The following is a 57,671-nucleotide window of genomic DNA, read 5'->3' on the forward strand; positions in this document are numbered from 1 at the left end:
TTTTTTTCTGTTTTTCACATCCTGACTATGTTCCTTCTCTCTGCCAGAATTAAAAAAACGGGCAAAGAAGAGGCGTTCGCAAGTTACCCCTGTAGTACAGCGCAAAGGCTGTACGGCAGCTTACAAACGCCTCTTTTTACAAAATCCCATCCCCGCACTTTTTTCTAAAGAGCGCTGATGGTGTCCACCACGGACATGTTCCTGATCCGCCTTGCAGGGCCCCACACTGCCAGCACTGCGGAGAGGGCCATCACCGCCAGTATCACGGCAAGGGCTGTTCCCGGTATCTGCCACTCATCTCCCCAGCGGGAGGTGATCATGGACTGGTAGAGCAGCCTGTGGAGGGGCAGACCCACAGCACAGCCAAGGAGCATGCCCGAGAGCACATAGGTGACCGCCTCCGCCGCCACCATCTTAATGAGCTGTCCGCTGCTCATGCCGATGGCCCGCATGGCCCCGTACTGCTTCATCCTGGCCTCCACGCTCATGCCAATGCTGTTGATGATGTTGAACATGGAGATGAGGGCAATGACCGTCAGAAAGCCGTACACAAAGATGACCATGGAGTACCAGACTCCTCTCACCTCGCCGTTGTCCATGCGCCGGTCCGAGAAGGTCGTCCCTTCTCCGACCAGGCTGCGGATTTCCTCCACGTCCCCCTCCGTGGCGTTTCCCGCAAGCTGCACGTCGATGATGGTGTAGCCGTCCTGACCTGTGAGCTGGCTAAAAAGGGCCTCGCTGCAGTAGACATTCTCCACCCCCTGCTGGGTTCCCACGATGGAGAAGGAGGTGAGGGCCGTGACAGGCAGCTTCTGCACGCCGTAGGAGGTCTCCAGGGTGATCACATCCCCCAGCTTAAGGCCCTCGTCCTCGCTGACGTAGACGCCCATCACGCCGTCTCCCTTTTTCACGCTCTCTATATCCCCCTTTATAACGCCCTCCCCGGCCCAGCCAAGCTGGTTCTCCTCCAGGGAGATAAGGTTGATGCTGCCCGCCCTCTCGCCGATCCGGGCCGGCAGCTCATAGGCAAAGCTCCTTCCGTAGACCCGCTTTACATAGTCCTTTTCCCCAAGCTCCCGGGCCAGATTTTTCGGGATGGAGCAGGTCTCATCTGCGCTCACCACCGACACGTCCGGGGTGTAGGGCCGCAGGGGCACCAGGGCGTGGTGCATAAAATCCACCGCCGTGCTGAAGGACAAAAAGAGCAGGATGCTGAAGGCAAAGGAGGCGGACAGCAGGATGAAGTTCCGCTCCTTTCCCTTTGCGTGGTGGATGCCAAGCACTGTGTCCACGTGGAAAAATCTTGTCCTGGCCGCTCGTCTGACCCTGGTGATCTCCCCTGTGTTCCCCGACACCGCCGCAAGAGGGGAGGCCTTGGAGGCCTTTCTCGCCGGCGCCCTGGCAGCCAGCAGCACTGTGACAAGGCCGATTACCGCACCCGCCGCTATCCCCGGCAGGCTGACACCAAAGACCGGCATATCTCCGAAAAATCTGTCGCTCACATACCGCAGCAGCGCGCACAGAGCCCAGGTGACAAGAACCCCTGCCAGCACGCCCAGAGGAATGGCAGTCACACACCAGCCGAGGGCCTCCCGGCGCACAAACCGGACGATCTGCCTCTTCTGGGCTCCCAGGCACCGGAGCATGCCGAAAAATCCGGTTCTCCTGGCAATGTTGCTGCTGAGGCTCCCCGATATCATCAGCACCCCTGCCAGGACAACGAGGAGCGCCAGCAGCGCCGCCGTCCCGTAGAGCTGGAAGATGTAGGGATCGCTGCTCTGCAGCATAAGGGCAAGGAGCTTCGCGTTCTGCCCCACCTGCTCGTCACTTAAGGAGTAGGCGTCCCTGATTTCCCCAATCTTCTCCTGGATATCGCACCAGGGCGTGAAGGACACGTAGAACTCCCCGTCCAGCTCCTGGGTGTCCTTCATAAAATACTTCTGGTAAATCTCCCGGTCCGTGAACATGCCGTAGACGCCCTGCTGCAAAATGGAGGAAGTGTCCCCCGTGATGCCCGACACAGTAAAGGTGAGCGCCTCTCCCTCCGGGGTATCCAACGTCACCTTGTCCCCAACATCGATGCCCAGCCTGTCGGCGGCGGTCTCCGTCAGCACGACCTCGTCCTTGGTACCCTCCGGGAAGCTCCCCTCTTTTATCTCTACAGAGGGGTAAAGGTCCAGAAACTCCCTGTCAAATCCACAGATGACGGTCTCTGTCCCCTGGATCTGATAGCCCATGTCCACCCGGTAGTTGGTGGCTCCATACCAGGAGCTCTCCTCCACCTCGGGCCTTGCGGCGATCAGCTCCTGCTGCTCCCGGGTCAGTCCCCTGAAGACCGCATGCCAGGCCCCGTCGCTCTTCACTGTGGAAATCCGCTGGGCCCGGATCTCCATATCCGCCATGCTGAAGATGGCGGCCACGAGAAACACGGCCAGGAAAATGCAGATCCTTGTCATGAGGCTCTGCTTTTTGTGCACCCTTCCGGAAATTTTCACCAGGTCCAGATAGCTCTTCATCGCCTCACACCTCCCATCTCTGTGAGGACTCCGTCCGACACCTGCATGACCCGGTCCACAGAGGCGGTCAGGTTCATATTGTGGGTGATCATGAGGACGGTCTGCTGGTAATGCCGGGACGCCTTGCAGAGAAGATCCATCACGTCCCGGCTGCTCCTAGAGTCCAGATTGCCTGTTGGCTCATCTGCCAGCACAAGCATGGGGCGCATGATCAGGGCCCGGCCGATGGCCACCCTCTGCTGCTGCCCGCCGGAGAGCTGCCCCGGCAGATGGTGACGCCTCTCTGTGAGCCCCAGCAGCTCCAGGAGCTCCTCCAACTGCCCCTTCTTTGGCTTCCGGTAGTCCAAAAGCAGGGGAAAAATAATGTTCTGCTCCACATCCAGCTCCTCGATGAGATGGAAGGACTGGAAGATGAACCCGATGTTCTGCCTGCGGAAGATGGTCCGTTTGTTTTCCGACATGGAGAAAAGGTCCTCCCCGTCCAGGTACACCTTTCCCCCTGTGGGAGCGTCCAGCCCGCCGATGCAGTTCAGAAGGGTGCTCTTGCCAGAGCCGGACTCTCCCACCACGGCGGCGAACTCCCCCCGTTCTATGGAAAAGGAGACGTCCCGCAGGGCCCGGACCGCCGCTTCCCCCTTCCCGTATGTCTTGCTGAGATTTTCTACACGTAAAAGTTCCATTGTCTTTGTCCTCCTTATCCGGCGCCGGCCAGGCCGGCTCCTTCCTTTTACAGTAGATATCCTACTCCCTTAGCCTTACAGCCAGATGAATATGAGCTTACAGTTTCGTCACCTGCCCGCCGGACGCGGCCTCTGTCCCAAAGCCCGGAAAGGAGATGATAAACCGGCTCCCCCGGCCGGGCCGGCTCTCCACCTGTATCACGCCTCCCTGCCCCTCTATGACAGACTTTGCCAGGGGAAGCCCAAGCCCGCACCCCTCCCTGTCAGAGGAGCGGCTGCTCCTGTAGAAGCGCCGGAAGATAAAATGGATGTCCTCCGGCGGTATGCCGTGGCCGTTGTCCTCCACGAAGATCCGCAGCATGGCCGGGGACTCCTCCCACCGCACCCGGATGATGCCGCCCGGGTCCGTGTGGTCCAGGGCATTTTTTATGAGGTTGGAGAGGGCCTCCCGCATCCAGGACCTGTCACAGACCAGATGGGAGCGTTCCTCCCCCTGGAGGAGGAGCTGCTTTTCTTCCTTGCGGGCCCTGTCAAGGAGCTGCTCCGCCGCCTCCCCGGCAAGCCGGCCCACAGGCCAGTCCTCCTTCTCAAAGGCCACCGCCCCTGCGTCCAGCCGGGCCACCTTTAAGAGCGTCTGGATGAGCTCCTGTATCCGCTCCAGTGCCTTCAGGGCCTTCCCGGAAAACTCCCGCACCACGGAGGGCTCCTCCGGCTCTCCCTCCATGATCTCCATGTACATGAAAAGAGCGGACAGCGGGGTTTTCAGCTGGTGGGAGATGTCGGACAGGGTCTCCTTCATCATCTCCTTTTCCGCCTGCCTGGCCTGGCTCCTGGCCTGCAGCGCCGTGGCAAGCTGCTCCGCGGAGGCGAACATCCGGAACAGAGTCCCCCGCTCATTTCTCGGCAGATGACGGGAGAAATTTCCCCCTGCGTACTCTCCCATCACCTCCGCCGCCCTCTCATAGAGCCGCTGTCTCCGTCCCAGGAAGAGAAGGGTCCCTGCCAGCAGCAGGATAGCCAGCCCGCCAAATATAGCGGTCTGTCCTCCCACCTGTCTCAGCCCCGCCTCATAGAGGTCCGGCAAAAGCCAGAGGGGCGTAGACTCCTCCGTGTAGCCCGCCTGCAAAAGGAACCTCTCTCCTTCTGCTGTCACCTCTGTCCCGGCAAAGGCTCTGGCAATGACCCCAGGCTCCACCCCCTCCCCGAGGAGACCGGAGCTGACCCTGCCCTCCCACTGGAAATAGAGGGCCCTCATCTGATCTGTCTGCCTCCATCCAAGGAGGCAGGCCGCCGCCACCATGGCCGCCGCCAGAAGGAGGATAAATGCCAGGTATCTCCTCGTCTGTCTCTCCTCCAAAATCTCTCTCATCTTTTATCCCCTCCTCTGTCCCTTCCACTCATAGCCTCTGCCCCGCACTGTCAGAAGGTGGGCCGGAGCCGACGGATCCTCCTCTAGCTTTTCCCGCAGCCGGCGCACATAGACGGACAGGGTGTTGTCGTCCACAAAGCTCCCGTTTCCATCCCACAGGGCGTCCAAAATCCGGTTCCTTGTCAGCACCCGGCCCTCATTTTCCACGAGAAGACAGAGGAGCCGGTACTCTGCCGCCGTCAGCTCCAGCATCCTGTCCTCCATGTAGGCCCGGCCTGCCAGAAGGTCTATGAAAAGGCCGTCGGAGCGCAGCTCCTTTCTCTCCCTCTCCTGGGGCCGGCCGCTGCGCCGAAGCTGTGCCCGGATGCGGGAGCACAGCTCCCCTAAGCGGAAGGGCTTTGTGATGTAGTCGTCCCCGCCCCCGTCCAGCCCCCGGATCACGTTGGTCTCCTCGTCAGCCGCCGTGAGGAAGATGATGGGGATGCCTGCGTCTTGCGCCCTCACCTGCCGGCACACGTCAAACCCGGTCCCGTCGGGAAGGGATACATCCAGGAGCAGAAGGTCATAGTCCTCCGTCCGCTCCAGCCTTTCCATGGCCTCCCCCACCGTGCGGGCCACGGTGAGCCGAAATCCGTTTTTCTCAAGGGAATACTTAAGTCCGTCTATCAGACTTCTGTCGTCCTCCAAAAGAAATAGTCTGTCCATGCTCTTCTCCGCCTCCTGTTTTGCCGTAGTCAATATATTATACCATGGTCATCACAGCGCCCGCCTCCTCCTTACAAAAATGTAAGGATTTTCCTCCCGTCCCTGCGCTTTTTACTCATGCCTCCTTAGGCCCCCTCTGCTAGGATAGGAGCATGCCATAACGACTCCCGTCCTAAATGGCGCTGATCACAATGACAACTATCTACATCATAAAGGAGGAAACTGTATCATGGAAAATCTGCTCACTGCAAAGGATGTGACAAAGCTCTACAAAAATCAGACAAAGCCGGGGCTTGACCGGGTCTCCCTCACTGTGGAAAAGGGGGAATTCCTGGGTATCATGGGAGCCTCCGGGTCGGGGAAGACGACTCTGTTGAATGTCCTCTCCACCATCGACCGGCCCACCTCCGGGGACATCCGGTTCCGGGGAATTTCCATCCCCGGCCTGTCTCCCAAAAAAGCGGCCGACTTCCGGAAAAAGTATCTGGGCTTTATCTTTCAGGAGTATTTTCTCCTGGACAGCCTGACCATTGAGGAGAACATCGCGGTTCCCCTGACGCTCCTTCACGAGCCCGCCGGGCATATCAAGGCAAAGGTCCTGCACTTTGCGGAACTCTTCGGCATTGCCTCCCAGCTCTCCAAGTATCCCGGAGAGCTCTCAGGCGGCCAGAGACAGAGGGCGGCTGCGGCCCGGGCGCTGGTGCGCCGTCCGCCTCTTATCTTCGCCGACGAGCCCACCGGGGCCCTGGACTCCGCCTCCTCCACAGAGCTCCTTAAAGCCCTGTCCTCGGTCAGGCGCTCCACCGGCTCCACCATCCTGATGGTGACCCACGACCCCTACGCCGCCAGCTACACGGACCGCATCCTCTACTTTAAGGACGGACAGATCACCGCCCAGCTGCAAAAGGAGGGGGACAGCCGGCAGGCCTTCTACCGCCGTATCACAAAACAGGCAGAAAAAATGGATGAAGGGAGATAGACCTATGTACCTGAAAATAGCATGGAAAAATGTAAGACACAGCTTTTCCTCTTACGCACTGTATTTTGGCTCCGTATTTTTTATACTCACCATCTTTTTTACCTTCCTGTCCTTTTCCAGGAACAGGATCATCCTGGAGAAAATCTCCTCCGACGGGCGGGTGGAGACCATGTGCCAGGTGGTGGGCGTGTTCATCACAGCCTTTGTGGTGTTCTACCTCTTTTTCGCCAACCGGTTCTTCCTGTCCGGCCGCATGCGGGAGCTGGGCATCTACAGCCTGCTGGGATGGAGGCGGGCTTCTGTCCTCCTCCTTCTCTCCCTGGAAAACGCCTTTGTCTGCCTGGGCAGCTTTGCCGCCGCCCTCCCGGCAGGGGGACTCCTCCACAAAGGACTGACAGCGGCCATCACCCGGTTTCTGGGACTTAATATAGACTGGAGGGCCGTGCCCCTCATAGACGGCCGGGCCGCCCTTTTGTCCCTCCTCTTTCTGGCTGCTGCCTTTGTCTCCCTCCTTCTCTCCAACGCGGTTCTTCTGGCCCGGAGCAGCCTCCTCCTTCTGGTGCAGATGGAAGCCAGGGCCGAAAAGCCTCTGCGTCTCCATCCGGCGGCGGGAGCGGCCGGCCTTCTCCTTCTGATCGCAGGATGGCTCCTGGCGCTGGACAACACCCGGGGCAGATCCTCCCTCTGGTACACAGTGGGCTTCTCCCCCATGGCTCTTCTCACCGTCCTCCTGGCAGTGTCGGGCACCTTTCTCCTTGTCTTCTGCCTCCTGCCCTGGGCCTTCCACTCTCTTCGCAGAAGGCCGGAGAGACTGTACCGCCCGGTGCCGGTCATCGTCATCCCGGAATTTCTCCACCGGATACGGAGCAGCGCCGGCTCCTTGTGCTTCCTCACTCTCCTCGTGGCAGGCACACTGGCTGTCTTCGGCTCCACCACCCTCTCCGTCTGGTATCCGGTGGCTGCCCTTAAGCGCATCATCCCCTCTGCCATCGAGTACCGCTCCACCGACGCTGCGCTGGACGGGGAGGTGGAAAAAGCGCTGGACCAGACACTTGGAAAGGGAAATTACACCCTCAGCCGGACGGAGATCCTGCAGGTGACCGCCGCCTCCTCCCACCTTCCGGAGGAGTACACCCTGAGCCAGGACCAGGGCCGCTCCCCCGGCTTTGAGCTGATCCGGGAGTCAGACTGGCGCTCCCTCCTGGCCCTGCAGGGGCGGGAGAACCTGACAGAGGACCTGCCCTCTCTCACGGACCAGACCTGCATCCTCCTGAAATACAGGCCCTCCTCCCGGGACACGGACACAGGCTCCGTCTACGAGCTGACAGCCGGCGCAGGCGCAGGCGAAAATGGGGCGGACCAGACAAGCCAGGCGAACCAGACGAGCCAGGTGAAGGTCCTTGCCGCCAGCATCGCCAACCCCATCGGCTTCTCCAACACCGTCGGCAACCTTGTCATCTCCGACTCCCTGTTTGACCGACTGTCCGCCGCCTGCCAGGACCGCTTTACCGTGGTCAGCATCAACGGCTCCGGCCTGCGGGACAGCCAGGCGGCCTGGGATGCGGTAAGAGGAGCGCTCCCGGGCAACAAGTGGCTGACCTCCGCCTGGAGCCGCGCAAATCAAATCACCTCGGCCAACAGCTCCACCTTTCTCCTCATCACCTTTGTCTCTCTCCTGCTGATCATTGCGGTAGGAAGCATGCTCTACTTCCAGAGCCTCTCCCTCATCCGCTCCCACAGAAGAGACTATGTGATCCTCGGCAGGATGGGCTACAGCGCCGGGCAGATGAAAAAGGTCATCTCCCGGCAGCTGGGGATTTTTTACCTGCTCCCCTATGCTCTGGGCCTCCTGCACGCCTGCTTTGCCCTGGCGGCCTACCGGTATGCCCTGCTGGATGACATACTGGGAGAGGGCCTTCTCTCCCTCCTGCCCATCCTCCTGGCCTTCGCCGCCTTTACCTGCCTCTACGTCCTCTACTTTCTCATCACAAGGCGGGCCTGCTGCCGGATCTGTGGATTTTAGAGAGCCGGCGTGCTATAGTAGAAGAAATACGTAAAAACAAAGGAGACATCCTGTATGATACACGCAAAACACATCCTGGTCCCAAGGGCCAGGCTCTACCCGGCACTGCTAGGCCTGTCCGCCCTCCACCTGGCTACCTTTCTTGGCTGCCTCCTCTGCCTGTCTCTCCGGGGCTTTGCCTTTGAGAGGGGCAGCCTCCTTGCCTGCCTGGTGACAGCCCTGTTCCTGGCAGACGGGGTCTATATCACCTGCCGGAACACACGGGGAAACCGGATCCTCATCCTGTTTTCCCTCCTTCTTGCCGCCCACGCCTGGCAGCTCCTCTCCATTTATATCCCTCTGCCCTCTTTCCTCCAGCGGGCAGCTCTTATCCTGCTGCCCCTTTGCACCTGCCTGTCCGTCTGCTTCCTTGCCATCTTCCTCCTCCAGAACTCCCTGGCGGCGGGGGACAGGCGTCTGCTGGCCTTGCCGGCGCTCCTTTGCCTCCTCGCCTGCCTTGCCCTGCCCTTTTCCAGGAGAGCCTTCTTTTTGCTCTATCTGATGCAGTTTCTCCTGTCTGGGGGAGTCCTCTGCCTGCTCCTTTTCCGGTATCGGAAGCGGGTGGCCTTTGTGCTCAAAAGCCAGAAAAAGCAGTTTCTCCTGTCCCTCCTGCTTGTGGTGCTCCCGGCCCTTGCCTACGTTCTCTTCTTTTTCCGGCAGAGCGCCTATCTGGGAAACAGCGGGGCGCTGCTCTTTTCCCTGGCAGCCTTTTTCAGCGTCCACAGCATCATTGATGAGGCTATGGCCGCAGACCCTTCCTCCCTACGGCCCGCTCTGGGTCTGCCTGCCAGATTCCTCCTTGCCGCCCTTGCCTGCCTCCTCCTTGGCCTGCTCCTCAGCTCTGGCATCCCGGCTTTGACCCTGCTCATCCTCCTGTGCTGCTTTCTGCTCCTGTGGCAGGTGCTGAGCCTTTTACAGTTTCTGGAAAGGGAGAGGCATCCCCGGGATCCCGCCTTTGCCCTCCTGGTGCAGGAGGAAAAGCTGAGACTGTCTTTTTCCTCCTACCTTCACGACCAGATCCTGCAGGACATCCTGGCGGCAGGGCACCTGCTGCCAAGATCCGGCGACCGGGAGGTGCACGCCCTCCTGTCCCGCACCCTGTCCGACCTGACCGTCTCCATCCGAAGGGAGATGGAGCGCCTCTCCCCCTCCGTCCTCCCCTCCCTCTCGGCCGGGGAGAACCTGCGTCTTGCGGTGGAGGACATTCAGAGAGCCTTCCCGGCGTCCGGCTGTCAGTTCCAGGTGGACTGCCAGGAGACTGCCTTCCTGCCGGAGCCCTACAGCCACGCTGTCCTTCGCTTTGCGAGGGAGCTGTGCACCAATGTGCAGAAATACGCCCAGGCCGACAGCTGCCGCCTCTTTCTGTCCGGGAACGGTGAAGAGATCACTCTGACCGTCTCCGACAACGGCAGAGGTATGCCCGCCTCCGCCCTTACCCCCAGGACGGGGCACGGGGGCCTGGGGGCCATCAAAGCCCAGGTGGAGGCGCTGGGCGGGAAGTTTACCCTTGAGTCCCCCTGTTCATTTCCGGCACCGGGCGGCACCCGGATCACCATCACCCTGCCTGTGAAAGGAGAGATTTCCTATGAAAGTTTTATTCATTGACGACCATATCCTCTTTGCCAGGAGCCTGGAGCTGGCCCTGCAGGAGAGTCCTCTTATCGAAGAGTTCCGCTGGGCGGCAGACCCAGGCGCCCTGGAGCGGGAGCTTGAGGACCACCTGCCGGACATCCTCCTTGTGGATATCAACCTGGGCAGAGGCGCCGCTCTGGACGGCCTGACCCTGACAGGGCAGATCCTCTCCCGCTTCCCCAGCCTTCCCATCGTCATCCTGTCCGGCTACGACCTTCCCGTCTACCGGCAGGAGGCCCGCCGCATGGGGGCAATGGGCTTTGTCAGCAAGGACGCGCAGCCGGAGACGCTGCTCACCCTCCTTAAGGATGTCTACCGGGCCGGCCGGGAGGGGCGCTCTGTCTTTCTCTGCCCCTCCGGGGACAGGGAGCCGGAGCTTCTCTTCTACGAGCCCCTCACAAAGGCGGAAAAGGACGTGCTCCTTCTCACCGCCCAGGGGGTAAAGAGAAAAGAAATCGCCCGCCGCTTACAAGTAAGCGAGCGGACGGTATCCAACCATCTGCAGCATATATTTGAGAAGCTCTCCGTCTCCTCCTCTGTGGAGGCGGTCACAAAGGCCATCCGCCTGGGGTATCTGCCGCCTTTGTAATATGGCTTTTATTCTCTTTTCTCCTCCACGGTATATGTATCACTTAGCTGCTGCAAAATATTTTCTTTCGTCCTTACAAGCCCCAGCTGCTTCTCATCTACGGTTTCTCCGTCCATTGCAGCGATAAAGGACTGTATATCAGATAAGACCTGCGGACTGACACTGATCCTCGTTGCCGGTCCTAACAAGGCAGACAAGCGGAAAATATCATTCTTATGCTTCCGCAGATGCCTGCTGTCCACAGTTTCGCCCGCCTCTCTTCGGGCAGACAGGTCCAGCCATGCCTTGGCCTTAAAAAGGATCAGATGACCTGCATCTAAAACTGTCACACCCTCTGCCTCTGTTCTTCCTCCGCGCAGCAGCTCATAATAATTGTCGTCTAACAGAATTGCGGAGAGACTGGACACATCTCCCTCTAAGGGCAGCGGAGTCAAAACTGCTTCGTCCGGAAGCCGGATTTTTTCAGTACGTCTTGTAAACAATTCGATCATAAACGGATATTCCCTGCTTTTTGGATGGGCAAAACGATAGAATTGTGGCTCTCCGGTGCTTTTATTCCTATGCTCATATCCCGCCTGCACAATATACTGCCAGAACCTCTCTCCAAATTCCGGTGTAAGAGCTTCAAGGATCAAAACCAGATCAATATCCTTTGTCGCTCTAAAAGCCAGACCTTCTGCTGACATCAGGAGATCGCACGCCGTTCCTCCGATGATCGCATATTCCTTTTCATACCCCTGAAACCACCTGGCAAAACTCTGAAATCCCTTAACCATCCTGTTCCCCCCACATTTCTTCCATCATATCCTCCAGCGCCTCTTCCACCCGTTCATCTGTCCGGCCCACAAGGCTCATTGCCAGCGATAATGTATCCACCGTTCCGTTGTTCCCGAGAATTTGCGGATCATATTTCCATAATTCAACCTCTGCCTGAACCGATGCATCCATCAGTCTCTCCGTACCCTTGAGCCGGGCTCCTCTTCCATATACTGCATAGCTCTCCACATCAGGCGGGCTTATCATACTCTTTTCCGCCAAAGCGGACAGCCCCGCAACACTTGCATTTCTGAGACATGCCTCCCCCCTGTGCACATACACAACCTTTCTCACTGGTGAGATCAGATAAGGCCGCATTTTTTCAAACAGTATTCTCCCTGTAAATTTCCCCCTTAATACGATCCGGGTTCCGTCCTTTTCTGTATCGAACAGACCGGTCTGTTCTAACTGACGGACTGCCCTTGTCAATGTCATCCCTGAGCACTCCGCTGTTTTCATGAACGCATTTGCATAGATCCGTTCCGTATTCTGATATAAATAGTAAAAAAACAATACCTGGGCAGAGGGCTGCAGTTTCTCAATCGGAAGTGGAGCTGCATCAAATTTTTCCTGCAGCACAATCCCCATAAAGGGAAGGTATAGCTGTTTATCCGGAACAACAAACGGAATTCCTGAAGCTATCAGGTACTCTCTCTGGTTTCGGCTCATCTTATCCATAACAATAACAACTGGCAGATTTTCCGCTTTCTGTATCCTTGCAATCTGTTTCCTGACAGAGGCCATCTGATCGAGTTCTCCCTTCGGATACAAAAAAACAGCCGCCACACGGTCAAGAAGGACCTTTCGGAATTCATACCGCTCTAACAGATAGTAGGGCAGTTCTCCCTTATACTGCCATGGACGATATCTCACTTTTATCCTGAGAAGCCTTTCTATATATTCCATAACCTCATACACTCCCAGCTGTTTTTATCATAATAACATTATATTAACTTTTAAAATGTTAGATGTCAACTTTTTAGTTATATAATGATCATCTCATACACCAGCCGCCTCCTTCACATGTAGATCTCCATCCTGGAGATGAGATTGGTCACGTTCATCTTGCTGGCAAAGAGCTGCCGGTAGGTGGCGCTCTTTGTCCGCCCGGCCTGGGAGAGGCGCTCCATATCCGCAGTGATCCTGTCCTGCTCCGCATAGAGGGCCTCATAGAGGTCTTCCAGGCGCCCCAGCCGGTCTATGGCCTCCTGGATGTCCGGAGCCGAATAGCCCTTTTCCTTCTTTGTCGTCAGTCTCTGTATCTTCATTGGTGTTCTCCTCTCTCTTCTTTTATTCTGCCTCCACAGGCTTTCTCCCCAGGTCCAGAAAGACCTTCGTCCCCTCTCCCGGCGCAGACTGGATCCGCATCCCGTGTCCCAGCCGGTCCATCACTCTCCTGCAAAGATAGAGGCCAATGCCCGTGGACTTCTTGTACTCCCTCCCGTTGTATCCGGTAAATCCCCGCTCAAAGACCCGGGGCAGGTCCTCCTGGGCAATGCCGATGCCTGTGTCCGCTATGACAAGGGCGATCTGGCTGGGGCCTTCTTTCTGGGCATAGATGGAGACAGTCCCTTTCTTCGTGTACTTCAGGGCGTTGGACAATATCTGCTCGATGACAAACACAAGCCACTTCTCATCCGTCAGCACCAGGCTGTCCGTCTCCTTAAAGTCCAGCTTCAGCTTCTGAATGATAAAGAGCCTGGAATATTTTCTCACCGCCTGGCGGATCATGTCGTCCAGGGGATACCAGGAGAGCACCATATCCCGGGAAATGTCCCCGATCCGCAGATAGGTCATGACCATCTCCACATACTGCTCTGTCCGGAACAGCTCCTTGTCCATCTCCCTTAAAAAGCTGTCCTTCCCCTGCCGCTCCCTCTCCTCCTCCTGGAGAAGGAGGCGCATGGCCGCTATGGGCGTCTTGATCTGGTGGCCCCACAGGCTGTAGTAGTCCACACTCTCCTGCCGCCTCTCCGCAGCGTCGTTTCTCTCCTCGCTCCTCCGCCTTAAAAGCTCTGTCAGCATTTCCTGGTACTCCCGCTCCGCCAGAGTATCCGCCCCCGGCAGCATGGGATCCGCATAGGGTAGATTTCTCCGTATCTCCTCTATCTGCCTTTCTCTCTTCAGATAGCGGACAAAATCCACGGCCGTGCACACCAGAAGGATGACCGCCGACAGGAGCAGGGCATAGCCCACGGCGTCCCGCGTCACCTCATAGAGGTAGCCTACGAGGGCAAAAATGAGCACAGTCCCGGCATAGACGGCCAGGGGCTTTCTTATTTCCTTCAAATAGTATCCAAATGTCTTCATGCCTCCACCATGTACCCGATGCCTTTCTTTGTCACGACAGCCTCCTCCAGGCCGATCTGGGCCAGCTTCTTCCTGAGCCTTGCCACGTTGACTGTCAGCGTGTTCTCATCGATAAACGCGTCGCTCTCCCACAGCCTTGCGATGATCTCGTCTCTCGTCACGATCTTTCCCGCATTTTCCAGAAGGCACTGGAAAATCTTAAACTCATTTTTCGTCAGGTCTGTCTTCCTGTCCTGGTAGGTGACTGTGGCGTCCGCCAGATTGAGGATACAGCCTTTGTACTCCATAAGGCTTGCGCTGCCCCGGTAGGAGTAGGTCCGCCGAAGGAGCGCCTGCACCTTGGCAGTGACCACATGCAGGTCAAAGGGCTTCTCGATAAACTCATCCCCTCCCATGTTCATGGCCATGACAATATTCATATTGTCGCTGGCAGAGGAGATAAAAATGATCGGCACATCCGACACCTGCCGGATCTGGGTGCACCAGTAAAACCCGTTGTAAAAGGGAAGGCCGATGTCCAGGAGCACAAGATCCGGCTCCACTCTGGTAAATTCTGCCATGATATTCTTAAAGTCCTCCGCGATCACTGTCTCATAATCCCAGCCCTCCAGATGTCTCTTCAGCGCCTCCGCGATGGTGCTGTCGTCCTCCACGATCATAATACGGTACATGCTGTCATCCTCCTTTTCGCTTTTCCATTGTACCACAAAAAAACAGACAGGAAAGGGCTTCCTGTCCGTTTTTATTTCTTCCTTTCTTATCTCTTTCGCCTTAGATCTTTGCGATGTCGATAAGGGTCAGCTTCTTGATATCTGTATTCTCCAGACTGGTGATGAGAGCCTCTGCCGTGTCGATGGCTGTCAGCACGTTGACGCCGGTCTCGATGGCGTTCCTGCGGATCACAAAGCCATCCCTGGCCCTGTCCGCTCCCTGGGGCGGTGTGTCGATGATCAGGTCGATCTTGTGTCCCAGGATCAGGTCCATAAGGTTGGGTGACTCCTGCTCGATCTTGTTCACAGGAACCGCCTTCACGCCGCCGGCCTGCAGGGCCTCGGCTGTGCTCCTTGTGGCGAAAATCTTGTAGCCGATCTTCTCAAAGCGGCGGCCGATCTCCACAGCCTCCGGCTTGTCCTCATCCCGGACGGTGATGATCATGTTCTTGTGCTTCGGCAGCTTGATGCCAGCTCCCAGGAAGGCCTTGTAGAGGGCCTCGTCAAAGGTCTTGGCAATGCCAAGGCACTCGCCTGTGGACTTCATCTCAGGTCCAAGACTGATGTCCGCGCCCCGGATCTTCTCAAAGGAGAACACCGGCATCTTGATGGCAAAGTAGTCCGCCTCTTTTTGCAGTCCCGGCGTGTAGCCCAGATCCTTCAGCTTGTGTCCGATGATCACCTTTGTGGCCAGCGGCACGATGGGGATGCCTGTCACCTTGCTGATGTAGGGAACGGTACGGCTGGATCTGGGGTTGACCTCGATCACGTACACGTCCTCCCCGCACACGATGAACTGGATGTTGATCAGTCCGATCACGTGGAGAGACTGAGCCAGCTTCTTTGTATACTCCTCAATGGTCTTCTTTGTCTTCTCGGAAATGCTCTGGGCCGGGTAGACGGAGATACTGTCTCCGGAGTGGATACCCGCTCTCTCAATGTGCTCCATGATACCCGGGATCAGGATGTCCTCGCCGTCGCAGACAGCATCCACCTCGATCTCCTTGCCCTGCAGGTACTTGTCTACCAGGATGGGGTGATCCTGGGCGATCCGGTTGATAATACCGATAAATTCATCTATATCATGGTCGTTAATGGCAATCTGCATGCCCTGTCCTCCCAGCACGTAGGAGGGGCGCACAAGCACAGGATAGCCCAGACGGTTCGCCACCTCTTTTGCCTCCTCGGCTGTAAAGACCGTTCCTCCTGTAGGACGGGGAATACCGCATTTCTCCAGGATCTCGTCAAAGAGCTCCCTGTCCTCTGCCGCGTCCACGTCCTCCGCGGATGTACCAAGGATGGGCACGCCCATCTTCATGAGAGACTCGGTCAGCTTGATAGCTGTCTGGCCTCCGAACTGCACGACAGCGCCGTCCGGCTTCTCCAGATCCACGATGCTCTCCACATCCTCCGGTGTGAGGGGCTCAAAATACAGCTTGTCCGCAATGTCAAAATCTGTACTTACCGTCTCCGGGTTGTTGTTCACGATGATGGTCTCATATCCCTCCTTGGAGAAGGCCCATGTACAGTGCACAGAGCAGAAGTCAAACTCAATACCCTGTCCGATGCGGATGGGGCCGGAGCCAAGGACAAGAACCTTCTTGCGGCCGCTTGTCTCCTCCACCTCATTTTCACTTCCGTATACAGAGTAATAGTAAGGTGTGGCTGCCGCAAACTCAGCCGCGCAGGTATCAACCATCTTGTAGGAGGCAGTGATGCCGTACTCGTGGCGCATGTCATGGATCTGCCTCTCCGTGTTACCGGTCAGATCCGCGATCACGTTGTCCGGGAACTCCATCCTCTTTGCCTCTTTTAAGATCTCGGCGGACAGGGGCTTTGTCTTCAGCGTCTGCTCCATCTCCACCAGACGGGCGATCTTGTCGATGAACCATTTATCGATCTTTGTGATGCTGTAGATCTCGTCGTAAGAGATGCCCTTTCTCAGTGCCTCCGCGATCATCCAGATGCGGCGGTCATCCACGATCTCCAGCTTCTCCAGGATCTCCTCTCTTGTGAGGGCTGTGAAGTCGTAGGACATAAGGCTGTCCACATGCTGCTCCAGAGAGCGGATGGCCTTCATGAGGGCTCCCTCAAAGTTGTCACAGATGCTCATGACCTCTCCTGTGGCCTTCATCTGTGTAGTCAGCGTTCTCTTGGCGCTGATAAATTTGTCAAATGGCAATCTGGGCATCTTTACAACGCAGTAGTCAAGCATTGGCTCGAAGCTTGCGTATGTCTTCTGTGTGACCGCGTTCTTGATCTCGTCCAGTGTGTAGCCAAGAGCAATCTTGGCCGCCACCTTGGCGATGGGGTAGCCTGTGGCCTTGGAGGCCAGGGCGGAAGAACGGCTCACACGGGGATTTACCTCGATAACGCAGTACTCAAAGCTGTCCGGTTTCAGAGCGTACTGCACGTTGCAGCCTCCGGTAATGTTCAGCTCGCTGATGATGTTCAGGGCGGAGGTACGGAGCATCTGGTACTCCTTGTCCCCCAGCGTCTGGGAGGGCGCCACGACGATACTGTCTCCTGTGTGCACGCCTACCGGGTCGATATTTTCCATATTACATACAGTAATGCAGTTGCCGTTGCTATCCCGCATTACCTCGTACTCGATCTCCTTCCATCCCGCGATGCAGCGCTCTACAAGCACCTGCCCCACGCGGGAGAGACGCAGGCCGTTTTCCAGGATCTCCACAAGCTGCTCTCTGTCGTGGGCGATACCGCCGCCGCTGCCGCCCAGCGTGTAGGCAGGGCGCAAGACAACCGGGTAGCCAATCTTCTCCGCGAACTTGATACCGTCCTCCACATTTTCCACCACGAGAGAGGCAGCCACTGGCTCGCCGATCTTCTCCATGGTAGTCTTGAACTCCAGACGGTCCTCCGCCTTCTTGATGGTCTCGGATGTGGTTCCGATGAGGCGCACGTTGTTCCTCTTCAGGAAGCCGTTCTCCTCCAGCTCCATGGCCAGGTTCAGGGCCGCCTGTCCGCCCAGGGTGGGAAGGACGCTGTCCGGCTTCTCCTTCAGGATGAGCTGCTCTACCACTTCCACTGTCAGAGGCTCAATGTAGACGCGGTCCGCGATATCCTTGTCCGTCATGATGGTGGCAGGGTTGGAATTGAGAAGGACAACCTCCAGTCCCTCCTCCTTCAGGGAACGGCATGCCTGTGTTCCCGCATAGTCAAATTCTGCCGCCTGACCGATGACGATCGGACCGGAACCGATAACCAGTACTTTTTTAATATCTTTATTTCTAGGCATTAGTTTGCTCCTTTCATCATATCCATAAACCTGTCAAACAGATACCCTGAGTCCTGTGGTCCCGGGCATGCCTCCGGATGGAACTGCACGGTAAAAATGTTCTTTCCGATATAGGAAAGTCCCTCGTTCGTGCCGTCATTGACATTGACAAAGGCCTCCTTCGCGATGGCCGGGTCAATGGTGGAGGCGTCCACTGCGTATCCGTGGTTCTGGGAAGAGATGTATACCCGGTTGTTGGTCAGATCCTTCACCGGATGGTTGCCTCCCCTGTGTCCGTATTTCAGCTTGTATGTCTTTGCTCCGTTTGCCAGGGCCATGAGCTGGTGTCCCAGGCAGATGGCAAAGATGGGGATGTCTGTCTCGTAGAGCTTTTTGATCTGAGCGATGATCTCCGTGCAGGTCTCCGGGTCTCCCGGGCCGTTGGAGAGCATGATGCCGTCCGGCCTGGAGGCGATGATCTCCTCAGCAGTCGTGTCCGCCGGGTAGATGGTCACCTGGCAGCCTCTCTTATTCAGAGATTTTGCGATGTTGTTCTTCGCGCCGAAATCCATCAGGGCCACCTTCGGTCCATTTCCCTCCAGAACATAGGGCTCCTGGCATGTCACCTTGGAGACTACGTCGCCCACTGTGTACGCGTGGAGCTTCGGAAGGATTTCATCCAGGTCATAATTCTCGTTGGTGGTGATCATTCCGTTCATAGTTCCCTTTTCCCTCAGGATCTTGGTGAGGGCGCGGGTGTCGATGCCTGCAATTCCCGGAATATCCTGCTCCTTTAAGAAGTCCTGGATGGTTCCCTCACAGCGGAAGTTGCTGGGCATCCTCGATAATTCTCTTACGATGTAACCGTCCGGCCATGCTTTCTTTGACTCCATGTCCGGTGTAATTCCGTAATTTCCAATCAATGGATAGGTCATAACTACGGCCTGTCCTGCGTAAGAAGGGTCAGTCAGCACCTCCAGGTAGCCTGTCATGGAGGTATTAAATACAATTTCACTTATCATGTCTTTCGTGGATCCGATGCTGGTTCCCGTAAAGACGGTTCCGTCTTCCAAAATAAGAAACGCTTTCATTTATTCACCTTTTCCCTTCAAAATGTTTTCATGTAAAATGCGAAGATTGTTCTGCCAGCCAGAGCGCGCTCCATATTTCCGGGCGAAATAAAAGGCAGTATGTGCAAGCACAACTGCCTTTTAACATTTCTCCCCCAGCGACAAATCATGTCTCCACAAATTGTATAGATTATACTACAAATTAGGACAATTTTCAACCGATAAAATAGATTTTATTCGTACTCCCAGTACATCGTGATCTTGTCAAGGCTTTCATCGTCCCGGTAGGAGTACCGCACCGTGCCGATACCGTACAGGTGCGCCAGGTTTCTGGCCGCCCGGTCAGCCAGGTCTGTCAGCACCTCCTCCCGGGCCTGCCGGTAGACCTCAGGCCCGGAAAATTTCAGCACGGTTCGTTCCTCCCCCGCCGCGATGGACCGGTTCATTGCCTGCAGGATGGTCTCCGGATCATAGTTTTCATAGTACATGCCGTTCACCACATAGTAATTGTAAGCCATAGTATTGCAGGCCGGGAGCTCCTGGTCGCTGTCCGGCGTGTGGGTCTGAAAAAGCTGTGTGTCGTCGCAGCACATGTAGTCGTAGGCAATCTCCGGGTTCTCCTCCTGCCGGTAGACCGGGTCGCCCCAGGTGGCGTCCACATAGCAGTACTGATCCTGGCACCTGACCAGGTTCCAGGCATGGCCGCCTTCCCCTGACTGGGAGACGGCTGTACCGCTGACATAGGTGCAGAACACGCCCAGACGCTCCAGCAGGTACTGCACAGCCTTGGCGTAGCCGGCGCACACAGACCGCTTTCCAACAAACACGCTGTAAATATTCTGATTGTCCTCCGCCGTCAGGTCGTACTCCACGCCGCGGATCACATACTCGTACACGTACAGGATTTTCTCATAATCTCCTGCCTGGCTGTCTATCCCTGCCAGGCATCTGGCCGCCTCCTCCTCGATCTGTCTCCGGCGCTCCTCCTTTTCCTCCTCCGTGCAGTTGTACTCCGGCCGCAGAGAGGCGCTGCTGCCGGAAAGGCCAAAGGAGGCGCTGCTTGTCACCACGCTGCCGGCCCCGTCGCACCAGAATAGTTCCGGATAGTCCTTCATGACCAGGCCGTACAGACGGTCGATCTCCTCTGTGGATGCGTCATCCAGCTCTATCTCCTCCTGAAAGTCCAGAAGTCCGTCCCGTATCTTCCCGTAGACCTCCTTCTCCTTCTCATTCAGCTGCTGAAAATAGTATTTTTCTGTCCCGGCAGTTTCCCCGGACGCCTCACCGCCTTCTCCCTCTCCAGTTTCTCCCTCTTCGGCCTGCGCCTGCCCGCCGTCCTCCGGGGCCGGCTCCTCCAGGGCCGCCGTCTCCATGACTTTGCCCTGCCGCGCCCTTAAAAGGGCGGCAATGCTGTCCCCGCAGCCAAAAAGAACCGCCCCGGCCACAGCCGCCAGGAGCAGGCAGAGCAGCCCCCATCCTCTTTTCTTTTTTCTTCTATTCATATGGCAGAACTCCCGCTGTATTTTTCATAAGCCGGTCAGGCCGGCATTTTTTGCGTATCCAAATATAGTATATGAAAATTTTCGTTTTTTCACAATCTGAATTTTCCCTCATATACTGACAGTGACAAAACATTGCGCCCGGGAGGTTAACTATGCCTTCTTCCATAGGAAAACTGAAAATCAACGTCACCTCAGAAATAAACGGGTATCCGGTCTCCGGAGCCGACATCCGCATCTCCTACACCGGCATCCCTGACAACATACTGGAGGAGACTTCCACCGACAGCTCCGGCCAGACCGAGACACTGGAGCTGGACGCGCCGCCCGTGGAGTACAGCCTGGATGTAGATTCCGATGAGCAGCCCTACTCCGAGTACACCATCCTTGCCAGCGCCCCGGGATTTGAGACGATCAGCATAGCAGGGGCCGAGATCCTGGGAGATGTGACTGCCATCCAGAACATAAGGATGCGCCCCTCCGACTCCACAGACAGCCGGGAGGAGCGCTTTGTGATCCCCGCCCACACTCTCTACGGGAACTATCCTCCCAAAATACCGGAGGATGAAATCAAGCCGGTAAATGAGACCGGAGAGATCGTTCTGAGCCGGGTGGTGGTGCCGGAGTACATCGTGGTCCACGACGGCAGCCCCAGGGACAGCACAGCCCGGAATTACTATGTAAAATACAAGGATTACATCAAGAACGTGGCCTCCAGCGAAATCTACGCCACCTGGCCCGCCAACACCATCCGGGCCAACGTGCTGGCCATTATGTCCTTCACCCTGAACCGGGTGTACACGGAATGGTACAGGAACCAGGGCTATGATTTCACCATCACCTCCTCCACGGCCTTTGACCACAAATGGATCCCCGAGAGAAATGTGTACGACACCATCTCCGTCATCGTGGATGAGCTATTCGCAGATTATCTCTCACGCCCCAATGTGCGCCAGCCCATCCTGACCCAGTACTGCGACGGCCGTCAGGTCCAGTGCCCGAACTGGATGACGCAGTGGGGATCCAAGTCCCTGGGGGACCAGGGCTATACGCCCATCGAGATCCTCCGCTACTACTACGGGGACGACATGTACATCAACACAGCCGAGGCCATCTCCGGCATCCCCTCCTCCTGGCCGGGCTACAATCTGGAGGAGGGCTCCTCGGGAGCCAAGGTGCGCCAGCTGCAGGAGCAGCTGAACGTCATCGCCGGGGCCTATCCGGCCCTCCCGAAGCTGGGTGCAGACGGCATCTACGGCCCTGCCACGGCAGAGGCGGTGAGGAAATTCCAGAGCGTCTTCGGCCTTCCACAGACCGGGATCACAGACTATCCCACCTGGTACAAGATTTCCGAAATCTATGTGGGCGTCTCCCGGATCGCGGAGCTGACGTGAAGAGAGACCGTTTATGGCATATAACATCGCTTATCCGGGAGGAAAAGAAACAGACCGCGGAAGTTCCGCGGTCTGTCTTATCTCTTTTATACTGTTTTACACCGGATAGCTTCCGCTCTCTGTGTCTGCCACAGTGGGGTCGATCTTCGTCTGCTGTGCCTCCCGGTACTTGAAGAAGTCCACGGCAACCTGCGGGAAGAGTGCGTATGTCAGCACGTCCTCATCCTGCTGGATCCACTGCTCACACTCTTTTCTGAGAGTGTCCAGCTCATCCGGGATCAGGTCCGCCGGACGGCATGTGATGATCTCGGGATTATCGCCCAGCACCTTCTTAACCACATCCGGATTGAAGGGCTTTACGGTAGCTCCGTACTTTCCGCTTAAGACATCCTTTGTCTCCTTTGTGGCCATCTTGTAGCGCTCGCCCATCAGCACGTTGAACACGGCCTGTGTTCCCACGATCTGAGAGGACGGTGTAACGAGGGGCGGCTCACCCAGATCCTTGCGGACTCTCGGCACTTCCTCCAGAACCTCGTAGTATTTGTCCTCAGCTCCCTGCTCTTTCAGCTGGGATGTCAGGTTGGAGAGCATGCCTCCGGGTACCTGGTAGAGGAGTGTCTTGATGTTAACGCCAAGGTTCTTCGGATTGAGAAGACCGCTGTCCAGAGCCTCGTCCCTGATCGGGCGGAAGTAATCCGCGATCTCTGCCAGAAGCTTCTGATCCAGTCCTGTGTCGTAGGGTGTGCCCTTGAAGGTCTCCACCATAACCTCTGTGGCCGGCTGGGAGGTTCCCAGCGCGAACGGGGAGATGGCTGTGTCAATGACATCCACGCCCGCCTCAACAGCCTTCAGATATGTCATGGAAGCCACACCGGATGTATAGTGGGTGTGGAGCTGGATCGGGAGGTCAACTGCCTCCTTCATAGCGGAGATCAGCTCTGTAGCCTTGTAGGGCAGAAGAAGTCCTGCCATGTCCTTGATACAGATGGAGTTTGCGCCCATATCCTCGATCCTCTTCGCAATGTCGATCCAGTAGTCCAGGGTGTAAGCGTCGCCGATGGTGTAGGAAAGAGCCACCTGGGCGTCCGCTTTCTCCTTGTTGGCAGCCTTGACTGCGGTCTGGAGATTGCGGAGGTCATTCATACAGTCAAAGATACGGATGATGTCAATTCCGTTTGCGACTGATTTCTGAACAAAATACTCAACAACGTCGTCTGCGTAGGGACGGTAGCCAAGGATATTCTGTCCTCTGAAGAGCATCTGCAGCTTTGTATTCTTAAAGCCGTCCCGGAATTTTCTGAGGCGGTCCCACGGATCTTCCTTCAGGAAACGAAGGGACGCGTCAAAGGTAGCTCCGCCCCAGCACTCTACGGAGTGGTAGCCCACCTGGTCCATCTTGTCGATGATAGGCAGCATCTGCTCTGTCGTCATACGGGTGGCGATCAGAGACTGATGTGCGTCACGCAGAATGGTTTCTGTTATTTTCACTGGTTTTTTCTGAATTTCTGCCATTATTTCTTCCTCCATTATATTCTATTCAAATGACCGGCTCCGGCCGTCTTCCCAGGCCGGAGAAGCCGGCTTTTACATCACTCCGAAGATAGCCATAAAGGTTCCGGCCACGACCGCCGTACCGATAACTCCGGCCACGTTCGGTCCCATGGCATGCATCAGAAGGAAGTTCGTGGGATCATATTCCGCGCCCACCTTCTGGGATACCCTGGCCGCCATAGGCACGGCAGACACGCCGGCTGATCCGATCAGCGGGTTGATCTTTCCTCCGGACACCACGCACATGATCTTTCCGAGCACCACGCCTCCGGCCGTACCGAATATGAAGGCCACAAGTCCGAGGGCTACGATCTTCAGCGTATCCAGGTTGAGGAACGCCTCCGCGCTTGTGGTTGCGCCGACGGATGTGCCCAGCAGGATAACTACGATGTACATCAGAGCGTTGGATGCCGTCTCTGTCAGCTGCCTTACCACGCCGCACTCACGGAACAGGTTGCCCAGCATAAGCATACCTACAAGGGGTGCTGTGGTGGGAAGGATCATACATACCACGATGGTAACGATAATGGGGAAGAGGATCCTCTCCAGCTTAGATACGGGCCGGAGCTGCTCCATCTTGATCTTCCTCTCCTTATCCGTGGTCAAAAGCTTCATAACCGGCGGCTGGATAATGGGAACCAGCGCCATGTAGGAGTAAGCCGCCACGGCGATAGGCCCCAGGATCGCTGTCTGCTGCAGCTTTCCGGCAAGGAAGATGGATGTGGGGCCGTCCGCTCCGCCGATGATGGCGATAGCCGCAGCCGCCTTGTCCGAAAATCCCATGGCCATAGCGCCAAGGTAAGCGGTGAAAATACCGAACTGCGCTGCCGCGCCCATCAGGAAGCTGGTAGGGTTGGCGATCAGCGGTCCGAAGTCCGTCATGGCTCCTACACCGAGGAAGATCAGTGACGGAAGGATGGACCACTCGTCCAGTACATAGAAATAATAGAGAAGACCTCCTGTGCCGTTGGCCGCGTCCTCCGCATGCAGCATGATATCCGGATAGATATTGACAAGCAGCATACCGAAGGCGATGGGTACAAGCAGCAGAGGTTCAAATCCATGTTTTATTGCAAGATACAGGAAAAAGCATGCAACAGCGATCATGACCAGGTTTCCCCATGTAAGGTTGAGGAAGGCCGTCTGCTGCACGAGGTTTCCCAATGTCGTTAATATATAATCCATTTTTTAACCTCCAGTCGTGTTTCAAAAGTTTCCCAGCAGATGCAGCGGGTCCGCTGCCCTGTTTAGTTCAGTGTAGCCAGTACCGCGCCTGCCTCTACGGCATCGCCCACAGCCACATCAATGCTGGCAACTGTTCCGTCCTCCGGTGCCACGATGGGGATTTCCATTTTCATAGCCTCAATGATGACAACCGCATCGCCGCGCTTTACGGCCTGGCCTACATTCGCCTCGATCTTAAATACCTTTCCGGCTGCTCCTGCCTTCACCTGGATGGATCCTGCTCCTGCTGCCGGGGCCGGTGCCGGTGCGGGCGCTGCCGCGGGTGCCTTCGGTGCGGGCGCTGCCGGTGCCTTCGGTGCCGGTGCCGCTGCGGGCGCCGCTCCTGCCGCCTTCTCCTCAACCGTTACATCATATACATTTCCATTTACTGTGATTGTGTAATTTTTCATTTTTATATCCTCCTGATCCGGTTATGCTTAAATCCATTTATTTGATTTCCGACGTCTGATGCTTCTCACGATAAAGCCGTCTGCCGGTACTTCCTCTGATGCCGCGATAGCTGCCGCGATAACTGCCACCAGCTCGCTGTCGTCTGTCACGTCCTCAGCCTCCGCCTGGGTCTCCGGGGCCGGCTGAGCCGGTGCGCTCTGGGCCGGAGCCTCAGATGCCTGTGCTGTGGAGATCTCCGGGGCCGGAGCTGCTGTGTTCTTCCTGGAAAATGCCTCCTGCAGCTTCGGTATATATTTCAGCAGGGAGATGATCACGCAGATAATAATCAGTACACAGAACACGGTTCCCATGCCGAGCAGCGTGTTCAATCCCGCCTTGCTCAGGATCTCGCCCATGGAATAGATCCCGCTGACTGTAAGGCTGTCCAGATGCAGGTTGCCCCGCACATCCGCCTTATAGATGAGCTCAAGGTTGGCCTCCCTGTCCGCGAACTGGGCTGTGGTTGTCACAGAGAGCTGTGTCTGGGAGGCGTCGTATGTGAAATCGCCGTGTCCCTCATAGGCTCCGCACTCATCCACACCTGCCTGCCAGGCGTCCATAGAGCTAAGGAAGCTGTCCCCTGTGAAGGGATAGCCTGACTGCGCCATCTGGATATCCAGCTGCTCGTCAGAGAGGCTGTTCCACTGCTCGATCGTCGTGTCGTCCGCGGTGGAGCAGTAGCTGATGAGGAACTCGGTGGCCTCCTCGATGGTGGCCTGGTCATACTCCACTCCAGAGTCTTTGCCGCTGCACCCGGCCAGGGCAAACACAACTGTAAGTGTGCATAATAATAAGCTAATTTTCTTCTTCAATTCGTCTCACCTCACTAAACTGTTCCATGTTTCTTTGCAGGACGATCCTCTCTCTTTGTAAAGAGCATCTCAAATGCTCCGATAATATATTTGCGCGTCTCTGCCGGGCTGATGACAGCGTCCACATACCCGCGTCCTGCCGCGGAAGCCGGGCTGGACTGGAGTGTGCGGTAGTCAGCCGCCTTCTCCGTCTGCGCTGCCCTGTCTGCATCCGGGTACATGATCTTTGCCGCCAGATTTGCGTCCATCATACCGATCTCGGCGTTCGGCCATGCGTAGACCATATCCGCGCCGATGGATTTGCTGTTCATGGCCACATAGGCGCTTCCGTAGGCTTTTCCAATGATCACGTTCACCTTCGGGACAGTAGCGTCGGCAAAGGCGTAGATCAGCTTGGCTGTCTCACGGGCCAGGTTTCTCTCTGCGCACTTGGAGGCGTCAAAGCCTGTCACATTGGTCAGCGTCAGGACCGGAATGTTAAAGGCGTCACAGAACTTCACGAACTGAGATGCCTTGCGGGCTCCCGCTGTGGACAGGGATCCGTCAAATTCCGCCACTACCTCTGCGTCCTCGTTGTAGACCTTGGAGCGGTTTGCCACAGCTCCCACTGTCATGCCATTGAGACGGATAAAGGCTGTAACCATATCCTTCGCGTAATCCTTCTTCACCTCGAAGACTACGCCGTTGTCTGAGATCTGGGCCAGGGCAATGGCTGTATCCTCCGCCGCGTTCTCAATATCCGCGCACAGACGGTTCAGGTCATCTGTACACTCGTCGTAGGATGCATCCTCCTCGTTATTGCAGGGCAGCATGCAGACCAGTGAGCGGATATCGGAGAGGATCTCCTCCTCTGTCCCCACTTTGTCTACAAGTCCCGCAGACTCACTCTGGAATTTCGGGGAGGCTGTGTCGCACTTCTGGGCTGTGTTGCCCGGGATTGCGTTGGGAGAATTCACGAACAGCTTCGCATTTTTCTCCTCCATAAATGTAAAGTCTGTCAGTGCGGCAAGGGCAGCCAGTCCGCCGCCGCAGCTTCCGAAGATCGCTGTGATCTGGGGAACAACGCCGGATGCCAGCGTCTGCTTCAGATAAAGCTGTCCAAACGCGTCCAGCGCGTCTGTGGCCTCCTGCAGACGGATTCCCGAACAGTCCACAAGCCCGATGACAGGTGCTCCCATCTTCATCGCCATGTCGTAGACAGACACGATCTTCTTCGCGTGCATCTCACCCATGGATCCACCCAGCACGGATGCATCCTGGCTGTAGACGTAGACAAGATTTCCGTCGATCAGCCCGTATCCGGTAATGACGCCGTCTCCCGGAGTTTTTGTTTCCTGCATGTTAAAATCAGTTGCTCTGGCAGTCACGCCGCCGCCGATTTCAACAAAGCTGCCTGCATCAAGAAGAGAAGTAATTCTCCGGCTTGCTGCATTTTCTGTTGCCATGTTGCTCATAACCTAGCCCTCCATTTTCATTATTATTTAAATCAGGTTTTCTCATGCAGATTATTGATAATTGCAAAAAGTCAACCAAATTTTCTGCCTATTATATTATATATTTTTTCTCATCTTAATTCAACTGTTTTTCGTATTTCTGTTAAAAATTTGGCAATGGCAGTCTTTGTCGGAAAAAGCAAAAAAAACAGCCCTCTGCTTTTCAAAGCAAAGAGCTGCTCTCCGTTTTTGGAAGCATATTCTAAAAGAACACCCTCTGTATGTCGTTAAACATGACTACCACCATCAACGCCATCAGAAGCACGATCCCGGCAAAATGGACATACCCTTCCTTCTCCGGCGGGATCCGCTTGCGCCGTACCGCCTCAATAATGAGAAAGACCAGCCGGCCTCCGTCCAGGGCGGGCAGGGGCAGAAGGTTCATAACCCCCAGGTTGGCGGAGATCAGGATCGCAATATTCAGCATATTGACAGCCACCGTGGCCGCTCCGTAGCTCTTGGCCTCCTGGTAGGTGTCATCCACCACGTCCACGATGCCCACTGGCCCGGAGAGCTGGTCAATACCGATCTGCCCTGTCACAAGCATCTTCAGGCTCAGGAGAGTAGTGTCAATCCAGTATTTCACCTCGTAGGCCCCATACTGGACAGCCGTCAGGGGCCCTGCCGCCGTGTAGCCGCTGCTGCTGATGCCCAGCCTGTAGTACTGCAGATCCTCGTCAAGCTTCGGGGTGATGGTGACAGTGTGCTCCTTCCCGTCCCTCTCATAGGTAAGCTCCACGTCCTCCCCCTGGTGAAACTGGTTGTACACCTGAATCTCCTTGAAGAGATGGATATGTTTCCCGTTCATCTCCATGATCCGGTCGCCGGCCTCAAGCCCTGCCTGGGCAGCCGGATAGTCTGCCTCCACCTCTCCCGCCACCGGCTCGTCGTAGCCCGACGCTCCCACAAGGACGGCGGCGCAGATGAGAGCCAGGATGAAATTGAACACAGGCCCTGCCGCTATGACGGAGATCCTGGCCCACACGGACTTGTTGTTGAAATTGGCGGGGGAGTCCGTCGCCTCCTCGTCCTCGCCCATGGCGCAGTACCCGCCGATGGGCAGGATGCGCACCGCGTACAGGGTGCCGTGGTACTCCTTCGTAAAGATAGCCGGTCCCATTCCGACGGAGAACTCCTGCACGTCGATATGGTTCAGCTTCGCCAGGGTAAAATGCCCCAGCTCGTGGAAAAAGATGATAAAGCTGAAGATTAAGATTGCAATGATGATACCCAAATGTTACCTCCTGCCAAGTCTGCTGTTTATATACTCATAGACGCCCGCCTCTGTGTCCAGTATCTCGTCCAGGGAGGGGGAGGGAATGTTCACATGCCTCTCCATGCACTCCCCGATCAGATCCGTGATCTCCAGGTAGCCGATCTGCCGGTCCAGGAATTTCGCCACAGCCATCTCGTTGGCCGCGTTAAACACAGTGGGGAGGCTGCCGCCGGCCCGGCCCGCCTGGTAGGCCAGGTCCAGGGCCCGGAAGGTCTCTGTGTCCGGCCTCTCAAAGTCCAGCTTTCCGATCCTCCAGAAATCCAGCCTCTCCCCCGGCAGATACCTCCTCTGCGGGTAGTAGAGGGCGTACTGGATGGGCAGCTTCATATCCGGCGTCCCCAGCTGGGCGATGACGGCTCCGTCGTCGTACTCCACCATAGAGTGGACCACGCTCTGGGGCTGTACCACAACCTGGATCTGGTCCACGTCCACGCCAAAGAGCCACTTTGCCTCGATCACCTCCAGCCCCTTGTTCACCATAGTGGAGGAGTCAATCGTGATCTTTCTCCCCATCTCCCAGTTGGGGTGCTTCAGGGCATCCTCCACCTGTACATTTTTAAGCTCCTCCCGTTTTTTCCCCCGGAAGGGCCCGCCGGAGGCGGTCAGAAGGATCTTCTTCAGAGCTCCTGCCTGCCCTCCCTGGAGGGACTGGAAGATCGCGCTGTGCTCGCTGTCCACCGGCAGGATGGACACGCCTCTCTCCTTTGCCAGAGGCATGATGAGATGCCCCGCTGTCACCAGAGTTTCTTTATTGGCCAGGGCGATATCCTTCCCCGCCCGGATGGCCTCCATAGTGGGCCGGATGCCGATCATGCCCACAATGGCTGTTACAAGTATATCCGTCTTCTCCTCCGTTGATACCTGGATCAGGCCGTCCATGCCGGATACAACCTGTGTGTCCAGGTCCCGGATACGGTCCTTCAGCTCCGCCGCCAGCTTCTCGTCCCAGACAGCCGCCAGCCGCGGAGAGAACTCCCGGATCTGCCGCTCCAGGAGATCAATATTTCTTCCTGCCGCCAGGGCAGTCACTTCTATATCTTTGTTTTCTCTCACAACCTCCAGTGTCTGTGTCCCGATGGAGCCTGTGGAGCCCAGTATAGCTATTTTTTTCATTTCTCTCCTCCTTCCCGCAGAGGTGCCCTGCTCTCTTATCCGATCAGCCAAGCCAGATAATAGATGACAGGAGCTGTAAAGATCACGCTGTCAAACCGGTCCAGTATGCCGCCGTGGCCCGGGATCAGCTTCCCGTAGTCCTTCACATTGTGGTTCCTCTTGATGGCTGAGGCCGCCAGGTCGCCGATCTGGGAGATAACGCCTCCCACGCCGCAGATCACCGCGTAGAACAGAGGATCCACGTCCGCTCCGCCCCACTGGTTCATGGCCAGGGAGAAGAGGGCGCCCAAAAGCGCCGCGCCCAGGACGCCTCCCACGCCGCCCTCCACGGATTTCTTCGGGCTTAAGCGGGGCGCCATCTTGTGCTTTCCGATGAGCATGCCCACGCAGTAGGCACAGGTATCACACCCCCAGGAGCTCAGGAAAATGAGCCAGACAGCCACTCCGCCGTCGGGCAGCATCCTCGTCTGATACACGTAGGACAGCATGACGGCCACATAGAAGAGGCCGAAAAAGGTCACCATCACCTGCTCTGTCCGGAAAGCCGGAAAGGTGAACACGTACACCGCCATGACCACCACAAGGAACAGGATGGTGAACGCGGTCATCCACTCCATCCGGTCTGTGTACAGGAGCGCGTAGTAGACCAGGGCCCCCAGATAGCCAGTGACACCGAGGGCCTTCCTCTGCACATCCACCACCTTGTAGAGCTCGCCCATACCGATAAGGCTGATCACCGCCAGCACGCCGAAGAGAAGATTGCCGCCGTATCCCACCGTGGCGATGAGGATGATCACCAGCACGATACCGCTCAAAAGCCTTGTCTTAAACATGTTCTCCGTCCTCCTTCTTCTCCACTCCGCCGTACCGCCGGTCCCGGCTGTTGTACTGCTCGATGGCCTTCATAAGCTCTTCCTTTGTAAAATCAGGCCAGAGCACATCTGTGAAATAGAACTCTGAATAGGCGAGCTGCCACAGAAGGAAGTTGGACAGCCTCTCCTCCCCGCTTGTGCGGATGAGAAGATCCGGATCCGGAATGTCATGGGTGTCCAGATAGGAGGAGATGACCTCCGAAGTGATACTCTCCGGCTCCAGCTTCCCATCCTTCGCGTCCCGCGCTATCTTTCGCACCGCCCGGACGATCTCGTCCCGGCTGCCGTAATTGAGGGCGATCTGGAAATTCAGGCCGCCATTGTTCTTCGTGGCCTCCTCAAGCTCGGCGATCCGGCTGCGGATGTCCGCATCCAGCCGGGTCTTGTCGCCGATGACCCGGACCTTCATATCATTTTTCGCCGCCGTCTTCAGACAGGTCTTCATGTAGTTGCGAAGAAGCTTCATGAGGGCGTCCACTTCATCCTTGGGGCGGCTCCAGTTCTCCGTGGAGAAGGCGTACACAGTCAGATACTTGATGCCCATTCTCCAGGCCTCCTCACAGATCCTCTCCACATTTTTGCTTCCCTGGGCATGGCCGTAATTGCGGGGCATGCCCTTGGACCTGGCCCAACGTCCGTTTCCGTCCAGGATGATCGCCACATGCCTTGGTACATTCATCGCATTGTCTCCCTTCACAAGAGGGACGGGCACATGATGTCCCGTCCCCCGTCTTTTCTCTCAGTTTTTTCTGACTAAACCGTCATAACCTCTTTTGACTTGCTCTCCACCGCTTTATCCACTTCTTTGATATATTTGTCTGTCAGCTTCTGCAGATCGTCTTCCAGATCCTTGATCTCATCCTCTGACACGTCGCTTCCCTTTAGCTTCTTGAAAGCGTCATTTCCATCCCGGCGGATGTTGCGGACAGCCACCTTGGCCTGCTCGCCTTTTTTCTTCACGTCCTTCACCAGCTCTTTTCTGCGCTCCTCCGTCAGCTCCGGAAATATAAGGCGCACGCAGGAGCCGTCGTTTGTGGGGTTGATGCCCAGGTCGGACATGTTGATGGCCTTCTCGATGACCTTCAGCATGCTCTTCTCCCAGGGCTGGATCTGGATCATCCGTGCCTCCGGCACAGACACATTGGCCACCTGCTGGATCGGTGTGGGAGTTCCGTAGTAGTCCACGGTGATCTTGTTGAGCACGTTGGGGTTCGCCCGTCCTGCCCTTATCGTCACCAGCTCTCCCTCCAGGTTCGCCAGCGTCTTCTTCATCTTGTCCTCGTATGGTTTCAGTCTTTCATTCATGATGGTTTCCTCCCTTATGACTTTATACTACACGGTCACCTTTGTGCCGGTAAATGTTCCAGATAATGTCTCCACAATGCTGTTCTCCTCGTTCAGCCCGAACACGAGCATGGGCATCCTGTTCTCCAGGCACATGATGGACGCGGTCAGATCCACTGCCATCAGCTTCTTGTCAATGATCTCCTGGATGGAGATCTCGTCGTATTTCACAGCCTCCGGATTCACCTTCGGGTCGCTGTCATAGATGCCGTCAATGGCCTTTGCCAGCAGCATGGCGTCAGCCTCGATCTCGATAGCCCGAAGCACTGCCCCTGTGTCTGTGGAGAAATAGGGGTGTCCTGTTCCTCCCGCGAAGAATACGACCTTGCCCTGCTCCAGCGCTTCCACAGCCTTGTCCTTGGAGAAGAGGGTGGTGAAGGCGCCGCACACAAAGGGTGTGAACACCTCTGTCTTCATGCCCACATGCCGGAAGATATCAGACACATAGATACAGTTCATGACAGTGGCCAGCATGCCGATCTGATCCGCCTTTGTCCGGTCGATGGTCTCGCTGGTCCTTCCCCGCCAGAAGTTTCCGCCTCCGGTCACGATTGCCACCTGGTATCCCTCGTCCACGATCTGCTTTACCTGCTTGGCGACGCCGATGCAGGTGTCCTCGTCAAATCCGGTCTTCTTCTCGCCTGCCAGCGCCTCTCCGCTCAGCTTTAACAACACTCTTTTCATAAAGTTTTGCTCCTTGTCTTACTGTTGTACTCCTGCTGCACAGCTGGTATTTCTCCTTCTGTGCATACCTAAATTAAAGTATAGCATAGGTTGCCCAAAAAGGGAACTTACTTTTTTCCGGGCGCTGCGCCCTCTCCCGGGGCCCGGGTTCCCATAATGCCAAAGTACATTGCCAGCAGGAGAGCCCCCGCCAGGATCCAGGCCGCGGGGCTTGCCATGCAGGTGCCAAGGTAGCTTCCCTGACGGGATGATATAAGCGCCACAGCGCCTCTGCCGATGAGCTCCGCCACGCCCGCCATCATGGGAAGGAGGGCATAGCCCATCCCCTGGATACCGTTCCGGTAGATGTTTACCACTGCCAGGGGGATGAACATGGCTCCGGCGCATTTCAGATAGATGTCCGCCAGCCCCATGATCTGCCCCACCTGCTCAGACACGAAAAGGACCACCAGATATTTCCCTCCCAGGAAAATGGCGCCTCCCGCCAGGACAGCGTAGATGCTTCCGATCACCGTGGCGGAGGAAAAGCCCTTCTTCAGCCGGTCCCATCTGCCTGCCCCCATATTCTGGGCACAGTAGGTGGCCATGGTGGTGCCAAGGGCCACGTAAGCCTGGCTCACCACCTGCTCGATCTTGCTGGCCGCCGCAAAGCTGGCCACGGACAGGGCTCCCAGCGTGTTGAGAGCCGCCTGCACCATGATGGTGCCGATGGCTGTGATAGAGTACTGGAGAGCCATGGGAAGACCGATCTTGATCTGCCACAGGGACAGGTCCCGGTGCAGCCGCCAGTCCTCCTTTTTCAGGTGCAGATCCGGCACCTTTTTGAAAATGTATATGAGACAGGCAGCCCCCGACACGCCCTGGGAGATGACGGTGGCGTAGGCGGCTCCCGCGGCTCCCATGTGGAACACGATGATGAACACCAGATCCAGCACTACATTTAGGAAGGCCGCCAGGATCAGGAAGTAGAGGGGCACCTTGCTGTTCCCCAGTGCCCGCAGGATGCTGGCCAAGAGGTTGTAGAGCACCTGCGCCACGATACCCGCGCAGATGACCATGATGTAGCCGTAGGCTTCGCTGTATATCTCCGGCGGCGTGTTCATCCATCCCAGGATCTGCTTCATCATGGACATGCTCAGCACCGTCATGATGACAGAGACAACAGCGGATAAAATGCAGGCAGATGCCACGGACTGGCGCATGGCCTTCATGTTCCCGGCCCCGAAGTGCTGGGCCGTGATCACGGTAAAGCCCGCCGTGAGCCCCTGCAGGAAGCCGATGATAAGGAACATCAGGGTGCCGCAGGAGCCCACCGCCGCCAGGGCGTTGGGGCCCACGAATTTTCCCACGATCACTGCGTCCGCCATGTTGTAGAGCTGCTGAAATATATTTCCTATAAAAATGGGGATCGTAAAGTTCAGGATCACCCTGGCCGGGCTTCCCACTGTCATATCTGTTTCCATCCAGTCTTCCTCCTCTGTCTTCTTTTATGCGCAAACGAGCTCCATTATAAAGAAGGCGCGGGAAGAATGCAAGACTCTTCCGCCAAAAATAACAGGAATTTCTCTTCCCCTTTACAGCGGTCCGGCCTCCGGCCCGGCGCCGCTGCAAAAAAGAGCGGCAGACCGCTTAAGTCCGCCGCTCTTTGCCGTGCTCTTCTCAGCCGTGCTTTAAATATATTCTTTTCTCTCAAAATATTTCATCAGTATGTCCGCACAGTTCTCCACGCCCAGATCCGAGGTGTTCAGTATCATGTGGTAGTTGTTCACATCCCCCCATGTCTTCCCGGTGTGCTCGTAATAGTACTCCGCCCTCTCCTGGTCTGTCTTCTCGATCTTCCGCTCCGCCTCCTCGCGGCTCAGGTTTTCCTTGCCCATGATCCTCCGGACCCGGTCCTCCTTGTCCGCGCACACGTAGATGTTGAAGGCATTGCGCCTGTCCTTGAGTATCTCGGAGGCGCATCTTCCCAGGATGATGCAGGGCTTTTCCGCCAGCTTCTTGATGACCTCTACTTCAGAGTCGTAGGTATGGCTGCTCATCTCCTCCTCCACATTCACCTTGTCATAGACCGGAATGCCGAGTCTCTCGGAGAGCTCCTGAGCGATCCTGCTGGCTCCCGTGCCGTAACGCCTGCTCATGGTTATCACTAGTTTCATACCAATTCCTCCTTTGTAGTCCGGTTTTTTGTGCTGCGTGGTCATTATACCATGGCCACTAAGCTCGTAAGGAACCTCGCTAAGTGTCCAGGTATATATTCACACCAGGCTCGAAAGTACCTCGCCAAGTGTTCACATTATACCACATCTTCGCCCGGATGTACAATCCGAAGGACCCATTCCCTGCGGATTTCCCATATATTCCCGCACACGTTGAAGACAGTCCACCTGTCGATGTCGAAAATCCGGTCCCAGCTCTCCCTGATCCGCCTCTCCTCCTCCGGGTACATGCCCTTGTACCGGCCCTGGAAAAACTCAAATCCGTTGGCCACTCCCAGCTCCCTCAGGTGCTGCCTGTACTGCTCTCTGTCCTTCCCGTCCTTTGGAAGGTAGATGCGGTTCAGCACATAGTCCCACTTCTCATCATCAAAGTAGATGACCTGGTCCCTGGGCACCTCCAGCACATACACCACCGTGCCCGGGACAGGCCGCAGGCAGTTCTCCCGGCTGATGGAGCACCAGATGGGCGCCTGTACATCCGGGGGCTTTTCCACCATGGCGGACGCCTTCCTCGTGAACCAGTCGTAGCTCTCCAGGAAGAGGGGCGCAATGTCGCCGAAATGAAGCTGCACATAAATCCTCTGGTTGATGATCCGCCCGTCCCGCTCAAGCTGGTACAGCGTCTTGTCGTTCTGCCTGGTGTAGAGACGCACTGTCTCTTTCCGATCCCTTCCCTGGTCTCTCTCCGTACTCCGCTCCATGTCCTGTTCCTCCTATCTTCCCACATACCAGAGGGCCAGCTCTTCCCCCCAGAACCATGCCGCCACCATGCCAAGGCACAGAAAAGGCCCAAAAGGGATCCCATCCCTCCTGGACAGCTTCCCTCTCAGCAGGAGGGCCGCCGTCACTGCCCCGGCTGACAGAATGGCCAGGGCGCCGGCCGCCAGCACGGCTCTCCATCCCAGGAAAAATCCCCCCGCCCCTCCAAGTTTTATGTCTCCTCCGCCAAAGGCCCCCGGCAAAAGACAGCAGACCACCACCAGGGGGAGGCTGCCGCAGAGCAGACCTGCCAGCCTGTCCGCCAGGTCCAGTCCCTCCCGGCCGCACCCGGCCGGGGCTGCGCCGAGTCCCCAGCACAAAAGGCCCGCCGCCAGGATGCCCGCCCATATCCTGTCGCGGATCTCCCGCCGCGCTATATCCTCCGCGGCCGCCCTGGCCAGCAGAAGGAGAAAAATACACAGACAAACAGTGCGCATAAGCTTCACACGGTATGACACTCCCTGAACAGCTCCTCGACCGCTGCCTCGTAAGCCTCCGTCCTCTCCGCCTTGCGTATCTTCTTCAGAGGCCTCCTCCCGTCCTCGAAGAGCTGTCCCATATAAGCCCAGAGCTCCTTCATCTTGAAGAGCACCGGCCTGGCTCCCGGCATCTCCTGCCTGTACCAGTCATATATCCGGTCGTGAAAGGTTCTCAGAGCCGCCTTGTCCGGCATCCTGCCGCCCTGCAGCTGCAGGTGGAGGGCCGGGTCCACAAGGAGTCCCCTGCCTATCATGACCCGGTCCAGAGCCGGGAACCGCTCTTCCAGCGCTCTCATATCCTCCCCGGTCCGGATATCCCCGTTGTAGCAGACAGGACATCTGCTGTGCTCCGCACCGTAGGAAAAAAGGTCCATATGGACCGGACCGCTGTAGAAATCCCTCTGCGTCCTGGGGTGGATGATGAGCTCCTTCAGAGGATAGCGGTTGTAAATGTCAAGGATACGGAAGAATTCCTCCGGCTCCTCCACCCCCAGCCTTGTCTTGACCGATATCTGCATCTCCCCCAGGGAGCCTTCTCCTCCGCAGGCTGAGAACACCTCCGCAAAGAAGGCGTCCAGCTCCCCCGGCTTTGCGAGAAAGCCGGAGCCCCTGTACTTGGTCACTACTGTCCTGGAGGGGCATCCCAGGTTCAGGTTGATCTCCCGGTACCCCATCTCTCCCAGCTTCATCGCAGTGGTGATGAAATCCTGAGGATTGTTGGTGAGGAGCTGGGGCACCGTACAGATACCCCGGTTGTGGTCAGGGAGTATATCATTTTTCTCCCTGGCGCTGAACTTTCCCTTCTGCCCCGGGGCAATGAAGGCTGTAAAGTATTTCGATATGCCGGGGAACAGGCTGTGGTGCACGTTCCTGTGTATGTAGCCTGTGATCCCCTCCATGGGCGCAAAATAGTATTCCATCCTCTGTCCTCTTTCACCTTGCTTTGTCCTACTACTCTAGCATGATCCTGTGAAAAAGTCTATGCCCTGTGAAAGCGGATCTCCACCCGGAAGAGGTCCGCCTCTGTGGATACGTGGAGAGTGCCGCCCATCAGCTCCGTAAAGCTCCTGGCTATGGCAAGTCCCAGTCCGGAGCCCTCCGTGTTCCTGGAGGCATCTCCACGCACAAAGCGGTCCGTGATCTCCTCGGTGTCGAATGTGAGCTCTGCCGCGGACACATTTTTCATCCGGACCACCGCCTCTTTTTCTGTCTCCTCCACATCGATGAAGACTCTCGTGTGGGGAAGCGCATATTTGGTAATGTTGACGATCAGGTTTTCAAAGACCCTGTAGGCCTTCTGGCTGTCCAGCCTGAGGATGACCTTCTCCCCCGGCAGGCTCCAGCGGATGTCAAGGTCCGCTTCCTTTATATCCCTGTCGTACTCCAGCTCCACCTGCTTCAGGAGCCCGATGATGTCCAGGTCCATCAAATGCAGGGTGACGTTTTTGCTGGTGGCCCTGCTGATTTCAAAGAGGTCCTCGATGAGCACTCTCAGCCTCTGGGACTTTCGCTCCAGTATGCCGATGTACTCCCGCCTCTTTTCCTCGTCCTCCTCATGCTTCAGCAGATCCACATAGGTGATGATGGCTGTCAGGGGCGTCTTCAGGTCGTGGGACACGTTGGTGATCAGGTCAGTCTTCATCCTCTCGCTCTTTACTTCCCTCTCCACTGCTTTCCGAAAGCCGTCCTGTATCTTCACCAGCTCCTCCTGCACCGGCGTGAAGATGCCCGCATCCCCCTCAATGGGTACGTCCAGTCTCCCCTCGGCCAGCGTGCTGGTAGTCTTCAGGATCTGCCCGTACTGTTTCTGCACCCGGTTCAGGTACCTGCGCAGAAACAAAAACAGGACCACCGAGTAGATGACCAGCGCCCATACATCGTAGTACCACAGGAAGCTGATGAGCAGGATAGCGATAAAATTCAGGAGTACAACCTTCAGTATGAGCCGGTTCGTCCTGTCCCGGAAATCCAGATGGAGGAGGGCGTCGTACTGGCTCTTCACCGCCTCCTTCACTTTATGTCCGGCCCCCCGGGCTCTCTGCCGCATCGTGTCCGCCACGCCCCTGTCGCTGTCAAAGATCCACCTGGCTCCCCGCACCAGGAGGCTGCGCTCCCGCAGGCAGGCTGCCGGTGACCGCAGGAAATCCCACAGACACCCGCCGATCCAGAACAGGATAGCAAAGAGCAGGAGCCACACGAGAAAGTTGACCCCAAAGTTCAGAGCCCGGTCCGCATCGGAGGAGGCGGACGCTGCCAACAGCCTTCCTGTGCATGTCTTCCATATCATGATGGCAGGCCATATCATGGCGCAGGCCAGCAGGATAGCCGCTCCGGCCACCAGCTCCGGAGGCGCCCGGAACACGGCCTCCTCCTTCTCCCTCTCCAGGGTCCTGTACAGAATGCCTGCCCCGACGGCCAGCACTGTCAGGAACAGCATGACCCATATGAAGGCAGAGCTGTCCAGGATCCAGCGGGCGTACAAATAGGCGCCCCCGTAGGCGTCCGCCGCCATGGAGGCGGACAGGCAGGACTTTACATTGTCCATGGTCATGCCGTACACCGCCGTCACCTCCTCCGGGAGGGACATGGGCCATCTCTCCTGCATCTGCCACTCCCGCTCCAGATCCTCCTGTCCCGAGAGGAGGGACTCCTCTATCTGGTACTGCACATCCCTGTCCAGATAGCTGCTGGCCACCTGAACATTTCCAAGGCCCCCCTCACTGTCAAAGGAAAAGCGGACCCGGATGGCGTATCCGGCGCTCCCGGAGGCGTCCAGCTTTTCAGCAGCCCCCGCGCCGCTCTCGAGGAGAGCCTCACCGCCGTCATCGCAGAGGCAGTAGTCCATGTATTTTTCCAGTCTCCGGAAATCAGACGTGTCCATCTCCTCCCGCAGCTGGGACTCATCCATATTCTTTGCGATCTCATTGTAGAGCACATAGTTGCCCTGAAGGAGGGGCGACAGCATATCGGAGAGATACTGCGGCCCCTCGTACAGGTCCTCCGTGGCCTCCTGCCCCGCCTCCTCAAACGCGGGATAGAACAGCAGCATCGCAGCCGCGCACAGGCAGAGCACGGCCCCGGCCAGCGCCCGGCGTATCTTAGTCCTGTTTTTCAATTTTATACCCAACACCCCACACCACCTTTAAATATTTCGGATTTTTCGGGTCCAGCTCGATCTTCTCCCGGATATTGCGCACGTGGACCATGACCGTGTCCGTGTTTATGGCCCTCTCCTGCCAGACTCTCTCGTAAATCTCATCCGCCGAGAAGACCCGGCCCGGATTTTTGGCCAGGAGGAGCAGGATTTTATACTCCAGGGGCGTCAGCTTCACGGGGCTGCCGTCCACCGACACCTCCACCGTGTCCTCGTTGATCTCCAGCCCGCCGATGACGTGGACGTTCCCCTTCACCTCCAGTTTCTCCAGGAACTTCCGGTAGCGCCGAAGCTGGGAGTTGACCCTGGCCATCAGCTCCATAGGAGCGAAGGGCTTGGTCACATAGTCGTCTGCCCCCAGGCCAAGTCCGGTGATCTTGTCCACCTCCTCGGACTTTGCCGAGAGCATGATAACGGGGAAATCATACTTTTCTCTCAGCTTCAGCGTCATCTGGATCCCATCCATCCTCGGCATCATGATATCCACAATGGCAAGGTGGATTTCCTCCCTGTCCAGGATTTCCAGTCCCTCCACACCGTCCCGGGCCTGGAACACCTTATACCCCTGGCTTTTCAGATAGATTTCCACTCCTTCCCGGATTTCTTTATCATCCTCCACGATCAAGATATGATTGTCTTCCATAATTTCCTCCTGCTGTCTTTCTCTTTTGTCTTTCTCCTCCAAGTATACTACGTCTTTTTCCGGACAAAAAGGCCGGGTTTTCCCCTCTGCGTCTCCGCGGGGAGGACAGGTATGCTCCTCCTGGTGACACTGCCGTAGCTGTGGGCCCGCACAGTCACCTTTGAGAAGGGCAGAGGGATGGCATATCTGTCCCACCGCCTCCAGAGACGGAGGCAGGCGGAGTAGCTGAGGGTAAAGCCCGTAAACTCCACCCCCAAAAGCTCCGCAAAATAAAAGGCCAGCCTTTTCGGCTCATGCCGGGGCCCCAGGGGGCCGTCCAGAGCCACAGCCAGGGAAGCGTCCCTCCCCCGGAACTCCTCCAGTATCTCCTTCAGCTTTCCAAAGGAGGCCCGGCCATCGGCCACCCGCAGGGCATGGCCGCCGCAGCTCTCCACCATCCTCTCAATGTAGTCCCCTCTCGTGTCTGCCGTGACGATGACGTGGACCGGTCTCGTCCTCCCGGCCAGCTGCTCCAGCACCAGGTTCATGCAGAAGCTGTCCTCGTGCCAGAAACCGAAGACCTGGCGGCCTGGACTGACATCGTCTTCCGCCCACTCCACCCGCAGAGTCCTTCTAAGTACTCTTAAATAGCCGAGAAAAAGAGACTGCAGCACACTCTTCCCCGCGCTCCGCCACATGTCCCGACCTGTGTCCGCCCACATAGCCTGCCACCTCCTTCTGCCTCTTCTCCAGGCATCCTCTGTACATCTGCTCCGCCTGCATGGCCAGAAGGACACTCCGGCAGCCCCGGACGCTGGCCCGGGCACGGGTCCTCATCTCCTGCACCGCCGGCCCCTCCAGCGCCTTCCACACCTTCAGGCACCAGGCGTCCACATCCTCCGGCGCCAGATAGCCGTTCCTTCCATCCTCCACTGCGTCTTCCACCCCGGTTGCCCTCACAGCCACCACCGGGCAGCCCTGCGCCAGCGCCTCCTGGATCACGATGCCCTGGGTCTCCGACCTGGAGGCAAAGAGGAACAGGTCGCTGGCGGCCAGGTAGTACTTCAGCTCCCGGTTGGGGATATTTCCGGTAAAAATGACCATGTCCTCCAGACCCAGCTCCCGGGACAGCTCCTCCAGATGCTCCCTCTGGGTTCCCTCCCCGATGACCAGGAGGCGGAAGGGATCCATGTCCTCCTCCTTCAGCCTGCGCACTCCCTCCAGGAGAAACGGGATGTTCTTTTCTCTCTCCAGGCGGGACACGGTGCAGAACAGATATTTTCTGTCTTGCAGATACTCCTTTCGGATCTCTTCTGCCCTTCTCTCATCTGTCTCGAAAAAACTTTCCTCAAGTCCGGTGGGGAGCATTTCCACAGGGGTCCTCACACCCATCTCCAGGATCTGCCTTTTCATCCCCTTGGAGGGCGCCAGCACCAGGTCGCATTTCCCTGTGAACCACCGCATGTAGGCCGGAAGGATAAGGTCCCTCCCCGCCCGGATCAGCAGGCGCCTTATTGGCCCCGCCTTTTCTTCCTCCCTAAACAAGGGAAAATAGTGCAGATAGTCCTGGTACTTTGTGTGCCAGGTATAGACCACCGGTATATGGTACTTCTTTCTCAGCCAGAGAGCGGTATTTCCTGCAAAGACAGGCTGATGGACGTGGACACAGTCAAAGACCTCCCTCTCAAAGGCCTCTCTCACTTGCCGGTCCGCCACCCTGGGGTAGACCATGCCGTTGCTCATCTTTCTTTTAAAGCAGCTGCACCGGACCACATAGGCTTCTTCAGGGTCCTGATCCCCATTTTTCCCGTCCCCATAGTCCGGAGCAAACACCGTCACCTCGTGCCCCAGGGCCCGCAGCGCTTTCGCCTGTCTTTCCACAGAGACGGGAACGCCTCCCACAAAAGGCCTGTAATTGTTTGTCAGCATCGCGATCTTCATGTCTCATTGCCTCCTCTAGCTGAATATACGGATGGCAGCCTCCCCAAAGAAGTATCCTGCCCCCACAAAGAGGAGGTTCCACAGAAAGATACCAAGGGCAGAGCTCACCGTATATTTCACAAAATTCATTTTCACCATCCCCGCCGGGATGGAGATGAGCGTCCGCACCATGGGCAGCAGCTTGCTGACAAAGACGCCCACGCACCCCTTTTCCCGCAGGAACCGGATCTTTTCTTCTATGACGGGCCTCTGCTTTGGAAATTTTCTGAAATACCATCCCAGAAGCCGGGTGCCTCCTGTCCTCCCCAGAAGGTAGAGTGCCCAGCTTCCCGTCAGCCCCGCCGCCACGGACAGGATCATCACCATGGGAAAGCTTATCTCACCCTGGGAGGCCCATATCCCCGCCAGGGGCATGATGAGCCCCGCCGGGAAGCCGGGCAGGTTCAGGTATTCCAGAAGAACGATCAGAAATATGAAAAATGCGCCATACTCAAGAAAATAGTTTGTAAGCGTCTGGATATCCATAGAACACATCCTCCTTTGTATATATTTAGGATACCCACAATTTCTTAAGGAGCATGTGCCAAGAAACGAAAGATTTTCTAAAGAATTGACACAGCTCCCCTCCTGTGCTACATTTATATAGCAAAAACATACCGCTAAAATTCTGATGTGGATTTTTCTGGCACAGCCACTTTTCGCCACACACCTGCCGCCGGCAGATGTGTGGCTTTTTTACTGCCGCCGGGCTTACAGAAGGGACGCACTTTGGTGCGCCTCATATCAGACTGAAATACAAAAGTCAGCAGAAAGGAATGAAAAATATGAACGAGACATTTATGAAAGAGAAGCCCATCCTGCCCCTCATCACGTCCATGGCGCTCCCCATGGTCATCTCCATGCTGGTCAACTCCCTCTACAACATTGTAGACAGCTTTTTTGTGGCCCAGATCAGCGAGGACGCCATGACTGCCCTGTCACTGGTCTATCCCCTGCAGAACCTGATCAACGCAGTGGCCATCGGCTTTGGCGTGGGCATCAACGCACAGATCGCCTTCCACCTGGGAGCCGGAAACAGAGACCGGGCCGGCACTGCCGCCACCCACGGTCTCGTGCTTTCCGCCATCCACGGCCTCATCCTGTCCCTTGCCTGCATCGGAGCTATCCGCTGGTTCCTGGGCATGTTCACCTCTGACCAGAGGGTCATAGACCTGGGCGTACGCTACAGCGTGATCGCCTTCTCCTTTTCTGTGGTCATCTCTGTCGGGCTTGCCTTCGAGAAAATATTTTCAGGCTGTAGGGCGGATGAAACTGACCATGCTGAGCATGCTCTCCGGGTGTGTCGCCAACATCATCCTGGACCCTGTTCTGATCTTTGGCCTGGGGCCCTTCCCGGAGCTGGGCATAGAAGGGGCCGCCATCGCCACCGGCGCGGGGCAGGTGCTGACACTGGCTGTCTACCTGACTGTCTACAGAAAAGTCCCCATCCCGGTAAGGATCAGCCGCCGCCATCTGTCCGCTGACAGGCAGATGGATGCAAAACTCTACTCTGTGGGCATCCCCGCCGCCCTGAACCTGGCCCTCCCGTCTGTTATGATATCTGCGCTCAACACCATCCTGGCAGCCTGGTCTCAGAGTTACATCGTCATCCTGGGCGTCTACTACAAGCTGCAGACCTTCCTCTATCTGCCGGCCAGCGGCATTGTCCAGGGAATGCGTCCCGTCATCGGCTACAACTACGGCGCCGGAGAGAGGGCAAGAGTTCAGAAAATCTACCGGGTCACCCTGACCATGTGCGCCGTCATCATGGTGGCGGGCACCCTGGTCTGCCTGACAGTCCCCCACCTGCTGATCGGGCTTTTCACAGAAAATCCGGACACCGTGCAGGCAGGAGCCGAAGCGCTGCGCATCATCAGCTCCGGATTCATCGTCTCCTCTGTATCTGTTACATCCTCGGGAGCTTTAGAGGGTATAGGAAAGGGGTTCCCCTCCCTCATCATCTCCCTTTGCCGCTACATTGTGGTCATCCTTCCGGCTGCTTTCATTCTGAGCCGGCTGATGGGCCCTTCCGGCGTATGGCACGCCTTCTGGGCAACAGAGCTGATCACAGCCGTTGTTTCTTTTGCCGTGTACCGGAGGGCAGTTGTCCTCCCGGACTGACGCCGGGCTCATACCGTCCTGGCTGGTCTTCTCTGTACTGAGGCCGGGCCGGTACCGGCGGCACAGCTCCTCCAGCTTTCGGAAATCAATGCATCTTTCTGTCACCGCGCACTTCTTCCCCTCCACTTTCTTTCTATACAGGAGGGAAGCGCTGCGGCGGATCTTATCCTCCATTTTCTTGATATATCTGTATTCTGCCCGCAGCAGATCCCTGTATTTGTCATCCTCCTCCCGGGCAATGTCCACATACTCGTACTGTCCCTCCGGTACAGGAAACATATTGTTCAGATTGATGACCGCATAGTTCTTCACCTTGATAAGATCCAGGCTGTCTCTCATGGCGGCATGTTTCTCCTTAAAGGAAGAGAGGGGCGCAAAATAGTCCATATGATGGATATGCAGCACGATCCCTATATACTTTCTCCTGCGCCTTCCCTCCTCCTGCCTGTTGTAAAACAGATGGGGCGCGCAGGGACGCAGATATTCCACATACGCTTCTGTAATGTGGTAAAACTTGATATGGTTCATTCTGCCTCCTTGCCAGAGCGCTCTTTCAGACTGTAAAACTCATCACTTTGGAAATTTTGAAGATCTTCATGGATAATCAGATAACACCGGAGGCAGACTGGCTGCCTCCTCTGTGTCCTGCCCGCCAGAAAAGGCGGATGTCTCTAACTTTCTCACTTGGGGCTGAGATACACCCTCTCGATCATAGATATTATAGAACAGATTTATGTGAAACGCAAGCTTTTTTTATGTCGCTTCTTATTTTTGGCAGAGCACCATCACAGCCTCATACGGGCGAAGATGCCCGCTCTTCCACGCCTCTTCGCCGGCGCCGCTCTCCTTCTCATAATTGCAGGCCAGCACCTGCCCTTCTGCCCACATCTCCGGCAAGGGGCAGCTGACTTCTGTCCCTGAGAAGTTGGCAAGGACAAGGAGCTGCGAATCTCCATTACTTCTTGTGTAGGCGAAGACCTTTTCATCCTCCGGGAAGAGAAGCGTAAATTTCCCGTCCACGATCACCGGATACTCCTTGCGCAGGGCGATCAGCTTCTGATAGAAGCGGAACACGGAATCCGGATCCGCCATCTCCGCCTCTGCGTTGATCTGCCTGTAGTTTTCGTTCACCTCGATCCAGGGCTCGCCTGCTGTGAATCCGGCATTGGCGCTGCCATCCCACTGCATGGGGGTGCGGGCGTTGTCCCGGCTCTTGGCGTAGATGGATGTCATCACATCCGCCTCGTCGTAGCCTGCTTCCACCCTCTCCTCATAGAGGTGCAGCGTCTCGATGTCCCTGTAATGGCTGATGTCCGGGAAGCGCACATTGGTCATGCCCAGCTCTTCTCCCTGGTAGATGTAGGGCGTCCCCTGCATGCCGTGAAGGATCATGGCCAGCATCTTTGCCGACTGCACCCGGTACTCCTTGTCGTTCCCCCACCTGGAGACGATCCTTGGAAGGTCGTGGTTATTCCAGAACAGGCTGTTCCAGCCCTTTCCGCAGAGCTCCTCCTGCCATTTTGCCAATGTCTTTTTCAGCTTTACCACGCTCAGGGCAGCCAGGTCCCACTTGGTCTTTCCCTCCTGCTGGTCCAGGCCGATATGCTCGAACTGAAATACCATGGAGAACTCGCTGCCATCCGGATTGCTGTAGAGCTTTGCCCGCTCCGGGTCTGCTCCCCAGGCTTCTCCCACGGTGATGAGATCCCCTTTCTGGAAAGTCTCCCGGCTCATCTCCCGGATAAACTCGTGAAGCCTGGGGCCGTTGGCGGTAATACCCAGGTCCGGCTCCTTGGCGATCTGGTCAATGACATCCAGGCGGAAGCCGCCCACGCCCTTGTCCATCCACCACAGGATCATGTCGTAGATCTCCCGGCGGACTTTCTCGTTCTCCCAGTTCAGATCCGGCTGTTTCACGGAAAACTGGTGGAAATAATACTGCTCAAGCTCCGGAACCCACTCCCAGGCAGGGCCCCCGAAAGCTGCCTCCATGTCATTGGGAAGCTCCCCTTCCACGCCGTCCCTCCACACATAGTAGTCATGGTACGGATTGTCTTTGCTCTTCTTCGCCTCCTGGAACCAGCGGTGCTCGTCGGAGGTGTGGTTCAGCACCAGGTCCATGATGATGCGGATCCCTCTCTTCTCTGCCTCCGCAATAAGCTCCTCCATGTCAGCGAGGCTGCCGAACATGGGGTCTATGTCCTGGTAATCGGATATGTCGTAGCCGTTGTCATCCTGGGGAGACCTGCACACGGGCGAGAGCCAGATAGCGTCAATGCCAAGCTCCCTCAAGTAGTCCAGCCGGCTGATGATACCCGGGATGTCTCCGATGCCGTCGCCGTTGCTGTCCTGGAAGCTGCGGGGATAGATCTGATAGACCACCGCCTGCTGCCACCATTTTCTTTCTGTCGTCCTTTCACTCATAAATGTTCATCTCCTTTCCACTCTGTACGCAGATACGGGCAGGCCGTATAAAAGCCTGCCTATATTTTCTGCTTTTCTACTGTTTAATCTTCTTCCGGCGGATCAGGGTACCGTTCTTCCCAAGGACCCCGTCCGCATATTTTCTGGAGAAAAGGATCTCCCCCTCTTCCCGCACGTTCATGTCTTCCTTGGAGCAGTTCAGAAGCACCTCAATCTCATTCCAGCGCCCGTCCAGCTTGATGTACTCCACACAGCGGTCATTTTCATACTCACCGGGGAAATGGAAATAAAGGCTCCTGCAGGCCTCCTCGTCCTTCCGCATCCTGATGAGGGAGCGGACAAGGCCGATCTTCTCCTGGTTCTCCTTCTCCTCCAGCTCATCCCAGGGCATGCACCGCCGGCAGTCCGGGTCGTGGCCGCCCTCCATGGCGATCTCCGTCCCGTAGTAGATGCAGGGGCTTCCCGGCATGGTAAAGAGGACCGCAAGCTGCTGGTAAAAGATATCCAGGTCATGGAACCGGTTCATAAGCCGCTCCGTGTCGTGGGAGTCCAGAAGGTTGAACATGACGTTGTTGTTCTGCTGCATGTACATAGTGTAGCAGCGGTTGATCATGTACTCGAACTCCTCTTTCTTCATGCTCTTGTCCAGGAAAAAATCATGGATGCCGCTCATAAGGGGGTAGTTCATGACTGAGTCGTACTCATCCCCCATGAGCCACTGGCTGGCGTCATGCCAGATTTCTCCCAGGAGGTAGATATCCTCCCTGCACCCTTTCAGATGCTCCCGCATCTTTTTCAGGAAACGGTGGGACACTTCATTTCCCACATCGAAGCGGATACCGTCTATGTCAAAGTCCCGGATCCATCCCTGGCACACCTGGCAGAAATAGTCGATGACCTGGTCATTGTTCGTGTTGAGCTTTGGCATCCAGTCCGCAAAGGCAAAGGAATAAAATCTGCCGTCCCTTGTGTCCTCCTGCTTGTCCGGCAGGGGCCACTGGTGGATCATGAACCAGTCCGCATACGGGGAGTCCTTCCCGTTTTTCAGCACGTCCTGCCAGGGGCCGAAGTGACGCCCGCAGTGGTTGAACACCGCGTCCACCATGACCCGGATCCCCAGGGCGTGGGCCTCCTTCACCAGTCTGGCAAAGGTCTCCCCGTCTCCGAAATGAGGATCGATCCTCGTGTAGTCCGTGGTGTCATACTTGTGGTTGGACTCCGCCTCCATGATGGGGTTGAGGTAGATCCCGGTGACACCTAAGTCTGCCAGGTAGGGAAGCTTCTGCCGGATCCCCTCCAGGTTTCCCCCGAAGCGCTCCTCGTTGGTGACAGGCCCCTTCCGCCAGGGAACGATCTCTCCTCCTGAGGCAGCGCTGTCCCGCTCAGCTCCTTCTGCTTCTGAAACTCCCCTGCAGAAGCGGTCCGGGAAGATCTGGTACCAGACCGTGTCGTTGACCCAGTCGGGGGTCCTGTTTACATCCGCCGGGTTCATCCAGGGCACGGTAAAGCACTGGATCATCCTTCCCTCCATATCCATCTGCTCCTGGGTCAGGAAACCGTCCTCGCAGTAGTACCAGACTTCTCTGTCCGTGTGCAGTTCAAAGTAATATTTGCATCTCTTATACGGCGGAACCAGGGTGGTGGTCCACCAGATCTGATGGCGGAGCCTCTTTTTGTAGACGATCTCCTCCCTCTTCCCGGTCCACTTCTCTTTCCCGCCAAGGATACCCGCCTCGAAGGGGTCGCCGTGGTGGATGAACACCCGTTTCACGTCGTAGCCGGTCTTTAAGTTGACCACCAGCTCGTCTTCATTTAAAGGATAGCTCATCTGCTCTGAAGTTTTGTGGTAAACGCCTGTAAATTCCATCTTTTATACCTCTTTCCGGGCCTGGATCAGCTTTCTGTATCCTGCAAGTTCCCGTCCGGCCCTGTCAAAGTCCGGCATATGCCACTCCCAGTTGGGGGAGCCCACCGTTCCCGGCGTGTTCATGTGGCCCTCCCGGCCAAGTCCCAGAATATCCTGCATGGGGATGATGGCGTACTGGGCCGGGCTGTGCAGCAGGTAGGCGATCAGCCTGTCCTTCACGGACCCTGCCCTGCACCCTTCCTTTTTAAGGAAGCGGCGCACCTTCCGCCTGGCGGCGGGGCTTAAATTCCCGTACCACTCCATAAGCGTGTCGTTGTCATGGGTGCCGGTGTATATGATCATATTTTCTGTGTCTTCTGAGATATCACGGGCGTACTTTCCGCCCGTCTCAATGGAGAAGACAAGGATCTTCATGCCCTTTAAATGGTAGTGCTCTTTCAGCGTCAGAACCTCCGGACGCAGATCTCCCAGATCTTCCGCCACCAGCTCCACGTCGGGCAGCTTCTCTGTCAGCAGATCCAGCACCTCGTACCCGGGCGCCTCGATCCAGTCTCCCTCCACGGCTGTGGGGCAGGAGGCCGGGATCTTCCAGTAGGTGTCAAAAGCACGGAAATGGTCGATGCGCACAATGTCAAAGAGCTTTCCGCTGTAGCCGATCCGGTCCAGCCAGAACTGATAGCCCTGCTCCTTCATGTAGTCCCAGTCATAGATAGGATTGCCCCATCTCTGCCCTGTCTCACTGAAATAGTCCGGCGGAACGCCTGCTATGAAGATGGGGCGTCCGTCCGTGTCCAGAAGGAAATTGTCCTTTCCTCCCCACACGTCCACAGAGTCCACGCCCACGTAGAAGGGCACGTCCCCCATGATGCGGATGCCGTTTTCGTTGGCCGTTTTTTTCACCTTCATCCACTGGCAGAAGAACATATACTGAAGGAACACCTGGAAATCGGCCTCTTCCTTTTCCGGTGCAGTAAGCTCCCGGCGGGTCTTCGTCCAGTTTTTGTCCTCCTCTTTCCACTCGTTCCAGCATGTGCCGCCGTTGCTTATCTTAAGGGCGCGGAACACACCGTACTCCAAGGCCCACTCCTGCCGGGCAAAGGTCCAGAACTCTTCCTTCTGGTCCAGCCCCTGCTCCCGGAATGACTGCCAGGCCTCCTTAAGATAGGGAAGCTTGAAAGCTCGCACCGCATCGTAGTCCACACGGACTGCCTTTTCCCGGAACACCTCCGGCTGCTCTTTCAGAAGCCCTTCCTGGAAAAGCACATCCAGACTGATATACAGCTCGTCTCCTGCGTAGGATGAGTAGGGCTGATAAGGCGAATTGCCGTAGCCCACAGGGTTCAGGGGAAGGATCTGCCAGATCCCTGCCCCGCTTTCCTTCACCATCTCGATCCATCTGTATGCCGCCGGGCCCAGCTCCCCGATCCCCGTCCGGGAGGGGAGGGAGGACACGGGCATCAGTATGCCTGTCTGTCTCATGGTAATACCTCTCTTATCTATTTTACAGATGCCAAATGTCTCTGTTGTACTCCGCAATGGTGCGGTCTGAGGAGAAGAAGCCTGCCTTTGCAATGTTCACCAGCATCTTCTTCGCCCATGCCTTCTCGTCCTCGTAGTCTGCGAGCATCTGCTCTTTTGTGCGGATGTAGTCCTTCACATCCAGAAGGGTCATGAACCAGTCTTTGCCCACGATCTCCTTGTAGAGTCTTCCTAAGTTCACCGGATCGCCGATCATGATCATCTCCTTGCTGATGATAAAGTCCACCAGCTCCTCGATCTGCGGATCGCTCTCGTAGATGGCTCTGGAATTGTAGGCGCTGTCAGCGTAGAGCTGGATGACCTTCTCGGACTTCTCGCCGAAGATATAGATGTTGTCGTCCCCCACAAGCTGGTGGATCTCCACATTTGCCCCGTCCTCGGTTCCCAGGGTCACGGCTCCGTTCAGCATGAACTTCATGTTTCCGGTTCCGGAGGCCTCCTTGGACGCCAGGGAGATCTGCTCGGAAATGTCGCAGGCCGGGATCAGCTTCTCAGCCTTTGTCACATTGTAGTTTTCCACCATGACGATGCGCATGTACTTGTTGACATCCGGATCGTTGTTCACAAGCTGCTGCAGGCAGAGGATCAGATGGATGATGTCCTTTGCGATGGTGTAGGCCGGAGCAGCCTTGGCGCCGAAGATCATGGTGATGGGTCTTGCCGGCAGGTTGCCCTTCTTGATCTCCTTGTATTTGTAGATGGCGTAGAGGGCGTTCATCTGCTGTCTCTTGTACTCGTGGAGACGCTTGATCTGGATATCAAATACAGAATTCTCGTCCACGTCTACATCCTGGGTCATCTTCAGATAGTCCTTCAGCTCCACCTTGGCGTCTTTCTTGATCTCTCTGAGACGCTGGAGCACTTTCTCGTCATCCTTGTATGCCAGCAGTTTTTCAAGCTGGGAAGCGTCCTCCACATACTCTTCTCCGATAAGCTCCTTCAGATAATCCGCAAGCTCATGGTTGCAGTGGAGAAGCCAGCGGCGGAAAGTAATGCCGTTTGTCTTGTTGTTGAACTTCTCCGGGTAAATATCGTAGAAAGGCTTCAGCTCGGACTCTTTGAGTATCTCTGTGTGGAGGGCAGCCACACCGTTCACCGCATAGCCGTAGTGGATGTCGATGTGGGCCATGTGTACCCGGTCCATCTTGTCGATGATGTACACTCTCTCGTTATGGAAGTCCCTTCTCACCCTTGCGTCCAGCTCGCGGATGATGGGCATAAGCTGGGGAACCACCTTCTCCAGGTAGGCGATGGGCCACTTCTCCAGAGCCTCTGCCAGAATGGTGTGGTTCGTGTAGGCGCATGTCTTTCTCACCACGTCGATGGCTGTGTCCATATTGAAGCCCTTCTGGGTTGTCAGGATACGGATCAGCTCCGGGATCACCATAGTAGGATGGGTGTCGTTGATCTGGATGCACACATGCTCGTGAAGGTGATACAGGTCCACGCCTCTCTCCTGTGCCTCTTTCAGAATGAGCTGGGCCGCGTTGCTGACCATGAAGTACTGCTGGTAGATACGCAGAAGCTGTCCCGCCTCGTCGCTGTCATCCGGGTAGAGGAAGAGGGTCAGGTTCCTGCGGACATCACTCTTGTCAAACTGGATGCCATCGTGGATCATGCTCTCGTCCACAGTATCGATGTCAAAGAGATGGAGCTTGTTGCAGCCGCTCTTGTATCCCGGCACGTCGATATCGTACATGGTGGAAGTCAGCGTAAAGTCCTTGAAAGGCACCTCAAAGTGGCAGTCTGTCTTTGTAAGCCATGTATTGTCTGTGATCCAGGGGTTTTTGTCCTCCCACTGCTTGTTGTCCGCAAACTTCTGGAGGAACAGTCCGTCGTGGTAGTTAAGTCCCACGCCGTCCCCGGCAAGTCCCAGTGTGGCGATGGAGTCAAGGAAGCAGGCCGCCAGACGTCCAAGGCCTCCGTTTCCAAGGGACGGCTCCAGCTCCACCTCCTCGATCTGTGTCAGATCGTGGCCGTATTTTTTCAGCACTTCCCTTGTCTCCTCAAAAACTCCCAGGTTGATCAGATTGTTGGACAGAAGCTTTCCGATGAGAAATTCCGCGGAAATGTAATATAATTTCCTGTCTCCTGTGTTGGCCTTCATGCCCTGCATTTTTTCCTTTGTCACAAAGAGAAGGGCTGTGTAGATTTCCTCCTTTGTGGCGTCTTTGATATCTTTCTGAAATTTCTCCTGCAATACACGCTGTAATGCCTGTTCCATAATGAATACTCTCCTTTTCACATCTGATATTTCATAAACACTACGGTATCATCATACCATGGCCGCACAGCGGCCATGGGCCTCTGGCAGATGCGCGGCGGATTTCTGCGGTTCCGCAGAAACCGCTCTATGCGCAGGTATAATAACCACGCTGTGGCTATTATACCCTATTTTTCCAGTTTTTCATAGACCCGAAGCAGTTCTCCCACACTCCAGGCCTGGGCGAAACACCCTCTGGAAACCGTGGGGAACGCCCCGTCATAGATCTCCGGAAGCTGTCCTGCGCATCCCTCCCTGAGGTCGCTCTCCAGTCCTTCCATCTGCTCTTTCACCTTTTCTTTCGCAGCCCGGGAATAGCCGTGGACTTTCAGATAAGCCAGGTAGTAGGCTCCCAGGGGGCGTCCGTCATGGTAGTCAGCGTGTCGTTGGCAAACATGAACACATCCGCGCTGGCCTCCGGGTCCTGTGACACCTGCCCGGCAGCGCTGGCCTCGTCGGCCACACCGTAGACAAATGTAATGTCCCACTCAGGATGCTCATCGGCAAACCTCTCGCACATTGTCTGAAGCCATTCTCCGCTGTCCTTTGACTGGTCGTTGGACGGAGACCATACCATAAGCCGGACCTTCTCCGCGCCATCGGAAGCATCCTCTCCCGAGGCGGCGCATCCGGTCAGTCCTGCCAGCAGCCCTGCTGTGAGCAGCAGAGCCAACCCTCTTTTCATCATCACTTTATCTCCATTTCTTTAAAAGTTTCGTATTGTTTCGTTCTTTTAACAGCATACTCTATTTGGCTCACCTCGTCAACAAAAATATTGTGTGTTTTCTTTGAATTGTATGTTTTTCATAGATTTCGTTCCAGATTTTTATGCATTTTCACAATATTCCTTGTTCTCTCTTTTCTAAACTTACCGAAACTTGTTGTGTTTTTACGCAATATCACATTGATTTCCCCAAAACTTTCCTCTATAATAAATATATCTATTTCCACATAAGAGGGGGGGCCGAAAAAATGGCTACAATACAGGATATTGCCGACAAGCTGGGGATTTCCAAGGGAACAGTGTCCAAAGCTCTCAACGGTGCATCAGACATCAGCGAAACTTTACAAAAAAATGTACTGGAGACAGCGGTGGAGATGGGATACTCCAAACTGCGCCGCCCCAGCGGCGTCCGGAAGCTCTGCATCCTTATAGAAAATATGGAGTACCAGGAACCACACCAGTTCGGCTATGAGATCATCCTCGGCTTCCGGCAGATGGCAGAGCCGGCAGGCTACACAGTAGATATCGTCCCGGTGACGGAAAAGCTGCAGAAAAGCTCCTCCTACGACGCTTTCATGCTGAAGAACGATTACCTGGGCTCTTTTGTTCTGGGATTTTCCTTAAGTGATCCCTGGATGAAGGACTTCCACACAAGCCACACCTCCACTGTCCTCTACGACAACTACGTCATGGCCAATCCCCACATCGCCTATGTGGGAATTGACAACAACGAGGGCATGGAGCTGGCAGTGGCCCATCTGAAGAAGCTGGGACACAAGAAGATCGGATACTTAAGCCACGCTCTGGGCTCCCACATCATGCAGGTGCGTCACAAGGCCTTCTTCGCAGCCCTCCGCCAGAACGGTCTGAAGACAGATCCCACCTGCGCCGGGGCTTCCTACTACACCTCCCAGTGCATGGAGAAACATCTGCCCCGCCTTTTGAAGATGGGCGTCACAGCCGTCATCTGCAGCCACGATCAGATCGCCAACGCGGCTCTTGTGCAGTGTCAGCAGATGGGCCTTAAGGTTCCCGCCGATGTGAGTATCATCGGCTTTGACGACCTTCCCATCTGTGCCTACACCTCCCCGCCCCTCACCACCGTGCGCCAGGAGCGGGTACAGCTTGGGAAAAGCGGCTACTACGCCCTGGAGAGCCTGATGAACCATGTGGCTATCGGCACTCTGCTGCTCCACGCCCGCCTGGTGGTGAGGAGCTCAACAGACACAGCCAGAAAAAAGGCGGATCCTGCTGTATAGGATCCGTCTTTGTCTTATCTTACATCAGCTCCGGGATGTTCCAAGAAGCGAAGCCCGTATGTCGCGCTCCAGCTTCTCCAGCTCGGCCTCCGCCTCCTGCCGTTTCCTGCGGCCCTCCTGCTGGATGCGGACCGCCTCGCTCATGGTGCTGATCAGGTTCTCGTTCGCCTTCTTCAGCGTCGCGATATCCACAATGCTCCGCTCCGACTCCCTCGCCACGTCCAGGGTATTCTGCCTGAGCTTCTCCGAGTTCTGCAAAAGGAGCTGGTTCGTCGTGTCCGTGATATTCCGCTGCAGCTTCAGGGCCTCCTGCTGCCGGTACAGCCCCAGCGCCATGACCATCTGGCTCTTCCACAAAGGGATAGTCTCCTGGATCGCCGTCTGGATCTTGTCAGCCAGAAGCTTGTCATTGTTCTGCACGAGTCGGAGCTGGGGAGCCGTCTGGATGGCGATGGTACGGCTCGTCTTCAGGTCGTGGATCTTCTTCTCAAACTGGTTCACCGTGTCCTCAAAATCCCGGACGATCTGGGCGTTCATAGGATCGCCGCTCCTCTCAGCCTCGGCCCGCAGGGAGGGGAGCGTCTGCTCCCGCAGTTCCCGCAGTTTCTCCTCTCCGGCCGCAATGTAGAGCTGAAGCTGCCGGAAGTAGGACAGGTTTTTCTCATACATGGCGTCCAGCATGCCAATGTCTTTGAGCATCTCCATCCGGGCCTCCTCCAACTTGCCCTCGATCCTGTCCACCTGGACTTCCAGCTTCTCGTACTGCATGAGGAATTTCTTCACCTTGGACTCCGCCTTCTTAAAAATGCCCATGATCCCGCCCTCTTTCTCCAGGGAGTCAAAGTCCAGTCCCTCCACATTGGCGATGAGCCCGGTCATCAGCTCTCCCACATATCCTGTGTCCTTTGCGCGGACGTTATTCAGGATATTCTCGGAGAAATCCGCGATGTTCTGCTTCGCCCCGGCGCCGTACTGCATCAGCATCTGGGAGTCCGTCAAGTCGATCTGCTCCTTCAGCTCCTCCACCTTGCGCCTCTCCTCCGGCGTGAGTGAAGTGATCTGCTCCTTCAGGGCGGCCGGCGTCTCCTCCGCCGGTGCATCCTCCGCCTGTCCTCTCTGCTTTCTCAACATATCCAGGGTTATCTCTGCCATAGCCATTCTTTCCTTTCTGTTATTTTCGCAGGCCCTTTACCGGAGCCCGTCTATGATCCGGCGCATCACATCGTAGGAGGGTACCTGCGCCACCTGGGTGATATTGTCAGCGATGCCCGGCACGCCGAGCTCCTTGTCCGATATCTCATAGTTTCCCGTGCGGAAACCGTGCTTTTCCCACGCCAGCTTCTGCACCTCTTCATCCTGCAGTCCCCGGATCAGGGTCTTCCCCGCATCGTCCAGAGCGATCAGCACATGGGCGGACCACACGGTAGGAGCCGGGTAGAGCACGACGATGTCGTCCCGGACCGACTCATACTCTTCCGGATGCAGCATGGCGTACTCGATGATCTGGCTCTCGTACCCCGCCGCAATGGGAGTGGCTCCCACGCCCATCCGCAGGAACTGGCTGAACAGATCTGAGGAGGAGGTCTCCATGTATCCAAGCTTTCCGAAGATTGTCTGGAGCTGAGGCAGGATCTCGTCCACCTTCTCCGGGGTCAGCGTCTGCCCCCCGTTCAGCACATCCGCCAGAAGGGCCGCAAACATATTGCCCGAGTTGGAGCGGGCCGGGTCTGTGGTGTCCACCGAGACTGTACCGTACAGCTCCGGCACGCCGATGTCCGCCCAGGCCGTATCATTCTGGATCAGCTCCACCAGCTTTGCCATGTCGATGTAGTTCACGTCCCCGTCCTTCGTGATCAGCCCCTGGCTGTCAAAGGCGTCCAGCACCATCTTATGGGTGTAGAGGACAATGGGCGTGTTGAGGAGGATCTCGCTCTGGACCGGGCTGCCGTGGAGCTCCTCATAGTACTCAAGCGCGATGCTGCTGGACGGGAAGAGATAATTTCTCCCCTCCAGGTCCGCTGTCATCATGTCCAGGGAGCCCGCCTTGGAGTAGTCCACCTCCAGTCCGTATTTCTCTCCCAGGATGGACAGCACCTCCTCATCTTCCAGGAACCCGATCTTCTCGCCCCCCACATAGCCGGATACCGCTGTCTTTGGCTTTGTCTTCCCTGTTTCCTTCTCTTTGCCGTCCCCCGAACCGCCCGTCAGGAGGTAGATGCCTCCCACAGCCGCCATCACGCAGATCAGCAAAGCAAGTCCTATGATCTTCTTCCTCATGTACTACACTCCTGTCTCCTTTTCGTTTCCCTGGCCGTCCCTTCCCTTATCACGGCCCTCCTCCTGCCGCACCTCGTACCCCTCCGAGCGGAGCGTCTGCCTGAGCAGGTTCAGGTCAGCCTCCATATCCATCAGTTCGTTCTGCATCAGTTTCTGGAACTGCATCCGGAAGGCGTCCTTGAGCGTCAGGACCGCCTCCGCTGTGTTCTGAAAGATCTTCTCCGACTCGTCAGTGAGGAGCCTGGTGTCCTGGAGCTCCACATAGTTCTCCAGCACATTGGCAGCTGTCTCCTGGTAGTAGTCGATGTAGCGTCTGGCGGACGGGATCTTCCTCGGGTTGTCGGTCAGGAATTTCAGGATGTTTCCCGCAATGTCGATCAGTTCGGACGCGGACTGGCGCAGGCCCGGCGCCTGGATCCTGTCCGCCGCCTCCCGCATCCGCCGGTAATCGCGCCCCGCCTCCTGCAGCCTTTCATGGAGTACCTCCCCGTTGCCCAGCTTCTCGATATCGATCCGCCCGATCCGCCTCACCGGGCGCAGCACCAGGAGGAACCCGGCGTAGGACACAAGGGAGAGCCCCATACACAGAAGCATGTTCCACCCAAGCCCCACAAGAAGTGCGGCGAAAAGCAGAAGCGCCAGGACGGCAGAGACAGCGATGCTTACGATTTCTTTCCATTTATCTTTCATATTGCTAATTATATCCTTTCACACTGCGGAAGGCCTCTGTCAGATCCTGCGTCCCATCAAAGACCCGGCCTCCCGTTGCTTCTGCCAGTTCCTCCAGCTGCGTGGGATCCGCCGCCCCGAAAGTAATGGAGAACACCGGCACATCGATCCCCAGGGTATCCCAGGCCTCCTGGAACGTCTGGTAATTGTAGTCCGACACGCCGTCCGTCATCAGAATGATGGCAGGCGTATACTTTTCTAGATCGTAGGACGACGCCTCAGCCAGAGCCTGCGCCGCCGCGTTGTAGATATCCGTGCCGCCCGCGATCTGGAAATCCGCCACCTTCTGGTAGAGCTGCGCCAGAGCCTCGTCAGAGTCGTCCGCCGCCCGCTCTATATCCAGAATCGTGTTGTCAAAGAAGATCACCTCGTTGACCTCCCCCGCATTCGCCTGCAGGAAATTTTTGCTGGCATTCTCCTGCAGCAGGATCTGGGACATGGCGTCTTTGAGCTGAGCCTCCCCGGTCCCCTCCATGCTGCCGGAGAAATCCAGGCAGTAGATGTTGAGGGAGGGCTTCTTAAAGCTTGTCTGGTACAGGTTCAGCGCCTCCATCAGCACGTCTGCGTCCGGCATCTGGATGGGCGAGAGGATCCGCTCCGTGTCAACGCCCCACTCTTCGTTAAAAACATCCTTATTCTCATCCGAGACGCCGTTCGCGCTGATGCGCCGGCCGGTCGCCTCGATCTCACTCTGGGCCTCCTTCGACAGCAGATACTGCTGCACAGCCTGGAACGCCTCCTCCTTCTGGCTGTCCCCGTGATCCACATACCCGAGGGGCGAGTCCGCGATGGACAGGCCGTCGTAGGGGTAGACGATATAGAGCGGCTCTTTTCCCTCGCTCTCCAACTGCCGGTTGGCGTCAATGATCA

50 protein-coding genes and 2 pseudogenes (1 of these 52 running past the window's edge) are annotated in these 57,671 nt (G+C 56.5%); 8 read left to right on the plus strand and 44 right to left on the minus strand.

Translation table 11 applies throughout. From position 1 onward, the window contains the following. Window positions 1–164: 164 nt before the first annotated feature. The 4 genes from NI21_RS0101075 to NI21_RS0101090 form a co-directional block, all read right to left on the minus strand. A complete protein-coding gene (locus NI21_RS0101075; RefSeq protein ID WP_033124401.1) occupies window positions 165–2,516 on the minus strand; it encodes an ABC transporter permease in 2,352 nt (783 codons plus the stop codon). Next, complete coding sequence (locus NI21_RS0101080; RefSeq protein WP_033124402.1) at window positions 2,513–3,196, minus strand: ABC transporter ATP-binding protein; 684 nt, start codon at window positions 3,194–3,196, stop codon at window positions 2,513–2,515. The genes NI21_RS0101075 and NI21_RS0101080 overlap by 4 nt, the downstream gene beginning before the upstream one ends. Before the next feature lie 97 nt (window positions 3,197–3,293). Next, complete coding sequence (locus tag NI21_RS0101085; RefSeq protein WP_052083751.1) at window positions 3,294–4,565, minus strand: sensor histidine kinase KdpD; 1,272 nt, start codon at window positions 4,563–4,565, stop codon at window positions 3,294–3,296. 3 nt (window positions 4,566–4,568) lie between these two features. Then, window positions 4,569–5,270: a response regulator transcription factor gene (locus NI21_RS0101090; RefSeq protein WP_033124464.1), complete on the minus strand. Its 702-nt coding sequence runs from the start codon at window positions 5,268–5,270 to the stop codon at window positions 4,569–4,571. A 229-nt stretch (window positions 5,271–5,499) separates the two neighbouring features. Between NI21_RS0101090 and NI21_RS0101095 the strand changes: the two genes are divergently transcribed. The 4 genes from NI21_RS0101095 to NI21_RS0101110 are packed head-to-tail and all read left to right on the plus strand — an operon-like array spanning window position 5,500 to window position 10,532. Further along, window positions 5,500–6,249 carry an ABC transporter ATP-binding protein gene (locus tag NI21_RS0101095; protein ID WP_033124403.1) on the plus strand — a complete coding sequence of 250 codons (750 nt, stop codon included), beginning with the start codon at window positions 5,500–5,502 and terminating at the stop codon, window positions 6,247–6,249. A 4-nt stretch (window positions 6,250–6,253) separates the two neighbouring features. After that, entirely contained in the window at window positions 6,254–8,272 is a 2,019-nt protein-coding gene (locus tag NI21_RS0101100) for an ABC transporter permease (RefSeq protein ID WP_033124404.1), read from the plus strand. A 54-nt stretch (window positions 8,273–8,326) separates the two neighbouring features. Beyond that, the gene (locus NI21_RS16670) at window positions 8,327–9,916 is read left to right on the plus strand and encodes a sensor histidine kinase (protein ID WP_033124405.1); all 1,590 of its coding nucleotides are present in this window, start codon (window positions 8,327–8,329) and stop codon (window positions 9,914–9,916) included. Next, entirely contained in the window at window positions 9,897–10,532 is a 636-nt protein-coding gene (locus NI21_RS0101110; RefSeq protein ID WP_033124406.1) for a response regulator, read from the plus strand. Before NI21_RS16670 ends, NI21_RS0101110 begins: the two co-directional genes overlap by 20 nt. An 8-nt stretch (window positions 10,533–10,540) precedes the next feature. Here NI21_RS0101110 and NI21_RS0101115 read toward each other — a convergent pair whose 3' ends face one another. From NI21_RS0101115 to NI21_RS0101150, 8 genes are all read right to left on the minus strand, one after another. Continuing rightward, a complete protein-coding gene (locus NI21_RS0101115) occupies window positions 10,541–11,308 on the minus strand; it encodes a hypothetical protein (RefSeq protein ID WP_033124407.1) in 768 nt (255 codons plus the stop codon). Further along, a complete protein-coding gene (locus tag NI21_RS0101120; RefSeq protein WP_033124408.1) occupies window positions 11,301–12,254 on the minus strand; it encodes a hypothetical protein in 954 nt (317 codons plus the stop codon). The genes NI21_RS0101115 and NI21_RS0101120 overlap by 8 nt, the downstream gene beginning before the upstream one ends. Window positions 12,255–12,367: 113 nt before the next feature. Beyond that, a complete protein-coding gene (locus NI21_RS0101125; protein ID WP_033124409.1) occupies window positions 12,368–12,616 on the minus strand; it encodes a hypothetical protein in 249 nt (82 codons plus the stop codon). 22 nt (window positions 12,617–12,638) lie between these two features. Continuing rightward, on the minus strand, window positions 12,639–13,658 hold the full coding sequence (locus NI21_RS0101130; RefSeq protein ID WP_033124410.1) for a sensor histidine kinase: 1,020 nt from the start codon (window positions 13,656–13,658) through the stop codon (window positions 12,639–12,641). Continuing rightward, a complete protein-coding gene (locus NI21_RS0101135) occupies window positions 13,655–14,329 on the minus strand; it encodes a response regulator transcription factor (RefSeq protein WP_033124411.1) in 675 nt (224 codons plus the stop codon). Before NI21_RS0101135 ends, NI21_RS0101130 begins: the two co-directional genes overlap by 4 nt. A 100-nt stretch (window positions 14,330–14,429) precedes the next feature. Further along, window positions 14,430–17,627, minus strand: a complete 3,198-nt coding sequence (gene carB, locus NI21_RS0101140) for a carbamoyl-phosphate synthase large subunit (RefSeq protein ID WP_033124412.1) — start codon at window positions 17,625–17,627, stop codon at window positions 14,430–14,432. Continuing rightward, a complete protein-coding gene (locus tag NI21_RS0101145; RefSeq protein WP_033124413.1) occupies window positions 17,627–18,697 on the minus strand; it encodes a carbamoyl phosphate synthase small subunit in 1,071 nt (356 codons plus the stop codon). The genes carB and NI21_RS0101145 overlap by 1 nt, the downstream gene beginning before the upstream one ends. Before the next feature lie 212 nt (window positions 18,698–18,909). After that, the gene (locus NI21_RS0101150) at window positions 18,910–20,178 is read right to left on the minus strand and encodes a transglutaminase domain-containing protein (protein ID WP_033124414.1); all 1,269 of its coding nucleotides are present in this window, start codon (window positions 20,176–20,178) and stop codon (window positions 18,910–18,912) included. 152 nt (window positions 20,179–20,330) lie between these two features. Between NI21_RS0101150 and NI21_RS0101155 the strand changes: the two genes are divergently transcribed. After that, the gene (locus tag NI21_RS0101155; protein ID WP_033124415.1) at window positions 20,331–21,569 is read left to right on the plus strand and encodes a peptidoglycan-binding protein; all 1,239 of its coding nucleotides are present in this window, start codon (window positions 20,331–20,333) and stop codon (window positions 21,567–21,569) included. Window positions 21,570–21,665: 96 nt separating this feature from the next. On the opposite strand, the gene NI21_RS0101160 is transcribed toward NI21_RS0101155, so the two are convergent. The 21 genes from NI21_RS0101160 to NI21_RS0101260 form a co-directional block, all read right to left on the minus strand. Beyond that, on the minus strand, window positions 21,666–23,081 hold the full coding sequence (locus NI21_RS0101160) for an oxaloacetate decarboxylase subunit alpha (protein WP_033124416.1): 1,416 nt from the start codon (window positions 23,079–23,081) through the stop codon (window positions 21,666–21,668). A gap of 72 nt (window positions 23,082–23,153) precedes the next feature. Then, window positions 23,154–24,305, minus strand: coding sequence for a sodium ion-translocating decarboxylase subunit beta (locus NI21_RS0101165; RefSeq protein WP_033124417.1), 1,152 nt, complete (start codon window positions 24,303–24,305; stop codon window positions 23,154–23,156). A 62-nt stretch (window positions 24,306–24,367) separates the two neighbouring features. Continuing rightward, the gene (locus tag NI21_RS0101170) at window positions 24,368–24,754 is read right to left on the minus strand and encodes a biotin/lipoyl-containing protein (RefSeq protein WP_033124418.1); all 387 of its coding nucleotides are present in this window, start codon (window positions 24,752–24,754) and stop codon (window positions 24,368–24,370) included. Between the two features lie 27 nt (window positions 24,755–24,781). Beyond that, window positions 24,782–25,606, minus strand: a complete 825-nt coding sequence (locus tag NI21_RS0101175; RefSeq protein ID WP_033124419.1) for an OadG family transporter subunit — start codon at window positions 25,604–25,606, stop codon at window positions 24,782–24,784. Between the two features lie 14 nt (window positions 25,607–25,620). Continuing rightward, on the minus strand, window positions 25,621–27,060 hold the full coding sequence (locus tag NI21_RS0101180; protein ID WP_033124420.1) for an acyl-CoA carboxylase subunit beta: 1,440 nt from the start codon (window positions 27,058–27,060) through the stop codon (window positions 25,621–25,623). Between the two features lie 241 nt (window positions 27,061–27,301). Further along, complete coding sequence (gene rseP / locus NI21_RS0101185) at window positions 27,302–28,333, minus strand: RIP metalloprotease RseP (RefSeq protein WP_033124421.1); 1,032 nt, start codon at window positions 28,331–28,333, stop codon at window positions 27,302–27,304. Window positions 28,334–28,336: 3 nt separating this feature from the next. Then, the gene (locus NI21_RS0101190; RefSeq protein WP_033124422.1) at window positions 28,337–29,488 is read right to left on the minus strand and encodes a 1-deoxy-D-xylulose-5-phosphate reductoisomerase; all 1,152 of its coding nucleotides are present in this window, start codon (window positions 29,486–29,488) and stop codon (window positions 28,337–28,339) included. A gap of 35 nt (window positions 29,489–29,523) precedes the next feature. Then, window positions 29,524–30,321: a phosphatidate cytidylyltransferase gene (locus tag NI21_RS0101195; protein WP_033124423.1), complete on the minus strand. Its 798-nt coding sequence runs from the start codon at window positions 30,319–30,321 to the stop codon at window positions 29,524–29,526. Continuing rightward, complete coding sequence (locus NI21_RS0101200) at window positions 30,314–31,039, minus strand: isoprenyl transferase (protein WP_033124424.1); 726 nt, start codon at window positions 31,037–31,039, stop codon at window positions 30,314–30,316. Before NI21_RS0101200 ends, NI21_RS0101195 begins: the two co-directional genes overlap by 8 nt. A 74-nt stretch (window positions 31,040–31,113) precedes the next feature. Continuing rightward, window positions 31,114–31,665, minus strand: a complete 552-nt coding sequence (frr, locus tag NI21_RS0101205; protein ID WP_033124425.1) for a ribosome recycling factor — start codon at window positions 31,663–31,665, stop codon at window positions 31,114–31,116. A 27-nt stretch (window positions 31,666–31,692) separates the two neighbouring features. Continuing rightward, on the minus strand, window positions 31,693–32,388 hold the full coding sequence (gene pyrH, locus NI21_RS0101210) for a UMP kinase (protein WP_033124426.1): 696 nt from the start codon (window positions 32,386–32,388) through the stop codon (window positions 31,693–31,695). Window positions 32,389–32,495: 107 nt separating this feature from the next. Next, on the minus strand, window positions 32,496–33,851 hold the full coding sequence (locus tag NI21_RS0101215) for an MATE family efflux transporter (RefSeq protein ID WP_052083756.1): 1,356 nt from the start codon (window positions 33,849–33,851) through the stop codon (window positions 32,496–32,498). A gap of 207 nt (window positions 33,852–34,058) precedes the next feature. Then, complete coding sequence (locus tag NI21_RS0101220; protein ID WP_033124427.1) at window positions 34,059–34,544, minus strand: AAA family ATPase; 486 nt, start codon at window positions 34,542–34,544, stop codon at window positions 34,059–34,061. A 137-nt stretch (window positions 34,545–34,681) separates the two neighbouring features. Continuing rightward, window positions 34,682–35,305: a DUF3841 domain-containing protein gene (locus tag NI21_RS0101225; protein ID WP_052083758.1), complete on the minus strand. Its 624-nt coding sequence runs from the start codon at window positions 35,303–35,305 to the stop codon at window positions 34,682–34,684. Window positions 35,306–35,317: 12 nt separating this feature from the next. After that, window positions 35,318–35,800 carry an A24 family peptidase gene (locus NI21_RS15965; protein WP_242842791.1) on the minus strand — a complete coding sequence of 161 codons (483 nt, stop codon included), beginning with the start codon at window positions 35,798–35,800 and terminating at the stop codon, window positions 35,318–35,320. A 5-nt stretch (window positions 35,801–35,805) separates the two neighbouring features. Continuing rightward, a complete protein-coding gene (locus tag NI21_RS0101235) occupies window positions 35,806–36,762 on the minus strand; it encodes a tRNA-dihydrouridine synthase (RefSeq protein WP_033124428.1) in 957 nt (318 codons plus the stop codon). A gap of 59 nt (window positions 36,763–36,821) precedes the next feature. Continuing rightward, window positions 36,822–38,969, minus strand: coding sequence for a HAMP domain-containing sensor histidine kinase (locus NI21_RS0101240; RefSeq protein ID WP_052083763.1), 2,148 nt, complete (start codon window positions 38,967–38,969; stop codon window positions 36,822–36,824). Then, on the minus strand, window positions 38,941–39,639 hold the full coding sequence (locus NI21_RS0101245) for a response regulator transcription factor (RefSeq protein WP_033124468.1): 699 nt from the start codon (window positions 39,637–39,639) through the stop codon (window positions 38,941–38,943). Before NI21_RS0101245 ends, NI21_RS0101240 begins: the two co-directional genes overlap by 29 nt. Window positions 39,640–39,686: 47 nt before the next feature. Then, complete coding sequence (locus NI21_RS0101250; RefSeq protein WP_242842789.1) at window positions 39,687–40,340, minus strand: DUF374 domain-containing protein; 654 nt, start codon at window positions 40,338–40,340, stop codon at window positions 39,687–39,689. Continuing rightward, entirely contained in the window at window positions 40,252–41,559 is a 1,308-nt protein-coding gene (locus tag NI21_RS0101255) for a glycosyltransferase (RefSeq protein ID WP_033124431.1), read from the minus strand. The genes NI21_RS0101250 and NI21_RS0101255 overlap by 89 nt, the downstream gene beginning before the upstream one ends. A gap of 15 nt (window positions 41,560–41,574) precedes the next feature. Then, window positions 41,575–42,084: a DedA family protein gene (locus NI21_RS0101260; protein ID WP_033124432.1), complete on the minus strand. Its 510-nt coding sequence runs from the start codon at window positions 42,082–42,084 to the stop codon at window positions 41,575–41,577. Window positions 42,085–42,458: 374 nt separating this feature from the next. On the opposite strand from NI21_RS0101260, the pseudogene NI21_RS17205 reads away from it, so the two are divergent. Together NI21_RS17205 and NI21_RS17210 are read left to right on the plus strand one after the other, a co-directional pair. Continuing rightward, window positions 42,459–42,797, plus strand: a pseudogene (locus NI21_RS17205) (MATE family efflux transporter); the annotation flags it as partial. A 67-nt stretch (window positions 42,798–42,864) separates the two neighbouring features. Beyond that, window positions 42,865–43,719 (plus strand): MATE family efflux transporter, encoded by an 855-nt coding sequence (locus NI21_RS17210; RefSeq protein WP_369792751.1) that lies wholly within the window; start codon window positions 42,865–42,867, stop codon window positions 43,717–43,719. A gap of 63 nt (window positions 43,720–43,782) precedes the next feature. Here the strand turns inward: NI21_RS17210 and NI21_RS16950 are convergent. The 7 genes and pseudogenes from NI21_RS16950 to NI21_RS16960 all read right to left on the minus strand — a co-directional run. Next, window positions 43,783–44,247: pseudogene (locus NI21_RS16950) on the minus strand (type III toxin-antitoxin system ToxN/AbiQ family toxin); the annotation flags it as partial. Between the two features lie 237 nt (window positions 44,248–44,484). Continuing rightward, on the minus strand, window positions 44,485–46,143 hold the full coding sequence (locus NI21_RS0101275; RefSeq protein ID WP_033124433.1) for an alpha-glucosidase: 1,659 nt from the start codon (window positions 46,141–46,143) through the stop codon (window positions 44,485–44,487). 76 nt (window positions 46,144–46,219) lie between these two features. After that, window positions 46,220–48,010 (minus strand): glycoside hydrolase family 13 protein, encoded by a 1,791-nt coding sequence (locus tag NI21_RS0101280; protein ID WP_033124434.1) that lies wholly within the window; start codon window positions 48,008–48,010, stop codon window positions 46,220–46,222. 3 nt (window positions 48,011–48,013) lie between these two features. Continuing rightward, window positions 48,014–49,489: a 4-alpha-glucanotransferase gene (malQ, locus tag NI21_RS0101285; protein WP_033124435.1), complete on the minus strand. Its 1,476-nt coding sequence runs from the start codon at window positions 49,487–49,489 to the stop codon at window positions 48,014–48,016. A gap of 22 nt (window positions 49,490–49,511) precedes the next feature. After that, window positions 49,512–51,776: a glycogen/starch/alpha-glucan phosphorylase gene (locus tag NI21_RS0101290; RefSeq protein WP_369792752.1), complete on the minus strand. Its 2,265-nt coding sequence runs from the start codon at window positions 51,774–51,776 to the stop codon at window positions 49,512–49,514. A 164-nt stretch (window positions 51,777–51,940) separates the two neighbouring features. Further along, on the minus strand, window positions 51,941–52,168 hold the full coding sequence (locus NI21_RS16955) for an amylo-alpha-1,6-glucosidase (RefSeq protein ID WP_369792753.1): 228 nt from the start codon (window positions 52,166–52,168) through the stop codon (window positions 51,941–51,943). Continuing rightward, the gene (locus tag NI21_RS16960) at window positions 52,141–52,500 is read right to left on the minus strand and encodes a hypothetical protein (protein WP_033124437.1); all 360 of its coding nucleotides are present in this window, start codon (window positions 52,498–52,500) and stop codon (window positions 52,141–52,143) included. Before NI21_RS16960 ends, NI21_RS16955 begins: the two co-directional genes overlap by 28 nt. A gap of 284 nt (window positions 52,501–52,784) precedes the next feature. On the opposite strand from NI21_RS16960, the gene NI21_RS0101300 reads away from it, so the two are divergent. Next, complete coding sequence (locus NI21_RS0101300) at window positions 52,785–53,795, plus strand: LacI family DNA-binding transcriptional regulator (RefSeq protein ID WP_033124438.1); 1,011 nt, start codon at window positions 52,785–52,787, stop codon at window positions 53,793–53,795. A 24-nt stretch (window positions 53,796–53,819) separates the two neighbouring features. On the opposite strand, the gene NI21_RS0101305 is transcribed toward NI21_RS0101300, so the two are convergent. The 4 genes in view from NI21_RS0101305 to NI21_RS0101320 are tightly spaced (at most 36 nt apart) and all read right to left on the minus strand, a layout consistent with a single transcriptional unit that may run on beyond the window. Then, window positions 53,820–54,947, minus strand: a complete 1,128-nt coding sequence (locus NI21_RS0101305; protein WP_033124439.1) for a toxic anion resistance protein — start codon at window positions 54,945–54,947, stop codon at window positions 53,820–53,822. Window positions 54,948–54,983: 36 nt separating this feature from the next. Further along, window positions 54,984–56,072 (minus strand): substrate-binding domain-containing protein, encoded by a 1,089-nt coding sequence (locus NI21_RS0101310; protein WP_033124440.1) that lies wholly within the window; start codon window positions 56,070–56,072, stop codon window positions 54,984–54,986. A gap of 3 nt (window positions 56,073–56,075) precedes the next feature. Further along, on the minus strand, window positions 56,076–56,762 hold the full coding sequence (locus NI21_RS0101315) for a 5-bromo-4-chloroindolyl phosphate hydrolysis family protein (RefSeq protein ID WP_033124441.1): 687 nt from the start codon (window positions 56,760–56,762) through the stop codon (window positions 56,076–56,078). Window positions 56,763–56,766: 4 nt separating this feature from the next. Then, window positions 56,767–57,671, minus strand: the 3' portion of a protein-coding gene (locus tag NI21_RS0101320; RefSeq protein ID WP_033124442.1) for a VWA domain-containing protein. The gene runs 721 nt beyond the window's last position; the window shows 905 of its 1,626 coding nt (coding positions 722–1,626); the start codon falls outside the window, past its right edge; it ends in the stop codon at window positions 56,767–56,769.

The sequence above is a fragment of the Eubacterium sp. ER2 genome (assembly GCF_000765215.1).
Classification (GTDB): Bacteria; Bacillota; Clostridia; order Lachnospirales; family Lachnospiraceae; genus Claveliimonas; species Claveliimonas intestinigallinarum.

What these genes read in the sequence shown, in the direction of transcription:
- NI21_RS0101075 (WP_033124401.1), bottom strand. Translation starts at nt 2,516, where the DNA reads ATGAAGAGCTATCTGGACCTGGTGAAAATTTCCGGAAGGGTGCACAAA.
- NI21_RS0101080 (WP_033124402.1), bottom strand. Translation starts at nt 3,196, where the DNA reads ATGGAACTTTTACGTGTAGAAAATCTCAGCAAGACATACGGGAAGGGG.
- NI21_RS0101085 (WP_052083751.1), bottom strand. Translation starts at nt 4,565, where the DNA reads ATGAGAGAGATTTTGGAGGAGAGACAGACGAGGAGATACCTGGCATTT.
- NI21_RS0101090 (WP_033124464.1), bottom strand. Translation starts at nt 5,270, where the DNA reads ATGGACAGACTATTTCTTTTGGAGGACGACAGAAGTCTGATAGACGGA.
- NI21_RS0101095 (WP_033124403.1), top strand. Translation starts at nt 5,500, where the DNA reads ATGGAAAATCTGCTCACTGCAAAGGATGTGACAAAGCTCTACAAAAAT.
- NI21_RS0101100 (WP_033124404.1), top strand. Translation starts at nt 6,254, where the DNA reads ATGTACCTGAAAATAGCATGGAAAAATGTAAGACACAGCTTTTCCTCT.
- NI21_RS16670 (WP_033124405.1), top strand. Translation starts at nt 8,327, where the DNA reads ATGATACACGCAAAACACATCCTGGTCCCAAGGGCCAGGCTCTACCCG.
- NI21_RS0101110 (WP_033124406.1), top strand. Translation starts at nt 9,897, where the DNA reads ATGAAAGTTTTATTCATTGACGACCATATCCTCTTTGCCAGGAGCCTG.
- NI21_RS0101115 (WP_033124407.1), bottom strand. Translation starts at nt 11,308, where the DNA reads ATGGTTAAGGGATTTCAGAGTTTTGCCAGGTGGTTTCAGGGGTATGAA.
- NI21_RS0101120 (WP_033124408.1), bottom strand. Translation starts at nt 12,254, where the DNA reads ATGGAATATATAGAAAGGCTTCTCAGGATAAAAGTGAGATATCGTCCA.
- NI21_RS0101125 (WP_033124409.1), bottom strand. Translation starts at nt 12,616, where the DNA reads ATGAAGATACAGAGACTGACGACAAAGAAGGAAAAGGGCTATTCGGCT.
- NI21_RS0101130 (WP_033124410.1), bottom strand. Translation starts at nt 13,658, where the DNA reads ATGAAGACATTTGGATACTATTTGAAGGAAATAAGAAAGCCCCTGGCC.
- NI21_RS0101135 (WP_033124411.1), bottom strand. Translation starts at nt 14,329, where the DNA reads ATGTACCGTATTATGATCGTGGAGGACGACAGCACCATCGCGGAGGCG.
- carB (WP_033124412.1), bottom strand. Translation starts at nt 17,627, where the DNA reads ATGCCTAGAAATAAAGATATTAAAAAAGTACTGGTTATCGGTTCCGGT.
- NI21_RS0101145 (WP_033124413.1), bottom strand. Translation starts at nt 18,697, where the DNA reads ATGAAAGCGTTTCTTATTTTGGAAGACGGAACCGTCTTTACGGGAACC.
- NI21_RS0101150 (WP_033124414.1), bottom strand. Translation starts at nt 20,178, where the DNA reads ATGAATAGAAGAAAAAAGAAAAGAGGATGGGGGCTGCTCTGCCTGCTC.
- NI21_RS0101155 (WP_033124415.1), top strand. Translation starts at nt 20,331, where the DNA reads ATGCCTTCTTCCATAGGAAAACTGAAAATCAACGTCACCTCAGAAATA.
- NI21_RS0101160 (WP_033124416.1), bottom strand. Translation starts at nt 23,081, where the DNA reads ATGGCAGAAATTCAGAAAAAACCAGTGAAAATAACAGAAACCATTCTG.
- NI21_RS0101165 (WP_033124417.1), bottom strand. Translation starts at nt 24,305, where the DNA reads ATGGATTATATATTAACGACATTGGGAAACCTCGTGCAGCAGACGGCC.
- NI21_RS0101170 (WP_033124418.1), bottom strand. Translation starts at nt 24,754, where the DNA reads ATGAAAAATTACACAATCACAGTAAATGGAAATGTATATGATGTAACG.
- NI21_RS0101180 (WP_033124420.1), bottom strand. Translation starts at nt 27,060, where the DNA reads ATGAGCAACATGGCAACAGAAAATGCAGCAAGCCGGAGAATTACTTCT.
- NI21_RS0101190 (WP_033124422.1), bottom strand. Translation starts at nt 29,488, where the DNA reads ATGAAAAAAATAGCTATACTGGGCTCCACAGGCTCCATCGGGACACAG.
- NI21_RS0101195 (WP_033124423.1), bottom strand. Translation starts at nt 30,321, where the DNA reads ATGTTTAAGACAAGGCTTTTGAGCGGTATCGTGCTGGTGATCATCCTC.
- NI21_RS0101200 (WP_033124424.1), bottom strand. Translation starts at nt 31,039, where the DNA reads ATGAATGTACCAAGGCATGTGGCGATCATCCTGGACGGAAACGGACGT.
- frr (WP_033124425.1), bottom strand. Translation starts at nt 31,665, where the DNA reads ATGAATGAAAGACTGAAACCATACGAGGACAAGATGAAGAAGACGCTG.
- pyrH (WP_033124426.1), bottom strand. Translation starts at nt 32,388, where the DNA reads ATGAAAAGAGTGTTGTTAAAGCTGAGCGGAGAGGCGCTGGCAGGCGAG.
- NI21_RS0101215 (WP_052083756.1), bottom strand. Translation starts at nt 33,851, where the DNA reads ATGGAAACAGATATGACAGTGGGAAGCCCGGCCAGGGTGATCCTGAAC.
- NI21_RS0101220 (WP_033124427.1), bottom strand. Translation starts at nt 34,544, where the DNA reads ATGAAACTAGTGATAACCATGAGCAGGCGTTACGGCACGGGAGCCAGC.
- NI21_RS0101225 (WP_052083758.1), bottom strand. Translation starts at nt 35,305, where the DNA reads ATGGAGCGGAGTACGGAGAGAGACCAGGGAAGGGATCGGAAAGAGACA.
- NI21_RS15965 (WP_242842791.1), bottom strand. Translation starts at nt 35,800, where the DNA reads ATGCGCACTGTTTGTCTGTGTATTTTTCTCCTTCTGCTGGCCAGGGCG.
- NI21_RS0101235 (WP_033124428.1), bottom strand. Translation starts at nt 36,762, where the DNA reads ATGGAATACTATTTTGCGCCCATGGAGGGGATCACAGGCTACATACAC.
- NI21_RS0101245 (WP_033124468.1), bottom strand. Translation starts at nt 39,639, where the DNA reads ATGGAAGACAATCATATCTTGATCGTGGAGGATGATAAAGAAATCCGG.
- NI21_RS0101250 (WP_242842789.1), bottom strand. Translation starts at nt 40,340, where the DNA reads ATGTGGGCGGACACAGGTCGGGACATGTGGCGGAGCGCGGGGAAGAGT.
- NI21_RS0101255 (WP_033124431.1), bottom strand. Translation starts at nt 41,559, where the DNA reads ATGAAGATCGCGATGCTGACAAACAATTACAGGCCTTTTGTGGGAGGC.
- NI21_RS0101260 (WP_033124432.1), bottom strand. Translation starts at nt 42,084, where the DNA reads ATGGATATCCAGACGCTTACAAACTATTTTCTTGAGTATGGCGCATTT.
- NI21_RS17210 (WP_369792751.1), top strand. Translation starts at nt 42,865, where the DNA reads ATGAAACTGACCATGCTGAGCATGCTCTCCGGGTGTGTCGCCAACATC.
- NI21_RS0101275 (WP_033124433.1), bottom strand. Translation starts at nt 46,143, where the DNA reads ATGAGTGAAAGGACGACAGAAAGAAAATGGTGGCAGCAGGCGGTGGTC.
- NI21_RS0101280 (WP_033124434.1), bottom strand. Translation starts at nt 48,010, where the DNA reads ATGGAATTTACAGGCGTTTACCACAAAACTTCAGAGCAGATGAGCTAT.
- malQ (WP_033124435.1), bottom strand. Translation starts at nt 49,489, where the DNA reads ATGAGACAGACAGGCATACTGATGCCCGTGTCCTCCCTCCCCTCCCGG.
- NI21_RS16960 (WP_033124437.1), bottom strand. Translation starts at nt 52,500, where the DNA reads ATGATGAAAAGAGGGTTGGCTCTGCTGCTCACAGCAGGGCTGCTGGCA.
- NI21_RS0101300 (WP_033124438.1), top strand. Translation starts at nt 52,785, where the DNA reads ATGGCTACAATACAGGATATTGCCGACAAGCTGGGGATTTCCAAGGGA.
- NI21_RS0101305 (WP_033124439.1), bottom strand. Translation starts at nt 54,947, where the DNA reads ATGGCAGAGATAACCCTGGATATGTTGAGAAAGCAGAGAGGACAGGCG.
- NI21_RS0101310 (WP_033124440.1), bottom strand. Translation starts at nt 56,072, where the DNA reads ATGAGGAAGAAGATCATAGGACTTGCTTTGCTGATCTGCGTGATGGCG.
- NI21_RS0101315 (WP_033124441.1), bottom strand. Translation starts at nt 56,762, where the DNA reads ATGAAAGATAAATGGAAAGAAATCGTAAGCATCGCTGTCTCTGCCGTC.